This window comes from Pseudomonas atagonensis, from assembly GCF_011369485.1.
Taxonomy (GTDB): domain Bacteria; phylum Pseudomonadota; class Gammaproteobacteria; order Pseudomonadales; family Pseudomonadaceae; genus Aquipseudomonas; species Aquipseudomonas atagonensis.
This window is the reverse complement of record NZ_VXCA01000042.1, coordinates 1-57,671: the sequence shown is the minus strand read 5'-3', so window position 1 is coordinate 57,671 and position 57,671 is coordinate 1. Positions and strand designations below refer to the sequence as shown.

Below are 57,671 nucleotides of genomic sequence, written 5' to 3'. Positions count from 1 at the left end.
CGTATTTGCAGAGCCACAAGGACATGACGCTAGTCTGCGAACCGTTGACTCGCGGGCGGATCGTCGCAAGCCTGGGTTCCAGTCTGTTGGTGCGTCGCTCGATTGCCGCCGGTATCGGTGTAGGAGAAATCCCCGTGTATATGGGCGAGCGCGATGGGTTGGTCAGGCTCTGGCCAGAGCGAACCCGGCCGCTGCCGTACGAAGTGTGGCTGGTGACCCACGCGGATCTGCGCCATACCGCGCGGGTGAGGGCGGTCATCGAGCAGATTGTCGAGGCGTTTGCACTGGAAAATCAATGAGTCGGGGTGGCCGTGTAGAGGCTACGTTGCCTGACGAAATGACCTACACCTACAGCAGAATCCGCTGGCTTGTGGGGTTTTCAGATGGGTTCTATTGTGGTTGCCACTCGTAACGAAAGAGACATTCGCTTTTGAGTGATCAGCCATGGACGGTCTCGGTAACCAGGGAAGGGAATCGAATGAAAGCCAGGGAATTCGAGCAATTTCACAGCATCGGCGCAACCAGCAACGGTCGGAACACCCAAGACATGAATGCTATCAGTCGTGAAGAATTCAACGCCCGAATCGAGACAATCGAGACGAGGATGGATGCTCGGGTCGAGGCTGTCTCAGCGAGGATCGATCATTTTCTCTCGGTTCAGGCTGAGCGGGACAAGGCCAACGAGTTGATTCAGCTCGAACGGCAAAAAAATCAGGATGCAATGTCGATAACCCTTCAGAACATAGCCGAAGAGTCGAAAGAAGCACTCAAGAAAGCCGGCACCGTGAACGCCAACGTCTGGATGGCAACGGCTGTCCACTTGTTTGGCGTGGTCAGCATCGTTATGGGTGCCTATTTTGCCAATCAGTCCAGCATGTACACAGCGATGCAGACGACCCTGGCCGCGATTCAGGCAGGCAAGGAAGTTGGCGCGGCGAAACCAGCGGTACCGTCTCCCTTTATTGCACCACCCTAAAAAAACGGCCTTCAAGCGAAGGCCGTTTTTTTGCGCGCAGTGAAAAGCGACTTCATGGCATCTGCGGCAACTCCTGCGGCCGCAAGTCGAACACCAACACTTCGGCATCCGCGCCGTTGCTCAAGGTCAGTGCCTGTTCTTCGCGAACCCGTACGCCGTCACCTTCCTGCAACCGCTGGCCATTGAGTTCAACATTGCCGCGAGCCACATGCACGTAGGCGTAACGGTTGGCCGGCAGCTCCAAAGTGGCGCTTTCCTTGCCATCGAACAGCCCGGCATACACCCGCGCATCCTGGCGCACTTTCAGCGAACCGTGACTGCCGTCCGGTGAAATGATCAATTGCAGGCGGCCGCGTTTTTTCTGCGCGCTGAAGTGCTCTTGCTGATAACGCGGTTTCGCGCCACTGACGTCCGGCACGATCCAGATCTGCAGGAAGTGCACCGGTTGGCTCGCCGAATGGTTGAACTCGCTGTGCGCCACGCCGCTGCCGGCGCTCATCAGTTGCACGTCACCGGGGCGGATCACAGAGCCGGTTCCCAGTGTGTCTTTGTGCTCCAGCGCACCTTCGAGCACGTAGGAAAAAATCTCCATGTCGCGGTGCGGGTGTTGGCCGAAGCCTTTACCGGCGGCGACACGGTCGTCATTGATCACCAGCAGGTCGGAAAAACCCTGCTCGCGCGGGTCGCGGTAGCTGGCGAAGGAAAAGGTGTGGAACGACTTCAACCAGCCATGATTGGCGAGGCCACGATCGGAGGCTTTGCGAAGGGTCAGCATGATGAAATCTCCTTGCGGGACGTGAATTCGTCCGAGTGAGGAGAAGGTTACTGGTTACTCGTCAAAGCAATAAGTAGATGAAAATTGAAAGACTGTCCCGTGCTGGTTGACAGTTTTGCGCTGCAGTTCACGCATTCTTTTCCGACGCTGGCGCCGTACTTGGCCATAATGCTCTGCCTGTTTCAGACGCTTTTTACTTTGATCGGTGTGATGTCTTCTCATGAAAACCGTGGCAATGGTGTTGTTTCCCGACTTTCTTCTGCTCGACATGGCCGGGCCACTGGAAGTGTTTTCGGTTGCCAACCGTTATCTCAAGCCCGAATCGCACTACCAACTGACCACGCTGGGCATCGAACCCGGGCCGCTGCGGGCGTCCAACGGGGTCTTGGTGCACCCGGACCGGCACATCAGTGATGCGGCCGACCGTTACGACTTGCTCTTGGTGCCGGGCGGTCCCGGTGCCTACAACCAACAATTTCCCTCGTTATTTGTCTGGCTGAAGGCCGCTGTTCAACGGGCCGAGCGCTACGGTTCAATTTGTACGGGCGCTTTCGTGCTCGGGCATGCCGGGTTGCTCGACGGCTATCGTGTAACCACGCACTGGAATTACACAGAACGTCTGATCCGGGGCTTTCCCAATGCCAACGTCGCGACGGATCAGATCTTTGTCGAAGACCGCAACCTGATCACCTCCGGCGGTGTGACGGCCGGCATTGACCTCGCGCTGGCTGTGGTCGCCCGCGATCATGGCAAGAAGCTCGCTCAGGATGTCGCCAAAGTGTTGCTGGTGGTGATGAAGCGTCAGGGTGGTCAGGCGCAGTTCAGTCCGTTGATGGCCGCCGTGTCCCCGCAGGAAACGCCGATCACCCGAGCGCAGAATTACGTGCTGGAACATCTTGACGAGGCCTTTACGGTCGAGCGCATGGCCGGTCTGGCCAACATGAGCGCACGGCATTTCTCTCGGGTATTCACCCGGGAAATCAACATGACGCCCATGGAATTTCTGCAAAGTGCGCGCATCGATTGTGCGCGCAACTTGCTCGAAACCAGCGACCTGCCGCTAAAAACCGTGGCCTATAAAAGTGGTTTCGGCAGCGTGCGGCATATGCGTTTGCTGTTCGCCGAAAAGCTCGGCCTGACCCCTGCGCAATACCGCGAACAGTTCAGCTAGAGCGGTTCTGTCCGTTTCGCGCACCCGGTTGTCCGTGTTGCGCCCTGTGTGGCGGTTGTTCCGTCATTTGAGCCTGCCAAGATAGTTGGCATGAACAGCCTCAATGATTTGAACCCGGCGTCAGTGTTGCGGTTTGGCCCTTACGCGTTTCATCTGCGCCAACGCCTGATCCTTGAAGGGGATCGGCAACTGCGCATGGGCGGGCGCGCACTGGACATTCTGCAAGTGCTGGTCGAGCGGGCCGGGCGCGTGGTCAGAAAAGAGCAATTGATTGCGCTGGTCTGGCCGACTTCGGTGGTCGAAGAGATCAACCTGCGGGTGCACATCGCCGCGCTGCGCCGGGCACTCGGTGATGGTGAGAACGGGCAACGCTACATCGTCAACGTGCCGCAATGCGGTTATTGCTTTGTCGCGCCGGTGCAGTGCGACAGCGTCGCGCAGGTGGTATTCGAAAGCCTGCAGGCTCCGCAACATAACCTGCCGGCCAGGCTGACGCCGGTGAGCGGGCGCGATTCGCTGGTGGGCGCACTGGTGCGGCAACTGCCGCTGTGCCGGTTGATGACCCTGACGGGGCCGGCGGGTGTCGGCAAATCCACCGTGGCGCTGCGCGTGGCAGAGTTGCTGCTGGAGCATTACCGCGATGGCGTCTGGCGTGTGGATCTGGCGGAGCTCGATGAAACCTCGCCGCTGCTGGATCACCTGCTGCAAGTCCTCAAGAGCGATCTGCCGACCTTGGCATGCCGCCACCTGTTGCTGGTACTCGACAACTGCGACCCACTGCACGAAACCTGCAAAACACTGGTCGAGAATTTATTAAACGCTGCGCCACGCCTGTCGATTCTCGCCACCAGCCGCGAAGCCTTGCAGGCCGATCTGGAAACCGTACACATCCTGCCGCCGCTAAGCCTGCCGAAAACCTCGGCATTGCGCAGCGTCGAAGAAACCATGGGCCACTCGGCGGTGCAGTTGTTCGTCAGTCGCGCCCGCGCCCGGCAGCAGGGCTTCATCCTGCGCGAACAAGACCTGGAAGTGGTGCGCGACATTTGTCAGCGACTCGACGGATTGCCGTTGGCGATTGAATTGGCGGCGGCGCAGATCGATGCCCTGGCGCTGGTCGGGTTGCAGGCGCAACTGGGCAACTGTCTGCAATTGCTCAGTCATGGCCGGCGCACCGCCGTGCCGCGCCATCAGACGCTGCGGGCTGCGCTGGACTGGAGCTATCAGCGCTTGAGTACAGACGAGCAGATCGTGCTGAAGCGCCTGTCGGTGTTCCGGATTGCCTTCACCCGCGAGGCGGCGTTGGCGGTGATCCATTGCGAAAAACTGCCACCTTCGGCATTGGGCGCAATCATTGATCGACTCGCGCAGAAGTCGTTGCTGACGGTGGAGCACTGTGGGGCGGCGGTGCGTTACCGAATGCTCAATACCACTTGGCTGTTCGCACGCGGGCAACTGATGAGCAGTGGCGAGTCGAGCGATGTCGAGCAGCGTCGCGGGCGCTACATGGGCCGAATGCGCGAGGCATCAGCCTTGCAACTGGCTGCGCAGCTCGTCGAGTAACAGGCGCACCCTGCGCAAATCCGGAGTGGCGTAACCCTCGGTGAAGCGTTGGTAGATCGGGCTGAGCAGTTCGAGGGCTTCGCGGTGACGGTTTTGGCGCTGCCACAACCGGGCCAGTGAAGCAGCGCTGCGCAGCTCCCAGGCGAGGGCGCCCTGTGACCGTGCGATCTCCAGCGCTTGCTGCAGGGTGTGTTCGGCTTCGTCGACTGACCCGCCATCATCGCGGCTCAACAAGTGATCTGCCCGGGCACGCAAAATCTCCGCCGTGCTCCAGCCGGCTGCGCCACTGCGTGCCCGCTCCAGCAAGGCGTCATCGAAGAAGCGGTTGTCCAGCGTGACCATGATTTCCTTGATCAACCCGCTGTCATCCGCCGGCACCGGTTTCATCGTATCGGCATCGAGCACCTGTGCGTAATGCCGTGCCCACGTATAGAACAACAGCACCGAATGTTTCTGCGCTTGTTCAAACAACAGGTGCAGCAAGGCGCGGGCGTTCTGTTGGTCGCCGTTGTAATGGGCGATCAGGCAAGTGGCGAGCGCCAGGGTGTAACAGATCGACGTGCCGTGATTGATCTGCACCGCGATGTCCAGCGCCTGCCGCGCCGTGCGCCAGGCCTGCTCGGGAAAACCCTGCAGCCACAACACGCGCGCGAGTACCGTCAGCGAGGCGACGCTCTGATCGTATTGCACACCGAAACCGTGGGTAAACCGGTTGACGTGACCGCTGTGCGCCATGCGCTGAATCACTTGTTCGGCATGAACGCGCGCCTGCGGCTGGTCGCCGGCGTAATGCAGCGCCAGCACTCGCAAACGGTGAGTGCTCAGCGACAGCAACGGATCGCCGTGCAAGCCGAGCCGGTCGAATTGTTCGCTTTGTTCCAGGGCCATGCGGTACTGGCCGCAACTCAGATTGACCGCCATGTGCCCGGACACTGCGCGCAATTGCCCGGCGATATCGCCGTGCTGTTGCGCCAGCGAGTGGGCGCTGACGAAGGCGCCGATGGTCTCCGGGGTGCCGCCCCACGTGTGATAACAGGCACTGCCGAGCGCCAGTTGCAGGGCGATTTGCAGGTGCGGACAGGGCTCGTCAGTGGTTTCCAGCAGGTTCAGCGCCTGGCGCACGTATCCGCCATATTCCTTGAGCAGCGACAGCTCCTGCCACAACGGTGCCGACGCAGCGGCCAGCCGAATCCCCAGTTGATCCGGCCCGCTCCCGGCAAGGCACCAGTCCAGCGCGGCGCGCAGGTCTTCCAGGCCTCGGGCGTATCGTTCGATCCACAGCGTGGTCGGCGTGTGCTCCCAATCCGCTTGCGCCTGATGCATCAAGGCCAGGCAGCGTTCTGCATGACGGCTGCGGGTTGTGCCGAGTTCGGCGGCCAGATCGAGTTTTTCCAACGCATAACGTCGGGTCGTGTCGAGCAAGCGATAGAACACCTCTTCATCGGCCACTTCGACGTTGAGCAGCGATTTGCCCACCAAGTGCAGAATCGAGGCGAAGACTTCATCTGCGGTGATCGCTTGACCGCCAATCACCGCGCCGGCGGACTCCAGCGTGAAACCGCCGCGAAAAACGCCGAGGCGACGCAGGCAGGTCTGCTCGCAGCGGCTGAGCAGATTGAAGCTCCAGTCGAGTGTGGCGCGCAGGGTCACGTGGCGATCCTGACGGGTCTGATTGCCCGGTAAAACCGCTGGCAGTTGTCCTTGCAACTGACCGAGCAAACCTCGCAGACCGGTGTCGGTGAGCTGCGCCGCCGCCAGTTCCAGCGCCAGCGGAATGCCGTCCAGTCGGTGACAGATTTCAATTGCCTGCGCGAGGTTGGCGTCGTTGAGTTCAAAGTTCTCGCGGGCGGTCATGGCGCGTTCGACAAACAGTTGTAACGCGGCAAAGCTCAAGGCCTGAGCGCGGTCATGCATGGCGTTCGGCGGCGGGCAATCGAGTGAGCCGAGGCGCTGCACGTACTCGCCCTCAGCACGCAGGCTCTCGCGACTGGTGGCCAGAATGTGCACTTGCGGCGCACCGCGCAAAAGACTTTCGGTCAGTTGCGCCACGCTGTCGATCAGGTGCTCGCAATTGTCGATCACCAGCAAGATCTGCCGCTCACGCAGGCCATTGATCAGGCTGGTCACGGGATCGCCGTCGTGCAACAGGATGTCGAGCAGGGCGGCGAGGTGCGAGCAGATCAGACGCGGATCGCTCAGCGGCGCCAGATCGAGCAGACGAATGCCGTCGCGGTAATGGCCGATCATTTGTTCCGCCACGCGCAGGGCTACGGTGGTTTTGCCGATGCCGCCGGGGCCGACCAGGGTGATGCAGCGTTGTCGCGGCAACTGTGTCATCAGGCTGTCGACCAGCGCCTGACGACCGATCATCCGCGTGCGCCGCAGCGGCAAATTGTGCCCGCCGACGCTGTTGCCGGCGGGGCGTTGTTCGATGGCTTGCAGCGCAATCGGCGCTACAAAACTGTAACCGCGCTGCGCCACGGTGACGATGTAACGCTGGCCGGCCTGACCGTCGCCTAGCGCCTTGCGCAGCGCGGCCATGTGCACGCGCAGGTTGATGTCTTCGACGACACTGTCCGGCCACACCTCGGCCATCAATTGCTGCTTGCTCACCACTTCGCCCGCATGCGCCAGCAAAATCAGCAGAATGTCGAGGGCGCGGCGGCCCAGACGCAACGGCTGTTCGCCTTCAAGCACCAGTCGTTGCCCGGGATGGACCCGATAGGGGCCGAAGCCGATGGCCTGATTCGGGGAAAGACTCAACAACTCACTCCTGCGGTGATGCAGCGGACAAAACGAAAAGACGCCGGGCGTGGGGGCAGGGCGTCTGTTTCGAGGTGTCCGGGCATGATCCTCAGGTTTGAGCATCGGTGCAACGGGAGGTGTCTGTGTCGGCATCAAATCAACGGCGGATCATGGGCGCGGGTGTTTCAGTTCACGCATGACCTGACAGCGCCAGGCAAACGGATTGATCCCCTCGCTGCGGGTGAACATGTGACAGAAATGCGCTTGATCGCAGAACCCGCATTCCAGGCTGATCTGCGTCAGGCTCAGGTCGGTGTGCTGGATCAGCAGTTTGGCGCGGGCGATGCGCTGGCTACGAATCCAGTCCTGGGGCGAAACGCCGGTGCTGCATTTGAACGCGCGGGAGAAGTGGCTGCGTGACAGTGAGCACGCCTGCGCCAGTTCGGCGACTTCCAGACTTTCGTCGAGGCGTTCGAGAATCAGTTGTTTGACCCGCCGCACGCGTTGCGGGCTGAGGCCGCCGGTGCGGGGTGTGCCGGGTTCGCAGGCAGGGGCGAGGGCGACGGTGTGCAGTAAATGAGCCATGGCCAATGTCCGTGTCGGTTGGGGAACATGCAAGGCACGTGCCCTCAGGTCAAAAATCAACGCTGCGCAGAGGTTTCATTGTTGGCGGCAGGCCTGCGGCTGACGAGTTAATCGTTGTTAATTTCTCCGGCCGACTGGCGATTAAAGCGCCGTTGATCGCGTAAAGTGCGTAGCACTAGCGCCCGCCTGGCCATCCAAGGAAATCGAGCCAATGAACCGTAACGATCTGCGTCGCGTTGACATGAACCTGCTGGTGATCTTCGAAGCACTGATGTTCGAAAAGAACCTGACCCGCGTCGCCGAAAAACTGTTCATGGGCCAACCGGCCGTCAGCGCGGCGCTGGGCCGCTTGCGTGATCTGTTCGACGATCCCTTGCTGCTGCGCAACGGTCGCAGCATGGAACCCACGGCCCGCGCGCTGGCAATCCTCAAGGAGCTGCAACCGGCGATGGACGTGATTTCCGGTGCGGTCAGCCGGGCCAAGGAATTCGATCCGGCGAGCAGCTGCGACGTGTTCCGCATCGGCCTCTCGGACGACGCCGAATTCGGTCTGTTTCCGCCGCTGCTGCGGCAGCTACAGGAGGAGGCGCCGGGCATCGTCGTCGTGGTGCGCCGCGCCAATTACCTGTTGATGCCGGCGCTGCTGGCGTCGGGGGAAATCTCGGTCGGCGTCAGCTACACCACGGACCTGCCAGCCAACGCCAAGCGCAAAAAACTCCGTGATATTCCCTGCAAAGTCCTGCGCGGCGACGACCGTCCGGGCCCGCTGACCCTCGACGAGTACTGCGAGCGCCCGCACGCGATGGTGTCGTTCTCGGGTGATCTGAGCGGCAATATCGACGTGGACCTGGCGAAGGTCGGTCGCAGCCGCCGTGTGGTACTCGGCGTCCCGCAATTCAGCGGCTTGCGCGCGTTGCTGGCCGGCACCGAAATGATCGCCACCGTCCCGGATTACGCCGCGTGCGCGCTGGTCGAAGGCTGCGCCTTACGCGCTGAAGATCCGCCGTTCCCGATTGATGCGGCGCAGCTGTCAATGGCGTGGAGCGGGGTGCATGACAACGACCCGGCGGAGAGGTGGTTGCGCTCGCGGATCAGTCAGTTCATGTCGGTATCGCTGGATATTCCGCGGTTGTAAGCGCGCCGTTCGTCCGAAATAGCGTTTGACCTGTAAGTTCTGACAGTAGCGCTGGCGCGCACGTGGGTGTGTGATTGATCCAATGCCTTTTCGGGGGCCATATCACGCGCGCACCGGGACATAACGATGACTGCCAACAGCCCCAACGCAAACGTCGCCGCTCCACCGCCTCCGACCATTCAGGAGAACCCGAGCACATTTCTGCTGGACCCGCAGAACGTGCGCAACACACTGACGGTCGAGGTGACGGACCCAACACTGCAATCGGGCGATCGCGTGAGTGTGACGTTCACCGGCGACCCGGCTACCGGAAGCAATGGCTCGCATACCACCGGTGCCCTCAGCGCTGGCACCGTTCGGCCAATGATTTTTCGGCTCCCGTTCACACTGACAACCTTCAACCTGGGCCAGACGGTGACCGTGACCTACACGATCACCCGCAGCAACGCTGCCCTGGTGACTTCCGATCCGCTGGTGTTGTATGTCTTGACGCTGGCGCAACGCGATCTTCCCAGGGCTTTGATCACCGAGGCCGGTCAGCTTGGCGAGGGTCGATTTCTGAACCTGGATGGCTTGAGTCATTTCACTCTGCGGATCAACGCATGGACGCTAAGCACTCGGGGTCAATTTCTCTCGCTGCGGCTACTTGGCGTCAATGCCGATAACAGCGTTTTTGACCGGCCATACTGGGGTCCACCGGGCAATGTGATCGCGGAGGAATTCAACCGTTTTGGCTACTACGAAACGGTTCACTCCACCACGGATCTGCGGAGTCTCAAGCACGGCAGCGTATTGAGCTTGATATTGATGGTCGGTTTGCAAGGCAGTCAGGGTCCTGCGCCTGCCCAACCCTTTGCCCACCGAAACTACATCGTCCTGACGGACCCCACGAGCGCGCCAAGGATCGAGCGGATCGTTGATCCGGACGGTCGGGAAGTCGGCGATCAAGGTGAAACGTTGTCTACCCGCGTCACGTTGTTCGGGGTAGCTACAGAACCAGTGATTGTTTTTGATGGGCAATCAAGACTTGGCACGGCTCCGGTGATTGCGGGGGCGTGGGAATATTTGGCCAATGGATTGACCAAGGGCCTTCACGTCTTCACAGGTCGGTACGCCGCTGGGGGGATATCCAGATCCTGGACGATCAACGTTCTGGAAAACCGCGAAGTACGGATCAAGGAATCAACCGGCAACACCCATTTGAATCCTTCTGCAGCGACTGCGTCGCTGACATACGTGCTTAATTATTTGAGCGAGCCCACCGACCTGGTCAGTGTGCGCTGGATAGCGGCGCCGGGCACGCCAGCAGCGGGTTCGTATACTTCGCTGCCGGTCGCTGTGGGTGCCACGCCCAGAGAACTATCGGCGCCTGTCTCACTGGTGGCCTTCAGCATCGGTAAACCCGTTGAAGTCACCGCCTCCTACGTACGCGGCGGTGCACCCGCGGTGCAATTGCAACCCTTGGCGCTATCCGTGCTGCCGATCCCGAGCGACTTGCTCTTACCCCCAGTGATCGACGAGGCGAAAGGCACTCTCGAACTGGACAAGAAGGACATCGTGGCCGCAGCGAACCTGACTTTTGGCGGTTGGATACACATGGCGAGAGGCCAACGGCTGGAACTTACCCTGATGGGCTTCGCGGCCAATGGCGCCGTGAACAATCGAAGTGTCTGGACACCCGAGCGCAACTCGGTTCATCAGGCCTGGGTCACGAATAAAGGCTACACCTTCAGACTTCCGGTCGACTATCTGCTGTCGCTCCGGGTTGGGACATCGTTGGACATCATGTTCTCAGTAAGAACGGACCAAGTGCCGGACTCGAGGGCAGTCACGGTTTTCGAGCCGCGTCAGTACACCATCGTGGACACGCGGTGACCGGGGAGGAATAAGTTGTTTGGCTTTGGGCGGTTGGGGCGCGGAGCGTCACGGGCTGTATTCCCACGCAGAGCGTGGGAACGATCGACACTGAACACGCCAAACAGAGCACACCCATCCAATTTTCCCCCGATCAATCGTTGCACCATTGCCTGCAATGATTGATCAAGGGTGGGCCCATGAACGCTGCACAACGCAATGACCAGGCGCAAAACCTCGGCCTGCTGTTTCTGCGGGTCACCGGCGGGTTGTTTCTGCTGTTCGTCCACGGCTTGCCCAAGCTGCTGGACTTCTCCGCGCAACTGCAACTGATCGAAGACCCGTTCCACCTCGGTGCCCACCTCACTTTGATTCTGGCGATCTTCGCCGAAGTCCTCTGCCCGCTACTGATCGTCGCCGGGTTACTGGTGAGATTGGCGTGCTTGCCTATTCTCTTTGTTCTGCTGGTGGCGCTGCTGGTCGTGCACCCGCAATGGAGTGTGGCCGAAGGGCAGTTCGGCTGGTTGCTGTTGATCCTGTTTGCCACTGTGTTTATCGCCGGGCCGGGACGGCTGGCGTTCAATGTTCGTTTGCCCGGAGTGCTGCGTTATGCCTGAAGTCCTGAGTCCAAAAGCACCGGGGAGCGATGAGACCGTCACGCTGATCGTCAAGCATCGGGTCAAGGCCGGTTTCGAATCGGCGTATGAAGCCTGGCTGCGCAACATCGTGCGGGTCGCCGGTCAGCGCGAAGGGCATCTGGGCGTGGACGTGGTGCGCGGCAAGCGCGCCGGGCTCGACACCTACACTTGCGTGCTGCGTTTCTGCTCGACCGGGGCGATGCAGCAATGGCTGGAATCGCCGCAGCGCCAGGCGCTGGTCGATGAAGCCGCGCCGATGCTCGCCGATGGCGACCAGACCGAAGTCGCGCCGGTCAACGAGTTCTGGTTCGCGCCGCTGGCCGATGCCGCTTCGCCGCCACCGCGCTGGAAGCAAGCGGTGATCACGCTGCTGGTGATTCTGCCGCACACCTTGCTGGTGCCGCTGATCTGGGGGCCGGTGCTCGGGCTGCATCCGCTGCTTTCCAACTACGTGGTCGCCACGTTCCTGATCACCCTGACCATCGTGCTCTCGGTGGTGTACGTGTTCATGCCCCGCGTGACCCGACTGTTCGCACCGTGGCTGGAGGCCGGTCAGGCCCTTGAACACCTTGAACCCACAGAACACCCGTCACGCTGAATCCCATTCATTTTTTTCTCGAAGGAACTGCGATGAGCGCCGATCTGATTCTCTTCAATGGTCAATTTCATACTGTCGATCGCACCAAACCACTGGCCAGCGCCGTGGCGATCAAGGACGGCCGCTTTGTGGTCGTCGGCAACGACACCCAGGCCATGTCCCTGCGCGGCCCGGCCACGCAAGTGATCGACATGCATGGTCGTTGCGTCATCCCCGGCCTCAACGACTCGCACTTGCACCTGATCCGTGGTGGTTTGAACTACAACCTCGAACTGCGCTGGGAAGGCGTGCCGTCGCTGGCCGATGCGCTGCGCATGCTCAAGGATCAGGCCGACCGCACGCCGACTCCGCAATGGGTACGCGTAGTGGGGGGCTGGAACGAATTCCAGTTCGCCGAAAAACGCATGCCGACTCTCGAAGAGATCAACCAGGCGGCGCCGGACACCCCGGTATTCATCCTGCACTTGTATGACCGCGCGCTGCTCAACCGTGCCGCGTTGCGCGTCGCCGGTTACACGCGTGACACGCCGAACCCGCCGGGTGGCGAGATCGTGCGCGATGCCAACGGCAACCCGACCGGCATGCTGGTGGCGCGGCCGAACGCGATGATCCTGTACTCGACGCTGGCCAAGGGGCCGAAGCTGCCGCTGGAGTATCAGGTCAACTCGACCCGCCAGTTCATGCGCGAACTCAATCGCCTCGGCCTGACCAGCGCGATCGATGCCGGCGGCGGTTTCCAGAACTACCCGGACGATTATCAGGTGATCGAGCAACTGGCCAAGGACGACCAGTTGACCGTGCGCATTGCCTACAACTTGTTCACCCAGAAACCCAAAGAAGAGCTGACCGATTTCCAGAACTGGACAGGCAGCGTCACGTTGCATCAGGGCGATGACTTCCTGCGCCATAACGGCGCCGGCGAGATGCTGGTGTTCTCGGCGGCGGACTTCGAAGACTTCCTCGAACCGCGCCCGGATCTGCCGCAGACCATGGAAGCCGAACTGGAGCCGGTGGTGCGCCACCTCGTCGAGCAGCGCTGGCCGTTCCGTTTGCACGCCACTTACAACGAATCGATCAGCCGCATGCTCGACGTATTCGAGAAGGTCAATCGCGACATTCCGTTCAACGGTCTGCCGTGGTTCTTCGACCATGCCGAAACCATCACCCCGCAAAACATCGAGCGGGTGAAAGCGCTGGGCGGCGGCATCGCGATTCAGGATCGCATGGCGTTCCAGGGCGAGTACTTCGTTGACCGCTACGGCAAGCAAGCCGCCGAAGCCACGCCACCGATCAAACGCATGCTCGCCGAAGGCGTGCCGGTGGGTGCGGGCACCGATGCAACGCGGGTTTCCAGCTACAACCCGTGGACCTCGCTGTACTGGATGGTCAGCGGTCGCACCGTTGGCGGTCTGGCGCTGTACGAAGAAGGTTTGCCACGCACCACCGCGCTGGAACTGTTCACCCACGGCAGCGCCTGGTTCTCGTCCGAGCAGGGCAAGAAGGGCCAGATCAAGGTCGGGCAACTGGCAGATCTGGCAGCGCTGAGCGCCGATTTCTTCCACGTCGAGGAAGAAGCGATCAAGTGGATCGAGTCGGTACTGACCGTGGTCGGCGGCAAGATCGTTTACGCCGCCGGTGACTTTGAAGACCTCGGCCCGCGCTCGATTCCGGTACTGCCGGACTGGTCGCCGGTGGTGAAAGTCCCTGGCCACTGGCGGCCGAATTCGCCGATGCAGGCGCAGGTTCACCAATGCGTCGGCGCCTGTGCGGTGCACTCGCACAGCCATGAAAAGGCGCGGTTGTCGAACGCGCCGGTCAGCGATTTCGCCGGTTTCTGGGGCGCGTTCGGCTGTTCCTGTTTCGCTTTCTGATTTCCCCCAAACGCGCCGTCCTCTCGGTACGGCGCTTGACATCACATCCATCCAACCAGGAGTTTCCCCATGAGCGTTCCTTACAAGCGTCTGAACAAAGATGATGCGGTTGTGCTGCTGGTCGACCACCAGACCGGTCTGATCTCACTGGTGCAGGACTTCACGCCGAACGAGTTCAAGAACAACGTGCTGGCGCTGGGCGACATCGCCAAGTTCTTCAAACTGCCGACCATTCTGACCACCAGCTTCGACGCAGGCCCGAACGGCCCGATCGTGCCTGAACTGCGCGAGCAGTTTCCGGACGCGCCGTTCATTCAGCGTCCGGGTCAGATCAACGCGTGGGACAACGAAGACTTCGTCAAGGCCATCAAGGCTACCGGTCGCAAGCAACTGATCATCGCCGGTGTGGTGACTGACGTGTGCGTAGCGTTCCCGACCTTGTCGGCCATCGCCGAAGGCTACGACGTGTTCGTGGTGACCGACTCGTCCGGCACTTTCAACACCACCGTGCAGCAAGCAGCATGGGCGCGGATGTCGGCGGCCGGCGCACAGCTGTTGAACTGGTTCTCGGTGGCGTGCGAGCTGCAGGGCGACTGGCGCAACGACATGGAAGGCCTGGCGCACCTGCTGTCGGAACGTCTGCCGAACTACCGCAACCTGATCAACAGCTACACCAAGTTCACGGCCAAGTAATCGTGTGAATTGAAAATGCCCGCTTGATTGCGGGCATTTTTATAGGCACCTGGAAGAGGCGCACGCTGGTCAGCGCTTTTGCAACCAACCGAGAAACCCACCTTTCCTCACTGGCGCCGGTTTGGCCATCAACGCGAGGCGACTGTTCTGCTGACGCACCGCCTGCAACTTGTTCAACGCTCGGCTCACCTCGCTGCGCTGTTCCATGCACTGGCGAGTGAGATTCTTGTCGAGCCGATAAATGATCGACGACGTCAGTGCCGTGAACGTCGCTTGCGACGGCGTATCGGCGAGGATGCTCTGTTCACCCATGACTTCGCTTGGGCCCATGCGCCCGGCTTCGGTCTGGCCATTGCCGTCGGGCACCGTGGCACTGACCACGCCGGTGGCGATCACGAACAGGCTGTCCGGCACTTCCTCCAGATCCAGCACCACCTGGCCCGCCGCATACTGCTGCGCGACCATCGATTCGGCGAGACGGTCACGCTCTTCGGCGCTCAGCGAGCGGAAGATCTTCACTTCATCGAGCAGCGCACGGGCGCGGCTCGACGGTTCGATCACGCCGTCCGGATGCCGCGAAATACCGGCGGCTTCGAGATGGCGGTGGGCGAGGTCGAACAGTTGATTGCGCACTTCGCCTTTCTTGCCCAGTTCAGCGATGAAACCGCTGGCGACGTAAGTCGACATGGTTTCGCCGGCCTCTTTGAGCAGCGCTTTCGGCGCGGGCGTGAGCAACAGATTGCTGCTGCCTTGCAGAGTCCGATCCAGTGCATCGAGCACCCGGCGCGGGCGGATGTGGTTGGGCACCTGGATGCTGATCGACACGCCGTGCATGTTGCTCGGGCGGCTGAGGTTGACGATCTTTGCCTTGGCCGCCACCGAGTTCGGCACCACGGCCATGGTGCCGGCGCTGGTCAGCAGGTGCGTGGCGCGCCAGTCGATGTCGAGCACCTTGCCTTCGACGCCGTCGATCACCACGAAATCGTCCACTTGATAGGGCTTGGTGGTGTTGAGGACAATGCCGGAAAACACGTCGGCAAGGGTGCTTTGCAGCGCCAGACCGACGACGATGGCGACCACGCCGGAGGTCGCCAGCAAACCTTTGACCGGCAACTCCAGTACATAACCGGCCGCTGCGACGATGGCCGCGAGAAACACCAACGCACCGATGACGTCCTGCAACAGCCGCCCGCTGTGACCGATGCGGCGCATCAGCACCAGGCCTATCACCTCGGTCAACACCCGCGCGGCGTACAGCCACCAGAGAATGCCCAACGCCGTCGCACCGAGTTGCGCCACGCGTTCATCTGCAAACATCGGTGCCTGCAATGGACTGACACCGGCATTGATCACCAGCGCCGAGAACGCCAGAAACAACACCAGTCGAATACCCACTCGTGGCGCACGATGGGTGAATGGCGAGAAGTGCCACAGCACGGCGTCAACCAACAGCAGAGCAGCGCTCAGGGACAGCAGGTGGGTGAGGAGGAAGGACATGGAAGACTCCGATCTGCGGGGGTTTCTGCTGCCGATAAAAATGTTGCGGTGGAAAAACCTGTGGCGAGGGGATTTATCCCCGTTCGGCTGCGGAGCAGTCGCAGAACCAGCTGGCACGTTTTGGCAGACGAACCTTGTTGCAAGGGGCTGGGCCTGCTGCGCAGGCCAACGGGGGCAAGTCCCCTCGCCACAAAATCTGATCACTGCAATCTCAGCATTGCCACACGAGGGCGTGTGGCATTGCCTGGAGGATCAGTTCAAATGGGTCTTCAACTCAGCCGCCGCCTGACGCACCGCCGCTTTCACTTCGGGAATCTGACTCAGCGGATTGAGCAGGCCAAAGTCGTGAATCATCCCGTTGTAGCGCACCGAGGTCACCGCCACACCGGCTGCATCAAGGTGCCGCGCATAGCCTTCGCCTTCATCGCGCAGCACGTCGAATTCGGCGGTCTGCACCAGGGCCGCAGGCAGGCCTTTGAGCTGTTCGGCGCTGGCATTAAGCGGCGAGGCGTGAATCTGTGCACGCTCGGCCGGGTTGGTTGTGTAGTTGTCCCAGAACCACTGCATCATGCCCTTGGTCAGGAAGTGGCCCTCGGCGAATTGCTGGTAGGAGCCGTCGTCGAACTGTGCGTTGGTCACCGGCCACATCAGCAACTGGAAGCGCAGGGCCGGGGTTTTCTGTTCCTTGGCCATCAGCGCCACAACCGCCGCCATGTTGCCGCCGACGCTGTTGCCGGCCACCGCCAGACGCTTGCCGTCGACACCGATTTGCTTGCCGTGCCCGGCCACCCATTTTGTCGCGGCGTAAGCCTGATTGATCGCGGTCGGGAACTGCGCTTCTGGCGACGGCGTGTAATCGACGTACACCGCCACCGCGCCAGAGCCCACTACCAGATCACGAATCAGCCGCTGGTGGGTCGGATAATCGCCCAGCACCCAGCCGCCACCGTGGAAGAACATGAACACCGGCAACTCGCCTTTGACCTTGGCCGGACGCACCACTTTCAGGTTGATCGTCTGGCCGTCCACCGTGATTGCCTTGTCGCTGACTTCCACACCGGACAGGTCAACCTTTACCGAAGCCTGGGCACCGGTCAGTACCGCACGGGCGTCTTTCGGGCTCATTTGCTCCAGCGGTTTGCCACCGCCGGCGGCGAGGGCATCGAGAAAGGCCTGGGTGTTGTGTTCGACAGCCGAACCTTCGGCGGCAAAAGCGTTGCCGATGGACAGGGCGAGGAGGGAAGCGGCGAGGGTTTTCTTGATGTTCATGTGCAATTCCTTTTTAAGTCGTTTGAGTTTTTTGTATGCCTTGGGATCGGGCTGCTGCGGCGCTGGGCTGCAGGCCTCAGCAACACCGTGAGCACAGATTAATGGGGTGCCGAAAAGTGAAAAAGCGGCTATAAAGCGTTTAACTGTCCACCAGAGAGTGACAATGAACCCGTTCGAAGACATGCGTATTTTTTGCCAGGTCATGGACTCCGGCAGCTTCACCGCTGCGGCCGATCAGTTGGGCCTGTCCAAGCAGTTCGTCAGCCGTCGGTTGATGCAGCTAGAGGAACGTTTGGGCGTGCGCTTGCTCAACCGCTCGACCCGGCGTCTCGACGTCACGCCGCTGGGCCAGAGTTATTACGAGTCAGCGCTGCGTTTGCTGGGCGAGGTGGAACAGGTCGAGCAGGGCATCGCCGGGCAGACTGCCGAACCACGGGGGACGATTCGCCTGAGTGCGCCGCTGTCATTTGCCGTCGCGCATCTCGGTTGCCTGCTGCCGTTGTTCTTGCAGCGCTATCGGGAAGTCACGGTGGAAGTCGATCTGAGTGATCGGCCGGTGGACTTGCTCGGTGAGGGCTATGACCTGGCGCTGCGCATTGGCGTGCTGGAGGACTCGACGCTGATCGCTCGGCGCATTGCGTCGATTGAGCGGGTGTACTGCGCTAGCCCGGCTTATCTCGCCGAACGCGGCACACCGCTCAAGCCTGAGGATCTGCTCAGCCATGACTGTTTGCCTTACGGCCACGGGCGGTCGGTGCAGTGGCGGTTCAATGCAGGGCAGGGCAAGCCGCAACTGGTGAATGTCACCGGGCGCATGCGCGTCAATAACGGTGAATTACTGAGGGATGCAGCGGTGCAGGGAATGGGCATCACCTATCTGCCCACGTTCATCGTCGGTGCGGCGCTGAAGGAGGGACGACTGGTGCCGGTGCTGGATGATCTACGCCCGGAGCCGCTGACGCTGTCGGCGGTGTATCCGCAACATCGGCAGGCGTCGCGCCCGGTGCAGGCGCTGGTCGAGTTTTTGCGTGAACGCCTCAACCACAGCGAAGTCGGTCTCTGATCCTAATACAAATCAAATGGTGGGAGCGGGCTTGCCATGCCCAGGCTGTGCACAAAGATCAATGCCAAGGGCATGAATGACTTTTAGAACGGTGTCGAAACGCGGTTTCGCACCCGGTGCGAATGCCTTGTACAGACTCTCGCGACCCATACCTGATTTCTTGGCTATCTGCGTCATTCCGCGCGCCTTGAGCACATAGCCGATTGCGCGAAGAAACTCGTCGTTATCCCCATCTGCAAGAACCTGGGACAGGTACTCGCTGATGGCTTCGTCACTGTCCAGCAGCACGGCCATATCGAAATTCGTCAAGGTCTGGCTCATGGTTAAACCTTCTTTGTGATCAACCGCTCGACTGTATCCAAATAGATACACGTGCACAGTCAGTCCGTTCGTCTACTGGTCTTGGAAAAATCGCCGGTATTTGTAGGCGAGAACTTCATCGTTTGTAGGAGCAGCCTTCCACAGCGTTCGGCTTACAAGTTTGCAACAACCGCAACGACCGCGCTGTTCTAGACTTTGGCCCGCTCAATCACGAGCATCATCCGGAGTGCGCCATGGAAGTGCCGAACAATAAAAACGCCATCGAGAGCAATCGACAGGCGTGGAACGATTCCGCCCGCCACCATGAGGATTCGCCTGACTGGCAAGCCCTGCTGAACGAGGTCGCGCAGGCCGACTTCTCTTGCCTTGACGAGACGTTGCACGGCTTGCTGGAGCAGGTCGGGGTTGAGGGTAAAGAGTTGATTCAACTGGGCTGCAACAACGGTCGCGAAAGTCTTTCGCTGTTTGCCCTTGGCGCGCGCAGTGTCGTTGGTGTTGATCAATCGCAGGCGTTCCTTGAGCAGGCCCGCGAACTGAATCGGCGCTCGGCGTACAACGCCGAATTCATCGAGGCCGATATCCATCACCTGCCGGCGTCGCTGCACCACCGCTTCGACGTGGCGCTGATCACCATCGGTGTCCTCAACTGGATGCCCGACATTGGCGAGTTTTTCCGTCACGTGGCCTCGACGCTGAAACCGGGCGGCAAACTGGTTATTTACGAAACCCACCCGTTTCTGGAAATGGTCGATCCCGACGCTGCCGACCCGTATCGCCTTGCCACCTCCTACTTCCGCGCCGAGCCCTTCGTGCAGGAAGAGCCGATTGTCTATGTCGGAAAGGTCGAGCAGCAGGTGGCGAAGTCCTACTGGTTCGTGCACAACCTTGGCGCGATCTTCAGCGGTGCGATTTCGGCGGGGCTGAACATTGCGCATTTCAGGGAGTATGCGCATTCGAATCGGGAAGAGCTGTATGACCAGTATTTGAATCAGGAAGCGCAGATGCCGATGTGCTTTACGTTGGTTGCCAGCAAAGGCTGAAGAATTTATTGCCCGAACTGGCGCCTTCGCGAGCAAGCCCGCTCCCACATGGGATTTGTGTACAACGCAGATCCAGTGTGGGAGCGGGCTTGCTCGGGAAGGTGGCTTTAAAACCGCCACACATTTCAAGGATGTATCAAGCCTGCGCCGCCGCACTCACCACCGGCCGCCCCGGTTTGCGCAGCGGGTCCAGGCGTGAACCCTCGTACCGCGTTTCACGGAAAAACTTCCAGCGACCCAACAGGCAGTAGACGTGCATCACACGCCCCTGTTCGTGATAACCCATGCGGATATGCAGTTTCAGCGCCGGAATATTGTGCGTCTCGCAAACATCCACCACCTTGTTGCAACCCTGCGCCGCCATGGCTTCCCACAGCGCGACCTGCACATCCACCGACAGGCTGCTGCCGAAATAGGTGCGGGTCATTTCGCCACCAAACTCAAAGAACTCGCCAGGCTTCACCGGGAAGGTGCAGCCGTAGTAATGGCGGTCGTGGTAGTCGCGAATACTGCCCCAGATAAACGCCACCGCGTGGCCGTCAGCGTCGAGGTACATGTGCCCGGTGTGACCTTCGGCGGCCAGTTCCGCCATGGTGTCCACACGATCACCAAAATGCTTGCCGAACGCCCCGGCATTCTGCGGGGTGATGTCGACTTTGCGCAGGCCTTCGTACGGACGCAGTTTGTGCGGCGGTACCGGGCTGACCAGGTCGCGTTCCATCCACAGCAGTTCCCAATGGAAGAACACGTAGCGTTTCCACAACGTGCCGAGGGTGCGACCGAGGCCTTTCTGACGGATGCGTTCTTGTAGTTTTTCGATGACACTCATGATGCCCTCCGTGGCCGTAGCCCGGGTGTTGTGGATGGTGCTTTTGTGGGTATAGATCACCCTTGCGCGTACATTTCAAAGTGCCATCTTCGAAAGTATTGCAAGGTATGTAAGTCAATCGAGTGCCGCGGCACCGCGTAGAAAATCCTTGTTTAAGTCGGCATAGGAAACCCGTTGAACCCCCGCCAGCCGCTGCTCTAGCACGCGGCTCAGGGATTCGTCGGGGTTGAGATAGGCATCACCGAAGTCGCTGCCGAGTTGAGTCGGGTGAGCGACGATTTCCAGCACGCCGTCGGTCGGCGCAATGTCGTTGCGCAAGTCAATCGGCGTGCAGACGTAATCGGCCGTGACGCCGGCCAGGCCTTGCAGGCGCCAGTTGAGCAAGCCTTTGAATACGCGTTTCGGCAGGTTGAGGTTTTGCCCCAGGTTGCGCGCCAGGCGAATCGGCACGCCTTGATGTGCGGCGAAGCGCGCGACGATCTTGCCAATCGGCCAGATGTTGTGCACGTGTTGATGCGAGTCGATGTGGCTTGGTCGCAAGCCGTGATCGACGCAACGCTGCCACTGCGCCTGCAATTCTTCGCGCACGGCGTCGCGGTCTTCACGGCTGAGCCACAGCCTGTGGCGTGGCAGGCTGAGGTCGAACACGCCGTAGCCATCGCAGAAGTTGCGCCGGGCCAGAATCGCCTGGCTCAGTGGGCGTCCGTAGGTCAGGTTAAAATGCAGGCCGACCCGGCCTTCGAGCAAGGAATGACGGGCCATGGCGCATGCCGCTTCGAACGCCGGCATGGTCGCCATGGCCGTGGCGGAACTGATGACCCCGGCCTGGAACGCGGCGAAGATCACCGCGTTTTCATTCGGGCTGAGGCCGAAATCGTCAGCGTTGACTATGACTTGGCGAGGCATGTTCGCCCTCCGTGGTAATCGTGACGGCTTTCAGTGCAGGTTTCGCAGGTTCAGCGCGACGGGCCCGCCACGTTTGCACATGCGGCTTGAGTCGATGCCACAGGCGTAAACCCAGACCGAGAAGCAGACCACTGGGCCGCCAGGAATAAAAACTCCAGCGCCAATGCTCCAGTTGCCCGGTCATGCGTTCGTGCAGTTGATGGCTGGAGTTTTCCAGGCTGACGCGCGAGGCATCGATCCAGCGCCAGTCATCGTTCAGCCCCCAGCGAATCCATTCCTCCAGCAACACCCGGCCGCTGCCCAGATCGGCGTATTGCGGCAGGAACGCGAGGTTGTAATCGTACAGCCGGCCCTGTTCGAGCAGGCCGAGGCGATAGCTGATGCAGCGCCCGTTCAGTTCCAGCATCACTACGCGCACCAGACCCTGGCCGGCGAGGGCGGTGAAGGCGCGTTCGATCAATTGCCGACTGCGCTCGTTGGCAAAAATCCCCACACCTTCGTCACCTTTCCAGCTCACCGCTTCCACTTCACTGATTGCCTGCAGCAGCGGACCCATGCTCATCGCGTCCGGCGTGATTCGCCGTACTTCGGCGCCACAGGCCGCGATGCGTTTACGCGCGCGGCGCAGTTTGTAGCGTGGGTCGCCGGAGACTTCCTGATGATCGGCTGCGCTGATCAGGTGCACCGGCACCCGGCAGCTCAGGCGTCGCTCAACGGTGGAGCTGTGCGCCGTCCATTCGGTGAGTGCAATTTCCTCACCGGAAGGCTCGGACAATTCATTGAGTTGCAGCAGGGCGTGGGGCAGGCGCTGGCGGATCAGGCGCAGTGCTTCGCCCATGTCGTTGCCGGCGAGCAGGGACAGCAGCGCCAGGCGATCCGCCAGCGGATAACCCAAGTGATGCACCACGCGAAACGGCACACCGGCGTAGCGCTCGCGACTCGCCACAAGTGGCAGGCACAGGCGCAATTCGTCGGCCTCCCAGCCCAGCAGGATGTGCAAACGCTCACCCTCGCCAAGGGCCTGCTCGGCCGCGCACAACCAACCGAGGTTGTTGAACGGTGTGTGTTCCGTCACTTGCAGACGCAGCGTTTCATACGCCGCTGTCGGGAAGTCGGCGGCGCACATTGACGTGCGCCATTCGAATCGCGCCCCCATAGGCTCAGGCCGCCGTTGCTGTGACAGGTGGACGGGAAGGTTTGCGCAGCGCGTCCAGGCGCGAGCCGCTGTAGCGGGTTTCGCGGTAGAAACGCCAGTGGTTGAACAGGGTGTAGACGTTCATGATCCGGCCCTGCTCGGTGTAACCCATGCGCAGGTGCAACTTGAGCGCCGGAATGTTGTGGAACTCGCAGACGTCGACGACTTTGTCGCAGCCCTGAGCGGCCATGGCTCTCCACAATTCCAGTTGCAAATCCACCGACAGTTCGCTGCCCCAGTAGGCGCGGGTCAGTTCGCCGCCGAATTCGAAAAACTCGCCGGGTTTCACCGGGAACATGCAGCCGTAGTAATGGCGGTCGAAATAGTCCCGGGCGCTGCCCCAGATGAACGCCACGGCGTCGCCCTGATCGTCCAGATGCATGTGCCCGGTGTGGCCCTCGCTGGCCAGTTCAGCCATGGTGCCGACGCGGTCGCCAAAGTATCGGGCGAAGGCACTCGCGTTGTCCGGCGTGATCTTCACCACCCGTAATGGCGGGTAGGGTTTGAGGCTGTGCGGCGGCACCGGGCTGACCAGATCACGCTCCATCCACAACAATTCCTGATGGGAAAAGACCGAATGTTTCCACGCTTTGGCGAGGGTGGCGCGCAGGCCTTTTTGTTTGATGTGTTCGCTGAGTTTGCTGACGATTCCCATGTTGTCTTACTCCGGCGTTCCGGCATACGAACCCTGTGGCGAGGGGGCTTGCCCCCGTTCGGCTGCGTAGCAGTCGTAGAATTTTGGGCCGCTGCGCAGCCCGACGGGAGCAAGCCCCCTCACCACAGAATTGATGTTTGCCTGAAACTTCTTATGACTGATCGGAATTGAGTTCATGACGCGCTCCAGCTCAGGGCAAACAGGGTTTCCCCCGGCACGTCGAAGCTGACGCGTCCGTCGCGGCAGGTCACGGGTGCGTCGCGGCTGCGATTGTCGGCGCCGAAGTAGCGCAGGGCGCCGTTGTTCAGCGGACACCTGGCGCCGCTCAAATCCACACGCTGCAGGCGCGTGCCTTTGTTCACGCCAAGCAGGCCGCGGTGATCGTCGCCGGCCATCGCCAGCACATCGACTTCAAAGGCATCGTTTTCCAGCAGCAGCACCCGGGGCAGCCAGTGTTGCGCGATGAATTGCTGGGCCAGTCCGACCGGTTTCAGCTCAAACCGATCATCGCCCAGCACGCGCAACATGCCTTTGGGGTACTGCGGTTCATCGGCGGCCTGGAACCAGTTGAGCATGGTCAGCAAGCCATCCTGCGAGGCGTTGATCACCACCGAGGCCCACCACAGCGAGGCGTAATGGGTTTCCTGATCGTAGGGGCTGAGGCTCGAACCGCTGGACAGATTGGTCTGATCCAGCAGCAACGCCTTGCGCGGCTGCCCCTTGTCGTCGAGGCCGACCAGTTCCGCCGCGCGGCGCACGCTATCGCGGTAGACGCGGGTGGCCAGCAGATCGCGGATCATCCATTCATGCCAGGCCAGTGCGTCGATCTGCCCGGGCGATTCACTGAGTAAGCGCCGCGCCCAGTCAATGCCACGCTTGTCCGCCGCATTGTTGGCAAACGGCCCGTTGACCAGCCGCGAACTCGCCGGCATGGCGATGCGCACGCCAGCCCTGGCATTGGCCGGATCGCTGCGCACCTGCCGGGCCATGCTGGCGAAGATCGCCTGATACTGCGCGTAGCTTGCATAGTTGAGGTTGGGCTCGTCGGCGAAACCGATGTAGTGCGTGCCTTTGCCGCCTAGCGCACGGGTACCGGCCAGCCACGCATCGAGGCCGCTGTTGCTCTGCACATCGGCGCGCAGATCAGCCTGACGCTGACTGCCGGCCAGCAGGGTGATGTCCTGTTTGATGCCGAAGCGATCCTGATACACCTGGCGGAACGCGTCTTCGAAATGCGGATTTTTTGCCGTCACATCAACAAAGCTGTAGTAACTCGCCGCTGTCGGTTTCAGCGCATCGAGCGCGGCGTGACTGGCCGGCGGCGGCATTACGTAGGGCAGGGCTATGCCCAAATCCGGCGTGCGCCCGAGGACTTTATCGTGCACGGTCAAACGGGTTTGCCCGGCGTCCTCGCGCACGGGTTTGAGTTGCTGCGGATTCTGCGCAAACAGATTGGCCGTGCCGTCGAGCCAGAACGCCGCTTTGCCACTGCCCTGCAAGCGCAGGCGCCAGATCTGTTCACGCGGGCTGACCGGCAACGCCACTTGATCGAACTGCCAATAAGCGCGATAGGGTTTCAGCGCCAGCGTCAGCGCCTGATCATCGCCGACACGCTGCGCCTGCAAGGCGCTGACGCCGCCATGAAACTTGCCCGCCAGCACCGCGTGTTCACCCGGTGCGACTTTGAAATACAACTCGTCACCGTTGTGGGTGTCGGCGCTGAAATGCACTTTCGCCGGGGCGAACAAGGCGACCGTGCGCTCGTCATGTTCAATGCGATAGTTGCGGAAGCTGTAGCCGGGAATCTCCAGTCGATAACTGGCCGCGCCGGCCTGTAACGGCCAGCTCTGACTGCCGCGCACTTCACTGGCGGCAATCGAGCGTTCAGCGGCCAGTTTTCCCTGGCCATCGAGCAGATACAGATGCTCTTCGTTGGCCTGGGCCTGCCACGCCGGCGTCCAGCGAACGGTCACCGTATCCGGTCGATCGGTTTGCAGATAAAGACTGCCGTCACGGATTTCGCCCCAGCGCATCGACGCCGCGAAGGCGTCCAGCGACAGGCCGAGACCGAGCAGCAGGGCCAGGCCTTTCATGCCGCTTTCCGGCGTTGCAGCATCAGCCACATCGGTGCGATGTCGCCGGGTAACACAATCAGGGTTTGCCAGAACGGCACGCCGCTCAAGCGGCAGTAGAGCACCAGCATGGCCACGGTCACCGCCAGGTAGGCAATCGACGAAGCCGCCGCCGCGCCGACAATGCCGTAGGCCGGAATCAGCACCAGGTTCAGTGCCAGATTGAGCAGGGCGCCCAGGCCCATCAGCAACGACACCGTGCCGGGGCGGTTTTTGCCGAGCAGATCCAGGCGCAGAATGCTCGCGTAGCACAAACCGAGCAGCCCCGGCAGCAGGGCCAGCAGTGCCGGATAGGCCGGTTGGTAGGCCACGCCGAACAGAGTGACGATCAGCCATTCGCCGATCAGCGCCATGCTCAGGCAGGCGCCGAGCATCACGGTCGCGGTCAGGCGCAACGCCAGCGGGGTGACTTTGTCCATGCCTTCGTCCTGCTGCAACAGGCGCTTCATCAGCGGCGTGGTCACCGCTTCCGGGACGATCAGCAGCAGTTCGGCAGCAGCACTGGCCATGGCGTAATGGCCGAGCGCGGTACTGCCAAGCAGGGCGCCGATGAACAGATAATCCGAACGCAGAATCACTTGCTGAAAGAGCAAGTCCGGATGGCTGCGGGCGCTGTAACGCAGCAGTTCTTTCTGGCTGGCGCGATCCCATTGCAGTTGCAGCGGTTGTGCGCGTTTGAGCCAGACCCACCCGGCCAGAACCACCAGGCTGATCCCGGCCAGCCAACTGATCAGCGCCGCTTCGAGGGCGGCGCTTTTCCACATCCAGAACAGCGCGACAAACAGCAGCAGCGGCGCCAGCGACTCGACCAGGCGCAAGGCGTTGAACGCGACCACGCCGCCCGAGGCGTTGTGCAAGGTCAGCAACCCGCTCTTCAAAACCGTCAGCGGCACCGCCAGCAGCAACAGCCAGGCCAGCAAGCCGAGCTGCACGGTGACGTCCAGTTCACTGCCGAACTCGCGCACCAGCGCCACCACCAGCAAGGTCAACAAAGCCGCCAGCAGGCAACCGAACACCAACACCTGACTGAGCAACACGCCCATCGGCCGTTGCTTGGCGGCCTGATAACCGACCGCTGAATTCAGCCCGCCACTGGTGGCCGCGCTGATCAGATCCGGCAAGGTGCTGAGCAACGCGAACAAGCCACGCTCGCTCGGCCCGAGAATCCGCGCCAGCAGCACATTGCGCAGCAAACGCAGGGCAATCATTGCCAGTTTGGTGCCCATGCTCAGCGCCAGATGCTTGAGGTAGTGCCCTCGGCTCATGGCCGCGCCCCGCGAAAGATCCGCCACGACAACAGTTCCGGGTTGCGCGCGGTGCGTTGGCTGACGCCAAAACGCGGCAGATTCAGCGGATCGCCTTCGCCGCGATAAATGCCGCTGCCGGTGCCGAGCGCAAACGGATAATCGTGTTCGGCAATCTGTTGGCGCACGCGCGCATCGTTGTCGCCGTTGGGGTAGCAATACACCGGTAGCGCCCGGTTGCAGCCGTTGTACAGCGCATCGCGGCTGCGACTGATTTCTTCGTTCAGACGCACATCGTCAAGGCCGGTGAGGATTGCGTGACTGGCGCCATGCGGGCCGAACCGCACCAGACCGGAAGCTTCCAGTGCGCGCACCTGATGCCAGTCCAGTGCTTGCGGTTGCGATTCCTGCGGGCATTCATCGGTCAGGCGTTCAAGCTCTTGCGGGTCGAGTGCCTTGAGCCCTTGCAGGTAGTGCAGCAAGGCGAGGCTGCGCCGATCGACATCGATGTCGTCGAGCAACACCGGCAACGGGTGGTGCATGGCGTGCAGGCATTCGATCAGGTGCATCCGCGCTTTTTCGCCGTGGCTGCCCCAAAGGGTTTCACCGAGGCTTTCCCACCAGAAGCGCTGACGGCTGCCGATGAAGTCGGTGGAGAGGAAAATGCTCGCCGGCACCTGATGTTTTTGCAGCAGCGGGAAGGCGTTGACCGCGTTGTCGCGCCAGCCGTCATCGAACGTCAGCGCCACCCGTGGCCGCTCGGTGCGCAGTGAATTGGGCTGGAGGATTTCCATCAGCGGCACGCAATCGAAATGCCGACGCAACCACACCAGCAAATGCTCGAAGGCTTTCGGCCCGACGCACAGTTCGTTGCGGTGCGGCAGGTCGGCGGCGCGGTCGTTGGACAGCACCCGGTGCAACATCAGAATCACCCCGGCGCCGTGCAACTGGTTTCGCCCCACCGAGGAATTGAGATACAGCCAGCCACTGGTGCGTTTTATCAGTTGTTTGATCGCCATGGCTTCAGTCCTCTTAACGGTTCTGTTCGGGATTCCACTGGGCATATCGTTGACCGCGCAGGAACTGCCACAGACCGAGACTCATCCCGGCGAGCGTGACCAGCAGAAACGCAGCCAGACGAAACGGTTTCGGCAGGCGATGTTGCGAATCGAGCAAACCGGCAATGGCCACGGCGTAACCGCACAGTTGTGCGATCAGGCTCAGGCGATAAAAACCATGGTCTTCCCACAGCCAGAAATTGCTCAGCAACAGCGGCAGCAGGAGGATCGGCGCGAGGCGGCGGATCAGCTTGTGGCTGATCAACGCCAGCGAATACAAACCATATTTGAGCGGGTTGAGCAGTTCGCGGCGCTGGGCCAGGCTTTGCAGACCGCCGACGGTGACACGCTGGCGACGGCGGAACTGTTTGTCGGCTTCATCGACGCCGTGGTCGATCACTTGCGCTTCGGGCACATAGACGATGCGCTTGTGCGCCACTGGCGCGCAGGTACTGATGAAGAAGTCGTCGTTGACCTCCGCCGGGACGTTCTGGAACAACTCGCGGCGCAGGGCGAGCAGGGCGCCGTCGGCGGAGACCATGCAGCCTGTGCGATTTTCCACGCGGCGCAGCCAGCCTTCGTAGTGCCGATAGAGACTGTCGCCGACGCTCAAGCCGCCGCCGGTGACCGGAATCACCATGTGCCCGGCACACGCACCGACCTGTGGATCGCTCAGCGGTGCAAGCAAGTGGCCAAGGGTGTCGCGTGACCATTGGTTGTCGGCGTCGGTGAACACCAGAATGTCGCCCTTGCTGATCGCCACGCCGGCATTGAGCGTCGCTGCTTTGCCTTGACGCGGCAGGTCGAGCACGGTGATGCGCGGGTCGACGACTTTGTGCGCGCAGGCCACGGTGTCGTCGGTCGAACCGTCGCTGGCGAGAATGATCTGCAACGTTGCCGGCTGATAATCCTGCGCGAGCAACGTGCGCAATTTGTGCTCGATGTGCCGCGCCTCGTTGTGCGCGGCAATCACAATGCTGATGTTCAGTGGCGGTGCCGGGGTGTGGCGCCAGGCCGGGAACAGTGGCGCCAGAAGGCTCAGCAGCAACGGATAGCCCACGTAGGCGTAGACCGGCAGCAACAGGCACATCCAGAAAATGAATTCAGCCACGGGCAGGCCTCCTGGCGTTCCAATGACACAGACTCAAAATGAACGCGGCACCGGCCAGGTGCAGACGCACCCAGTGCAGGCCCCACAATTGCAGCGTCAGGCCGATGTCGCGGTGCTTGATGCTCTGCCGCACGCTGAGCACCAGCCCCGGCACACTGGTCAGGGCGACCATGATCGCGGCGTGGTGCGGGAAGCCGTTGAACAGCGCCGAGACCGCGAGAAAATCGAGAATCCACACGGCAATCGACAACAGCGGAAAACGCAGCAGGCGCAAGCTGAAACCGTGGGTGCGCAGCAATTGCAGATGACTGCCCTGACGCCACATTTCCTTGCCCATCCACTCGCGCCAGTTCATTTCGTAACCCCAGTGCAGGGCGACGTTGTTGTTCACCGACAACAAGATGGCGCCGTTTTCGCGCAGGCGCAGGGTGAATTCCTTGTCCTCGCCGGTGCGTAGGGTTTCGTTGAAACCGCCGACCTTGTCGAACCACGCTCGACGCATCAACAGGTTGGCACTGGGCAACCAGTCGACCACATGCGAGGCCTGCGAGGACACGCGCAAGGTGCGGCGTTGCCACGCAGTGGCGTACCACGGCGCTTCGGCCGGGGTGTGCAGATCGAGGCCGAATACATCGGCCTGCGCACTGGCCTCCAGGTCGAACAGCGGCGTGAGCCAGTCTTCCGGCATCTCGATGTCGGCGTCAATGAACGCCAGCCAGTCGCCGGTGGCGATGGCCGTGCCGCGATTACGCAGGGCGCCGATCAACAGCCCCGGCATGCTCAAGACCTTGGCGCCGAACTGCCGGGCAATCTGCGGGCCGTCGTCGCTGGAGCCGTTGTCGACCACGATCAGTTCGCACTCGATGTTGGCCGCGTGCGCGGCTTTTTGTGCGGCCAGCAGCGTACGACCGATGTGCCGGGCCTCGTTGAACATCGGGATGACGATGCTGATGCGGCTCATGCATGGGCCTCCGTCAGCGGCGCCTGTTCGGCCTTCAGACGCAGGACACTGGTCAGCGCGAGCATGATCCACACGTACTTCTGGTTCGGCGCACTGAGGAACATCAAAAACAGCGTCAGCGACAGAAAGCTCACGCCCAGGTGGGTCATCATGTCGGTCTGCTGCCAGTCGCGCCGTAGCATCCACGCGGCGCGGGCGCGGATCAGGTTGTACAGACCGAGGCCGAGCATGCCGACGAACATCAGCCCGGCGGGAATCCCCAGTTCACTGAAGATTTCCAGGTAGGTGTTGTGAGCACGGCGATAGAGGTCGCCGATCTTGCGGTTGGCGGAAAACGCCTTGGCGTAACCGGTGGTCGCATAGTGCAGCGGGAACGTGCCGGGGCCGGAGCCGAGCAGCGGGTTCTCGCGGATCATCTGGCTGCCGACCACGATGTACGAAGCGCGGCGGCCGAGGGATTCGTCGTCGTGGCCCTTGGCGCCGGCGCTCAATACGCTCAGGGACTGGATGCGCGCAATGTAGCCGGCGGGCATCGCATAAATCGCCAGTGGAATCACAATCGCCGCGCCGAGCATGGCGAAGCCCAGATGGCGCGGGCGAATGCGCGTCAGTTGCACGCGGTAGTGCCAGCAGCCGATCAACAGACTCAGGGCCAGAACCACCAGCCCTGAACGCGATTCGGTTTTGGTCATGCCGCCGAGCAGCAGCAGGCAGCAACCGCCCCAGAACAAGCGGTGCAGCAGATTCGGGCTGCGGATCACCAGCAGCAGGCCCAGCGGAATGGCGAAGGCGATCAGCAGCGCGAACGCGTTGGGGTCTTCGAGCAGGCCGGCAGCGCGGCCCTGATCCTGGAATTTGGTCGAGAACATCGCCATCGCACAGGTGGTGCTGACGGCGAGTGTCACCAGCCGGGCGAACAGGTCGAGGTTGAGTTCGCGGCCGATCAACAGGGTGATGACAAACAGGATCAGACCGACGCTCAGCTCGCGCAGATGCCCCAGCGACATGCCCATGTCATCGGTGTTGAGCAGGCTGAGGAAATACAGAACCATGAAGCCGATCAGGTACCGCCAGATATTGCTGCGCAGACGCTCCGAAGGAATCTGGTGCAGCGCCAGTTGGAGCATCAGGATCACCGCCAGCGAAGCGCCGATGAGTTTACTGCCCGACAGCGAACTGTCCTTGAAGAAGCCTTCGAACGGCACCAGGGCGGCGATCCCGAGCAGGCCCCAGGTCGGCTTGCGGTAGAGCACCGCGAACCCGACCAGGCCAAGCACCGCGCCCGGCGCCAGATATGGATAAGGGCTGGCCAGCAAGGCAATGCAGACCACACCGAGCAGACTGACGATCGAGAGCGGGAAAATCATGCGCGTGCCTCCCGTGCCGTGCGGATGTACAGCTGCGACCAGCGTTCGGCGAGGGCCTTGAGGTCGTAGCGATCCTGTTGTGTGCGTTTTGCGTTGTCGCGCAATTGCCGGCCCAGCTTCGGTTCCGACAGCAGTGTATCGAGCTGGCGGGCGAGGGCGCTGCTGTCGGCGGGTTCGGCGAGCAAGCCGTTGTGCCGGTGTTCCAGCACGTCGGGAATCCCGCCGACACCGAAGGCCACCACCGGCACCCCGGCCTGCATCGCCTCCAGCAGAATCATCGGCGTGCCTTCGGTGCGCGAACTGATCACCAGCGCATCGAGCTGCTGCCACCACGGTTGCATTGCAGTCTGGTAGCCGGGCAAACGAATGCGTTGTTGCAGCCCGGCGGCGTCGATCCGCGTTTGCAGCGCCTCGTGTTCCGGGCCATCGCCGAGCATCACGGCATCCAGTTGCGGATGTTGGTGACACAGCGGAATCAGTGCATCGAGAAACAGATCCGGGCCTTTTTCACTGCTCAAGCGGCCGACGTAACCGGCCAGCCAGCGTTGCCGGTCAACGTCCGGCACCATCGCCGCTGCCGCCGGCAATCCGTTGGGAATCACCTGCAATTTTTCCGCACGCACGCTGGCCTGACGGTGCAGTACGGCGATGCTTTCGGCGACACAGACCACCCGATCCACCGAGGCGGTGCGGCACAGTTGCAGACTGAGCCAGGTGTAGAACTTCTGCTTGCGACTGCGCGGGGTGAAACCGTGCTGGGTGATCACCAGCGGCAGACGCAACAGCGTTGCGCCGACCCAGCCGAACAGCAGACCTTTGAAATTGTGCGTGTTGATCAGCGGCCGTTCCCCCTGCCGCTGGCGCAGGTGCCGGAGCAATTCAGCCAGCCCGGCACAGCTGCGACAGTCCACCCCGGCCTCACGAAAGCGCTCGATCAAGGTCGGCGGCGCGTCGAGAAACAGCACCTGATGCTGTCCCGGCGTCGCCAGACAATGATCCAGCAACATCCGCTCGGCCCCATAGAAACCGCCGCTGCTGAGCAAATGAATGATCGGCAGCGCGGCGTTCGGGGCGGACGGGGTGTTCAATTGCGCACCCAGTGCAGGAAGCTCGGCACCGTCCAGTTCTTGTGCGGATTGCTCGGCAGCGCGTTCTGGTCGTTGATCACCAGCAACACCGGTACGCCCAGCTCGTGGCTGATTTGCGCCGGATGTTTAAAGCGATGATCGAAGAACTCACGCACGTAGACGAAGGCGATCGCCAGCAGCAACCCGGTGAACAGACCGAACGGAATGATCAGCATGGGTTTGGGAAACGCCGCTTCGGTCGGTTCGAACGGCGGGCTCAGCACCCGGGCGTTGGACAGATCGTCATTGAGCGAGCGAGTGGTGCTGCTTTCGGCAAAACGCTGGGCGTAGGTCGAGAACGCGGCGTGCATCGCATCGATCTCGGTGTCCATCTGGCGCAGCTTGCTCTGGGTCTGCTGCAACTCGTGGATGCGGTTCTTGAACTCGGCGATGCGTGCGGTTTTCTGATCGATCACTTGCTGCACCACGGCCAGATCGTTGGTGCGTTCCTGAATGCGGTTACTCACCACTTTGAGGAATTGGCCACGGGTGCGGGCAATCTGTTCGCGGGTCAGCAGCATCGGTTCGCTGCTCGGCTGGAACACCGCCAGATCATTCATGTAGCGGCTGACCTGGGTGGTCAGTTGCTCGCCGAGCTGTTTGATCTCCCGATCCTCGAACGCCACGTTGTCGACGGTGGTGGTGAAGGTGTAGGGGAAGGTGTAGTCGTTGAGCTTGTTGGAGCTGGCCGCGGCGAGGCTGGTTTTCAGGTATTCGAGCCAGCGCTGGCTTTGCAGCAAGCGATCGCGGTACAGGTTCAGCGCCTGCTCTTCGGTGTTGATCGCGTTGAGGCGGAAGGTGATTTCTTCCTTCGGGTCCGACGCGCCGACACTTTCCAGCAATGCCTGACGGTTGCCTTCCAGGCCATCGAGACGCACTTGGTAGAGGTGCTTCTTGGTTTCGTAGAACGACTGCGGCAGGTCGATCGATTGCAAGGCCTGACGGCTGACCAGATAGTTCTGCAGCAGGGCGGCGACAAACGTCGTGCCCTGATGCGGATCGGGGAAGCTGTAGACGATGGAGATCACGTTGGAACCGGGCAGCGTCTCGATTTTCAGGCTGTCGATGGCTTGCTGGGTCAGCGCGTCGAGGGCGGTGTCACGCACCGGATCGGTCTGCAAGCCGAGCGCGCCGCGCACCGGGTTGATCACGTACTGACGCAGTGGCGAGCTGATGTAGCGCTTGAACGGATCGCCGACCAGTCTGGCGAACATGCCCGGTGGCGGGGTGTATTCGCCTTTGTCGCGCAGTTCGCTGATGGTCTGACGGATCAGCGCCGGCGAACGGAGGATATTGCTCTCGGTTTCCATGTCCGCCAGCGAGGGCGGAATGAACGTGGCGTTGTCCACCGTGAGCGACGTGGTGGCGTCGCCCTGGGAAAGTTTTTTCGACTGCACGATCACCTGGGCGGTGATATCGAAGCTCTGTTTGAGCACCAGCGGCAGCAGCAGGGCGATGACTGCAAAGATCAGGAAGATCCGTTTCACCAGTTGCTTGTTGGCGAAGAAGATCCTGAAGAACTCATGCAGGTAGTTTTCCTTTGGATTCATGGCCGGTCACCTGAGAGTCAGTTGTTGTTACTGTCTTTGTTGTCGACGCGGTAGCCGAAGCTGAACCCGACGCCCTGGAACAGCACCACGTCGGCCAGTTGCCGGGCGAGTTCGCCGGCGCTGGCCAGTTTGGTTTTCGGCACGTAGAGCATGTCGTCCGGTTGCAGGTAGGCGATTTGCGGCGCCTCGCCCGACAGGGCTTTCTCGACGTCGTAACGCACGGCCTGCACCTGATTGCCGTTGCGGCGCATGATCACCACCGAATCCAGGCGCGCCTTGACGTTGGTGCCACGGGCCAGGGTCAGTGCTTCAAGCACCGAAACCGGCCGGCGGATCGGGTAGGAGCCCGGCTGGCCGACTTCTCCCAGCACATAGATTTCATTGCCAGCGGTGGATTTGAGCAGCACGTCCACGGTCATCCGGCCCGGCAGTTGCGCGTATTTCTTGTTGAGGAAAGTTTCCAGTTGATTGACGGTCATGCCTTGCAGCGGCACGGCGCCGATTTCCGGGAAGCTCGCGTAGCCGTCGGTGCCGACGGTGATCTCGCGGCTCATGCCGGTGGCCGGGTGGTTGAGCGCGCTTTTCAGGTTCTGCTCATTGGTCAGCGGGCTGATGATCTGCACGGTCAACTGATTGCGGTTGGGCTGGAACAGTTGTTTGCGCTGGTAGGCGCGCTGGATTTCCTCGCGTGCCTCATCGCTGGTCAGCCCGGCGATTTTCACCGAGGTGTTGGCGCCCGGCAGTTCGATGGTGCCGTCGGGCAGCACCAACTGGTTGCCGTTGAGCTGGCTGGCAGCGGTGAAGTTCAGGCCGATCTGGTCACCCGACTGCACGCGGTAGGCGTCCGAGCCGCTGGTGCTGATGTGAAAGATCACGTCCAGCACATCTTGCGGGCGCAGGGTCTGTTCGACCTTGGGCATGTCGGTCGCCTGGGCGTTGGCCGGGGTGGCGGTGAGGATATTCACCGGCATGTTCTGGGTTTCGGAGGTGCTTGAGCAGCCTGCAAGCGGCAGCATCAGCAGCACAAGAATCTTGGCGTTCATGGCGTCATCCTTTGCGTTTGCTTACAGGTTTTTGTAGAGCCATTTGGGCATGTAGTACTTGCGCCGGTTGAACACGCTACCGACCACTTTTGCCCCGGCCTGCGTCAGGCGTTGCACGGCGGCCTGCGCGACTTCCCAGCGCGTGTCTTCGGCGCGAACCACGAACACCACACCATCGACCTGGGTGCTGATCACCAGCGTGTCGGCGGCGGAGTACACCGCATCGCCGTCAATCACCACGAAGCGGTACTGGCTGCCCAACTGATCGAGCAACGGGCTCAAGCGTTCGGCGGTCAGGTGTTCCGTGGTGCGGATCGGCCGGCCGTTGGGCAGCACGTGGAAGGGCAGGCTCGACACCTGCACCACGCAGTCCTGCAGCAGCGGCGGGTTTTCTGCGCTGAACAACAGGTCGCGCAGACCGCGCTCCTTGCTCAGATTGAGCTGCTGAGTGAGGTTGCTCGCCGACTGGCTGGCGTCGACCAGCAGCACCTGGCCGCTGCTCATCTGCGCCAGTTGACTGGCCAGGGCCAGGGCGCTGGTGGTGGTGCCGGCGCCGGGGTTGGCGGCGGTCAGAAAGAGGATCCGCAGATCAAGATCCAGCACGGTCGAGGTCAGGTTCGATTCGCTGGGGCTGGCGATGCTCAGACTTTTATTGGTTGAACCGTCCATTAGCTTGCTCCGTGGCCGCTGAATACTTTGAAGGGGGTTTTCAACAGGATCTTCAAATCAAGCAAAAGGCTCTGCTCGGCGATGTAGCTGAGGTCCAACTCAACGCGCTGGTCGAAGTCGATATTGCTGCGTCCGGAGATCTGCCACAGGCCGGTCATGCCGGGGTAGATGGCCAGACGCGCGAGGTGACTGTCCTTGTAGCGATAGGCGTTGAACGAGGTCGGACGCGGGCCGACCAGGCGCATGTCGCCGGTCACTACGTTGATCAGGTTGGGCAGTTCATCAAGGCTGGTGCGCCGCAGAAAACTGCCGATGCCGGTGATGCGTGGGTCCTGGTCAATCTTGAAATCGATGGCGTCGGCCCCGTGCTTGTTGAGGTGACGCAGCGACTCTTTCAATTCTTCAGCGTTGCAGACCATGGTGCGGAACTTGAACATGCCGAACTTGCGGCCGCGGTAGCCGGTGCGCTTCTGCACGAACATCACCGGGCCTTTGCTGGTGAACTTGATGGCCAGTGCCAGACCCAGCAACAACGGCGAAATCATCACCAGAATGGTCAACGCACCAAGGCAGGCCACCACTCGATTGGTGCGTGACAGCTGCCATGGCCGGCCACCCTCGCGCCCGGAGAACCAGCCGCGACCCTGGCGGTGAATTGCCGCATCCAGGCGCATGCGTTGTTCCGGATCCATGCGTTTGTCGCGAACCAGTTGTTGGATCGGTACACCTTTCTCATGTCCAGTCATACAGTCCTCCGCTGATGTTCAGCCGCGAGCGGCGCGTGGGCGATAGGCAGGGGGGTAGTAGTCGCGGAACCAGGCGATGAAGCGCCCGAGTCCCTCATCCAGCTCGATCCGGGGCTGGAACCCGGTGGCCTGGGCCAGATCATCGGTCTCGGCACAGGTGTTGAGCACATCGCCCGGTTGCAGGGGCAGCAGCTCGACGATGGCTTTCTGGCCGAGGTGTTTTTCCATCAGTGCCAGGTAGGTTTTCAACTCCACCGGGTGGTGCCCGCCGATGTTGAACAGGCACCACGGCGCCATGCTGCTGCCCGCGTCGGGGTGCTCGCGATCCCACTCCGGGCGGTTGTGCGGCGGGCGGTCAACGAGGCGCGCGATGCTTTCGACGATGTCGTCGATGTAGGTGAAATCCCGTTGGTGCTCGCCGTAGTTGAACAGCTTCAGCGGCGTGCCGTCGGTGATCGCCCGGGCGAACTGGATCGGCGACATGTCGGGCCGCCCCCACGGCCCGTACACGGTGAAAAAACGCAGGCCGGTGCAAGGAATGCCGAACAGATGGCTGTAGCTGTGGGCCATCAACTCGTTGGCTTTCTTGGTCGCGGCGTACAGCGACAGTGGATGATTGACGCCGTCATGCACCGAGTACGGCGTGTGCTGATTGGCGCCGTACACCGAACTCGACGAGGCATAGATCAGATGCTCGACCGGATGATGCCGGCAGCTCTCCAGAATGTTCAGGAAACCCGCGAGGTTGCTGTCCATGTAGGCCCGTGGATTTTCCAGCGAATAGCGCACTCCGGCCTGCGCCGCGAGGTGGATCACCACTTGCGGGCGTTCGCGCACGAACAGCGCTTCGATGGCCGACGCATCGGCCAGGTCAACCGTGGCGAGCTGGAAATCGCCGGCCTGCGCGCGCACCCACTGCACGCGGTCGTGCTTGAGTTGCGGGTCGTAGTAGGCGTTGAAATTGTCCAGGCCGACTACCGAATGCCCGTCGCGCAGCAACCGCAGCACGCAATGGGCACCAATGAAACCGGCCGCACCGGTGACCAGGATTTTCATGACCGCAGCCCTTCAGGGGCGATGTGGCGCAGACCGATGCCGCTGTAATGCAGGCCGGCGGCGGCCAGGTGTTCCGGGTTGTAAAGATTGCGACCGTCGATCACCACCCGCGAGCGCAGTTTGCTCGCGAGAAACTCGAAATCGACCACGCGGAAGTTTTTCCACTCAGTGCAGATCACCAGCGCATCGGCGTCTTCCAGCGTGTCGTCGCGGGTGGCGCACAGGTGCAGGTCATCGCGGTAGCCGTAGATGCGCCGGCACTCGGACATGGCCTCCGGGTCGTAAGCTTGGACGCTGGCGCCTTCGGCCCACAGCGCATCCATCAGGTAGCGGCTGGGGGCTTCGCGCATGTCATCGGTGTTCGGTTTGAACGCCAGCCCCCAGACCGCAATGGATTTGCCGGCCAGCCCTTGCGGGAATTGCGCTTTCAGTTTGCTGAAGAGGATGTGCCGTTGAACGTCGTTGACGTCGGTGACGCTGCGCAGCAGTTTCAGCGGCATGCCATTGTGTTCGGCGGTGTGCAGCAGGGCGCGCAAGTCTTTGGGAAAGCATGAGCCACCGAAGCCGCAGCCCGGATAGATGAAGTGGTAACCGATGCGCGGATCGGAGCCGATGCCTTTGCGCACAGCTTCGATGTCGGCACCGAGCAATTCGGTGAGGTTGGCCAGTTCGTTCATGAAGCTGATGCGGGTGGCGAGCATCGCGTTGGCCGCGTACTTGGTCAGCTCCGCGCTGCGGTTGTCCATGAACATGATTTTTTCGCGGTTGCGGCAGAACGGCGCGTACAGCTCGTTCATCTGTTCGCGGGCTTCGTCGTCGCGGGTGCCGACGATGATGCGGTCAGGGCGCATGCAATCGGCGAGGGCGCTGCCTTCCTTGAGAAATTCGGGGTTGGACACCACACGCACTTGCAGGTCGGTTTTGCCGCGACGCAGCAATTCACTGTTGGCCGTGGCCAGCACCTGATCCGCCGTGCCCACCGGCACCGTGGATTTGATGATCAGCGTGCGATCCGCCTCCATGTGTGCGGCAATCTGCCGGGCCACATTGAGCACGTGGCTGAGGTCGGCGGAACCGTCCTCGTCGGCCGGCGTACCGACGGCAATGAAGATCAGCTCCGCGTGTTCCACCGCGTCGCTGGCCTGAGTGCTGAATAATAAACGGCCGGCCTTGATGTTTTCTTCCAGCGTCGCCGATAAACCCGGCTCACTAATAGGCGGCACCGCTTGTTGCAGTTGTTTAATCTTGTTCGGATCAATGTCCACGCATAACACGCGATGCCCTACATCGGCCAATGCCGCCGCTTGAATAAGCCCGACATAGCCCGTACCAAATACGCTCACGTCCATATTGGCGCGCCTCGTAAATCGGTGGGAGGAAGATCAAAATTGAACTGTCAAAAGGGGTATAGCGCAGGGAGAGAAAAGCGTGTCAGCAAAATGACATGTTGCACGTGTATAACAGCCCCCATTTTCGGGGCGATTGGCCATCAAGTGCTTGCTGTGTCTGCGTTTGCCCCGTGCTTGACAGGTTTTTCACATTTCGAAGAAATCGATAAACGGTCGAAACCCACGAGAACAAAGGGTTCTGGCAATCCAGGTGTGTCAGATTTGAGTCAACATTATTTTGACGCTTTAGGCGAAAGTCGGCCATTTCTTGCGCTTTGATGGCCCGCTGCTAGTGTCAGATTTTGACCGACAGACGTTTGACAGCCCGCGTTCGCCAGCGCCCGGATTCGCCATGTTTCGATACTTGAAAGAGCTGCTTTTAGTTATCTATCTTTTGCGTTATTCCGATTATTACCTTGATCGGTTAAATGCTATCGGCTGGGGTCTGGCTGTCGTTCTTTTTGGCGTGATGTTTTTGGCGCTAACTTTAGCGTTATATCTAACGGCGTATATACGGCAGACACTCATCCGACATTTATTCGCATTGGCGATGTTTGTCTCGGCGGTGTTTTTTGATGTTTATACGCGGGTCACGGCGGATTACCTGAGCTACAGCAGTTTTGTCTCGCTGGTGTACTCCGGTGGTTTCATCCAGGAAGCGGCGTACCAGTACCGTGAGGCGATCATCCACGGTGCGCTCAGTGGCTTGCTCCTGTTGTTCGGGATCGGTCTCAAACCCCGGCATCCGCTGCGCATACCGAATGGCTTGCGCGTCGCAGCGCCGCTGTGTGGCGTTGTGTTGCTCAGTGCCGTGCTCTTCGTGAGAGCCGGTGAGGGCGCGCGCGGGTTGCCGATCATGTACACGCCGTTGGCCTACCTCAACCTTTTTGCCTACGAGGCGTTGCACAACACCGTCGGCCCGCGAGAGCCGGTGACGCTGGCGCGCAACGGCGAGGCGATCGGGCATGACATCGTGCTGATCATCGACGAAAGCATTTCCGGCAATTACCTCGACATCAACGCGCCGTTCGGTGTGCACAGCAACCTCAAGCAGGCACACCCAGGCGTCGGGATTTTCAATTTCGGTTATGCCGCGTCCATCGCCAATTGCAGCGCCGACACCAACGTCACCCTGCGCTACGGTGGCACCCGCGCCGATTACATGCGCATCAACAGCACGCTGCCGTCGATCTGGCAGTACGCGAAGAAGGCCGGGATGCGCACGGTGTACATCGACGCCCAGCGCACCGGTGGCAATCTGCAGAACTTGATGAACGATGCCGAGAAAAAGGACATCGACGAATTCGTCCAGTTTGACCAGACCAGCGTGCGCGACCGCGACATGGCGGCAGCGGCAAAGTTGATCGAACTGCTCAACGACGGCAAACCCGAGCTGATCCTGATCAACAAGGTCGGCGCGCATTTTCCGGTGCACGACAAATACCCCGATGCATTTATGGCCTATCGCCCGACCTTGCCGCGCGGGCAGTTCACCGAGATTGCCGACACCGGCGAACGCACCGGTTTCAACGGCCAGCCGGATGACTGGGTGCTGTATCGCAACGCGTACAAAAACACAGTGTTGTGGAACGTCGGCGAGTTTTTTGCGCGGGTGTTCGCCCAGGCCAATCTGAACAACGCCGTAATGATCTACACCTCCGATCACGGTCAGGATCTGCATGAACGCGGCAATCCGGGGTTGAATACCCACTGCGGCGGAGACCCGGTGGAAGAAGAAGGGCTGGTGCCTTTGGTGGTGATTCAGGGCGATCAGTTGCAGACGCTGGACTGGCAGGCGCAACTGGCGGTGAACAAGGATCGCTCCAGTCACTACAACATCTTCCCGACACTGTTGCAGTTGATGGGCTACGACCTCACGGGGATTGAAGCGCTGTACGGCAAACCGCTGACGGTACCGACGGCGGATGCGTTCACCTTCAACTACCGCTTCAATGCACGGCTGGGGGCCAAGCCTGAGTGGAAGCATATTGATCTTGGGAGCATTGTCACGCCGGGGGAGGCGGCGACCAATGTGGCGGTGGGGCAGTAAGGTTTGCGCTGGCTGAGCTGACGTCTTCGGGAGCTAGCCCCCTCCCACCCTCTGAAATGCGATCTCCCTGTGGGAGCGGGCATGCTCACGAAGAGGCCAGTGCTTCCAACGGAAGATTCCGAGCGGTCAGCGGCATCCGCTATTCTTGCCCCACACTGACCGATCAGGTGGCGGCATGCTTCGTGTTGAAAACGTCTGCAAAAGTTATCTCACCCCCCAAGGCCCGTTGCCCGTGCTGCAAGGCGTCGACCTGACGCTCGCCCCCGGTAGCAGTCTGGCGCTGATGGGCGAGTCCGGCAGCGGCAAAAGTACCTTGCTGCACCTGATTGCCGGCCTCGACAAGGTCGACAGCGGCAGCATTCGCAGCGGCGAACATCGCCTGGAGAACATGAACGAAGCGCAACTGGCCAACTGGCGGCGCACGGAAATCGGTCTGGTGTTCCAGCAGTTCAACCTCATCGGCAGCCTGCGTGTCGAAGACAATCTGGCGTTTCAGTCGCGTCTGGCCGGGCGCCACGAGCCGCGTTGGCAGGCGCATCTGGTGCAACGCTTGGGGCTGGGCGATCTGCTCAAGCGTTATCCCGAGCAACTGTCAGGCGGTCAGCAACAACGGGTGGCGCTGGGCCGAGCACTGGCGGCGCAGCCGAAACTGTTGTTGGCCGACGAACCCACCGGCAGCCTCGACGAAGCCACCAGCGATGAAGTGCTGAGGTTGCTCCTCGAATTGCTCGACGACACGCCGACGACATTATTGATGGTCACTCACAGTCCCCGTGTGGCGGCGCGACTGGCGCAGCGCGTGGTGCTGTGCAACGGGCGCCTGATGTGAACGTCTTCCGGCAAACATTGCGGGCGCTGCTCAGTCATTGGCGTCGGCACCCGGTACAGTTTTTCAGCGTGTTGACCGGGCTGTGGCTGGCGACCAGTCTGCTGACCGGCGTCGAGGCGCTGAACAGTCAGGCGCGCGACAGTTATGCCCGCGCCAGCCAACTGATCGGCGGCGAACCGCAGGCCAGTCTCGCATCGCCGAACGGGGCGACATTCGCGCAGCAATGGTTCGTCGATCTGCGGCGTCAGGGCTGGCCGGTGTCGCCGCTGTTGCAGGGCCGAGTGACCCTCAAGGGCCACGAAAACCAGCGTCTGCAACTGATGGGCATCGAGCCGGTGTCGCTGCCGGCGGACTCAGCGGTGGCCGGGCAAAGTTTGCCGATCGAACGAGTTGTCGAGTTCTTCAGCCCTCCGGGCAGCACGTGGGTGTCTGCCGATACCTTGCAGGCGCTGAACCTGCCCGAAGGCGCTACGCCGCAAACGGTCGGTGGCCAGAAACTGCCGCCCTTGGCGGCACAAAACGACATGGCGCCGGGCGTTCTGTTGGTGGACATCGGTGTCGCCCAGACTCTGCTGGAACAACCCGGTCAGCTCTCGCGGCTTTTGCTGCCCAAGGATTTTCACGCTGAGTTACCGGCCAGCTTCAAAGGCTTGCTGCAACTCAAAAGCAGCGGTGAAGAAAACAATCTGGCGCGGCTGACCGAAAGCTTTCACCTCAACCTCGATGCCCTGGGTTTTCTCTCGTTTGTCGTCGGGCTGTTCATCGTGCACGCCGCCATCGGCCTGGCGCTGGAACAGCGTCGAGGTTTGCTGCGGACATTGCGTGCCTGTGGCGTCAGCGCACGGATGTTGATTGCGTGTCTGATCGTCGAGTTGGGCGTGCTGGCGTTGCTCGGCGGCGTGTTCGGCGTGATCAGCGGCTACTGGCTGGCCAGCGTGTTGCTGCCGGATGTCGCTGCCAGCCTGCGCGGCTTGTACGGCGCGGAAGTGGCGGGGCAATTGCGTCTGAGTCCCTGGTGGTGGTTGAGCGGCATCGGTTTGAGCCTGTTCGGCGCCTTGTTGGCCGGTGCAAACAGTTTGCTGCGTGCGGCGAAGTTGCCGCTGCTTACGGTGGCAAATCCGCAGGCTTGGCATCAGCAATATGCACGCTGGTTGCGACGCCAGGGCTGGCTGGCCGGGGCATTGGGATTGATCGCCTTGGTGGCGCTGATGCGCGGTGACAGTCTGGCCAGCGGTTTTGTCCTGATGGCGGGCTTGTTGCTCGGCGCGGCGCTGGCGTTGCCGGTGTTGCTCAGCGTGATCCTCAATCAACTGCTCGGGCGCAGTCGTTCGGTGCTCGGTCAGTGGTTTCTCGCCGACTGCCGCCAGCAACTGCCGGCACTGAGTCTGGCGCTGATGGCGTTGCTGTTGGCGCTCGCGGCCAACATCGGTGCCGGCAGCATGACCGCCGGTTTCCGCCAGACCTTCGATGACTGGCTCGAACAACGCCTCAGCGCCGAGTTGTACATCAATCCGAACAACCCGGCACAGTCGCGCGAAATGTACAGCTGGCTCAGGCAACAACCGAACGTCACGGCGGTGCTGCCCAACTGGCAGGTGTCGGTGACGCTGCAAGGCTGGCCGGCGGAGGTGTTCGGGGTGATCGACCATGCGCATTATCGTCAGCACTGGCCGCTGCTCGAGGCCAGTGGCAGCGATCCGTGGGGCCATTTGGCCGCGGACGATGCGGTGATGCTCAGCGAACAACTCGCCCGACGCCTGAAACTCCGCGCCGGCGAACACCTGGCGATTCCCACGCCGAACGGTACGTGGTCGCCACGCATCGTTGGCATCTACGCCGATTACGGCAATCCCAAGGGCCATCTGCTGGTCAACATCAATCACCTGTTGCGCGGCTGGCCGCAACTGACGCCGAACCGCTTCAACCTGCGCATCGACCCGCCACACATTCCCGCATTATTGAGCGCCCTGCAGGCACGTTTTCAACTCGATGACAGTCGCATCGTCGATCAGGCGCGGCTCAAAGGCTGGTCGATGCAGGTGTTCGAGCGCACGTTTGCCGCCACCGCCGCCCTCAATAGCCTGACGCTGGCGGTGGCCGGTGTGGCGCTGTTTATCAGCCTGCTGACCCAGAGCCAAAGCCGTCTGGGCCAACTCGCACCGTTGTGGGCGCTGGGGGTGACGCGACGTCAGTTGATGCTGCTCAACCTTGGCCAGACCTGGCTGCTGGCGGTGCTCACGCTGGTGCTCGCGTTGCCCTTGGGCATTGCGCTGGCGTGGTGCCTGGATGCGGTGATCAATGTGCACGCCTTTGGCTGGCGCCTGCCGTTACGGGTCTTCCCCTGGCAGTTGTTGCAACTGATGGGGCTGGCGTTGCTGGCGACCTTGCTCGCATCGGCGTGGCCACTGTATTCGCTGTACCGCACGCAACCGGCGGATCTGTTGAGGACGTTTGCCCATGAGGATTAACGTCGTTGGGTCGCTGCTTCTGCTGCTGCTCGCCGGTTGCGATCAGCCCGCGCCCGAGCAGAAGGGCTTTGCCGGGATGGGCAATCAGGCGCAGGCATTCACGCCGGTGGTGCCGGGACGGGTGTTCAGTTTTCCGGCGGATCATGGCGTGCACGAGGGCTTTCGTATCGAGTGGTGGTACGTCACGGCCAATCTCAAGGACGCGCAGGGCAATGAATTCGGCGTGCAGTGGACGCTGTTTCGTAGCGCCCTGAAACCTGGCCCGGCACAAGCAGGATGGGGCAGTCAGACGATTTGGCTGGGGCACGCGGCGGTGACTTCCAGCACGGTGCACCACGCCGCCGAACGCTACGCGCGGGGTGGCGTGGGGCAGGCGGGTGTCACGGTCGCTCCGTTCGAGGCCTGGATCGACGATTGGCGGTTTGCCAGTCAGGCCGCTGATCCTCTGACCAACCTGCAACTGAGTGCGCGCGATTCATCCTTCGCCTATCAACTTCACCTCACCTCCAGCCGTCCGCTGGTGCTGCAAGGCGACAAGGGTTTCAGCCAGAAATCCGCAGAAGGGCAGGCGTCGTATTACTACAGTCAGCCGTTTTTTCAGGCCAGCGGCACGCTGCAATTCGACGGCAAAACCTACACCGTCAGCGGTCCCGCGTGGCTTGATCGCGAGTGGAGCAGCCAACCGCTGACTGCCAGCCAGACCGGTTGGGACTGGTTTTCTCTGCACCTGGACAGCGGCGAACACATGATGCTTTATCGCATGCGCCAGAAGGAGGGTGCGCCGTACCTCACCGGCACCTGGATCGGCGCCGATGGCCAGACGCAAACCCTGCGCAGCGAGCAGATCCAACTCACGCCGCACGACACGGCCAACGTCGCCGGTCGCTCGCTGCCGGTGAACTGGTCGATCAGCATTGCCGACAAACACCTCGACATCGATCTCGACGCGCTCAACCCCAAGGCCTGGATGAACCTGCGAATCCCCTATTGGGAAGGCCCGGTAAGGATCAGTGGCAGCCATGCCGGGCGCGGTTATCTGGAAATGACTGGCTACGAAGACCGGGCAAAGTAACCCTCCGTCAGGCAACAAAGCCCGGCCAGGTCCTGAACAGCGTCTATGCTCAGTGACACGTCCGTCGCCCACCGAGTTGGAGCGACGGGTGCTGCCACTCATCACAGGGAAAGTATCGCTTATGAAGCTTCAAGCACTGGCCAAGGCCATCACCCTCGCAACTGTTCTGTCCGCTACCAGCTTCGCCGCGCTTGCCGCCGATATTCCATTGTCCGCGACCGTTGAGCAGGATCATGTCACCACTAAAGTAGTCTCCGTCGATGCTGCCAATCATCAAGTCGTTCTGGAAGGCAGCGAAGGCGAACCGGTGCACGTTCAGCTCACCGACAAGGCGAAAAACCTCGCCAATCTCAAGGTCGGCGACAAGGTAGATATCACCGTCCAGCGTTCCGTCGCGGCTTACCTCGACACCGATGTGGATAAAGGTCTGCCTGGGTCCACCGAGCGCACCGGCGAACTGCGCAACGCCGTTGGCAGCGATAACCCCGGTGGCGAGGGATTCCGTCAGGTTCAGGTACAACTGAAAATCACCAAAATTGATACGACGAAAAATCAAGTGACTCTGGAGAACCCGGAAGGTCGATCAAAGACTCTTGACGTCAAACGGCCTGAGATTCAAGCCAAACTGAAGGATCTGAAAGTAGGACAAAGCGTCATTGTCACTTACACCGATATCTTAAAAGTGACCAGTCAGCATGAAAGCTGAGTATTAACTCTACAGATTGACTGTTCTTGTACAGGTTGATGTATGAGAGCAGTCATATAAAAAGTGTAGATAGGAAGTTTGTCGGTAAATATCGGCAAGACACACTTTTTAACTTTCTAGTACATAAATTTCATGATTGTGCCTAACGACATAAGCGCCAACTTCCATTAAAATCCTCCCCGTTCGCCCAGTGTCAGGGCTCTTTACCGGTGCATGGATTGCCAGGCCATTACACTGGGCGAACACCTCCCCGGAGCGGATGTATACAATTTCAGATAAAAAAGGGCGACTTTCAAGTCGCCCTTTTTTATTGCCGCCGGAATTAAACCGCAGTGTTTAGCTGTTTTAGCTTCGCTGCGCCTGAAAGCGTTTGAGCGATGCCTGATACATTTTGGTGCGCCGGTGATCTTTTCCGTAAGTGCCCGCCGCGGCAACGGTGCCGGCCTGAATGTGATCGAGATAGCGGAAAATCTTCCGTGGCGACAGGAACTTGATGCCATGGCCCAAGGCAACCATGCGGTCCTGCAGGGTGTAGCCGGGCACGCGATCATCCATGCAGAAGTGCAGTCCCCGGGACTTCATCAATCGGACATTCCACAATGTGCAGAAACTCTTCAGGTGAGTTTCCTTATAGGGCCTCGGTTGTTTTGAACGCAAACCCAACTGTGTTTTTACGCGTCGCACATAGTGCTTGCAAAACCGCGAAGTTAGTCGCCACGTGTCGCGCAATACACCTCGATTGAGTTGTTCGACACAACCGACTGCTGCCATGTCCGGTGTTTTCGTGCACTCGTTCATCATCATTGCAAACACATCCTTGTCGTAAACGAAGGTGTCGGTGTGCAATAGAAACAGGTAGTCGGTCTGGACTTTTTCCAGTGCCAGGTCCAGTGCCTTGCCATGAGCAATATGTCCGGCTTCCTTTGTCGGAGCAGGTCGTTCGATCAGATTGATCCAGTCCAGCGAGCGCAAGTACTCGACACTTTCATCCGCAGAGTCATTGTCCACTACCCACACCGGGATCCGCTGTTCCTTGACGTGATCGCGCAAAAGCTCCAGGCACATTTTAGTAATGTCCGGGGTTTTGTAATTTACCAATACAAGACTGAAGTTCGGTTGTTGCACGGCTGGTAAATCAAATTCACTCATTTAGCAGGGCTCATCCGCAGTTCGGGGGCGATGGTTTCTTGCTGCGGGAGGGTAGCGACGCAACCTTAGGCGAAACTTAATTTCGCGAGCTGCTGGCTGGCTGAGTTGTTTCGGGGTGAGACTCGTCAAAAGGTGGCGGTGTTGCGCAGGGGCGCTGTGCAGCGGCGGGTTACACGCTAGAATGCGCGCCCCTTTCACGGTTCAAGGAAGAGAACGGCATCGCCGTTTGTGTCACGGATGAAACCACTATCCCTCTACCACCCGGCCCTGTACTGGCTGCGCGTGTGGCAAAAAAGACTGTTCCGCCGAATTGCCTGGCATTGCTCGCGCAAGCGCTACGCCCGGCCTGCAGCCGAGGCGAATCGACTGACGTTTCGTTACCTGAAACACACCTCGAAACTAATCCGCAAACTCGGCGACTCCGACCTCGCCCTGCAACACAACAAAGTCATCAACCTCAAACTCGCAGTCGCCGCCATCGACGGCGTGGTGATCGGCCCCGGCGAATACTTCTCCTTCTGCCGCCTCGTCGGCCGGCCAACGCGCAAGCGCGGTTACGTGGAAGGAATGGAGTTGTCCTTCGGCGAGGCGCGAACCGGCGTCGGCGGCGGGATCTGCCAGTTGAGCAACCTGATTCACTGGATGGCCATTCATTCACCGCTGGTGGTGGTAGAACGCTCCAATCACAGCTTCGACCCGTTCCCCGATGAGGGGCGGGTGCTGCCGTTCGGCTCCGGGGCGGCGATCTTCTACAACTACATTGATCTGGTGCTGCACAACCCGACGGATCGCAGCTTTCAGCTGAAACTGCAGGTGGGCGATACGCAACTCGAAGGCGAGTTGTTGTGCGATCAAGTACGGCCATACCGTTATCACGTGTTTCAGGAAGCGCACCGGTTCGTCCGCGAGGCCGGGCGCGTCTATCGCGAGAATGAGATCTGGCGGGAAGTGCGCAACAAGGGGCAGGTCGGGGAATTGGTGAAGCGCGAACGACTGTATTGCAACCGGGTAGTGGTCAAGTATGAGGTTGGCCTTGATTTGATCAGTTCACCGTAGCCCTGGATCAGCGTGGATATTGCGAGGGGCATTAACCAATCAATAAAAATAGGCACTAAAATGGCAACTGAAATGCTCTGGTGGGAAAAGACAGTTGAATACTTCTTCGTTAGGAAGATTTTGCCTTTGGATGCACTGGCCGCACCGCTGGCCGGTGACGCCGAAAAGTTCTTTGGCGATCTGATGAACGAAAGCAAAGATGGCCGGGCCCGGCTGATTGAGTTCAAACGTGAGAAAGCCAATATCAAGGACGAAGTCCTCAAGTACTACGCGAAAGGTGCGGTGCCTGCGGGACAGACGTTTCACAAAGCCTGGTTGGCGGCTATTAGCAATAATATTTGCCCAGGAAGCCTTGGGCACTGGTTCGTTTACGGGCACGTGGAAAAAGACACCAGTGATCTTGTGCTTGAGGGTCGCCAGTATGGTCCTGAAAAGACAAAACCTATCCTTATTCAAAATGATGACCAGCTAGGCTACGTGCAGCCTAAAGCGCTGTTTGATTACATGAAAAGATTGATGGTCATGCGGTCAAGGGGTGGGGGCTGGGAAGGCGCAATGGTGGTTGCCACCCTGGACGGGCAGAGCGTGGCAATGGATGCCAGGGAGTTTGTTGAGAAAACCATGAGTTTAAAACCGGAGCCCAAACTGGAAATTGGTCCGACCTTTAAGCCACCAAGAATGCGATAAGTGGGACAGAGCTGGGGTGAAAGATGATGAGGTTTTTAGTTTTCGCATAGGGGTAAGGTTTGCCCTTTCACGTACCTTATAAGGATATTGCTCGTGTCACGTCGGTTTTTACTGGGTCTTTCTTTCATTACGCTGTTGGTGGGTTGCGACGGCGAATCTGGCCCGTTGCCCAGCAGTAAAAGCCTGTCTGCGGAAAAGGTCGCGTCCATCGCGGCAACGATCAAGGCGAAGTACCCGAATCTTTCGAGCGAACTGCGTGGCCAAGTGCTGAATACGGTTGTGCAGTCGATCGATAATATGGTGTTTGTCGAAGGTGGCCAGTTTGATATGGGCGATTTCGGCTGGATCTGCGAATACGATGAGAAAGATGTTTGTACCTGGCCTTGCGGGCAGGAGCCGGAGGAGCTTTGTAATATTAGTAGGAACGGAGATGATGATTTCGTCCATCCGGTAAATTTGAGTGGCTATTATCTTTCGAAATATCAAGCTTCTTTGGGGGATTTTGATATTTTTTTCGTTGCTAATGGAAAACCACTCTATGATGAGGAATTTCGAGTACGTGAGGATTTAAAGTATCGCTATCAGTCTAGCTTGCCTGCGCCAACTAAAAGTTGGCAGGAGGCATCCGATTATTGTCAATGGATCGGCAAACTCAGTGGTTATGCAGTGGACTTGCCTACTGAGGCTCAGTGGGAATATGCCGCGCGCAGTCGTGGGCAGCACATATTGTTTCCAACGAATACTGGTAGTTTAGATTATGGTAAAAACTTTCCGGTTGAAGATGAAGAAGATAGTTTTCCTGTTGATCGATTTCCGCCTAACCATTTGGGTATCTATGGGTTATCTGGAAACTCAACAGATTGGGTGAAAGATTGGTATTCCGAAAACTATTACAAAGCTTCTCCATTGGATGATCCTCAAGGTCCGAGTTCTGGTGAGCAAAAAATTAGAAGAGGCTCAACTACTTCGGATGCTCCTCTATCAGCTGCTCCACTAATACGTAGATGGCCAGATAAAATGGTGCAGAAGTATCATTCAAGCGATACAAGTTTTAGATGTGCTATTCAGTCAGGTGAGCCGCTTTAATGCTAGATGGTGAAGGCGCCTTTAGGGTAACAATTAAGGTGACGGATTTATTTTATACGGCCTGGGTCGGAGCAGAAAAAGAAGGTAATTCCGCTATGGCTGATTGTTTTTTGCCCTTTGACTTCCCTTATAAGGATATTGCTCGTGTCGGGTCGGTTTTTAATTGGTATTCCTTTCATTATGCTGTTGGTAGGTTGCGACGCCGATTCTGGCCCATTGCCAACCAGTAAAAGCCTGTCTCCGGAAAAGGTGGCGTCCATCGCGGTAAAGGTTAAGACGAAATACCCGGATCTTTCGAGCGAACTGCGTGGCCAAGTGCTGAATACGGTTGTACAGTCGATCGATAATATGGTGTTTGTCGAGGGTGGCCAGTTTGATATGGGCGATTTCGGCTGGATCTGTGAATACGATGAGAAAGATGTTTGTACGTGGCCTTGCGGGCAGGAGCCGGAGCAGCTTTGTAATATTAGTCCGAATGGCAATGATGATTTTGTGCACTCGGTAAGATTGAGCGGATATTATATTTCTAAGTTTCAAGCTACTTTGAGAGATTTTGACCTGTTCTTTGTTGTGAACAAGAAGCCGCTGTTTGATCAGAAGTATCGAGAGCGTGAGGATTTAAAGTTTCTTTATCAGCCAGATTTGCCTGCCCCGACGCAAGACTGGCAGGAGGCTAACGACTATTGTCAATGGCTGGGTGACCTTAGTGGTTATCCAGTGAGACTTCCAACCGAGGCGCAGTGGGAGTACGCTGCTCGCAGTCGTGGGCAACATTTCTTATTTCCTACAGATACTGGAAGTTTAGCTTTTGGAAAGAACTTTCCTGTCGAGGATGAGGAAAATAATTTCCCGGTTGATCGCTTCGCACCTAACGCTCTGGGGATATATGGTCTTTCTGGTAACTCAACTGATTGGGTTAGTGACTGGTACGGAAAAGACTATTACAAAAATTCTCCTCATGAAAATCCACAAGGTCCAGAGTCCGGTACTCAAAGAATTAGACGTGGTTCTACTATTTTAGAAGCTCCATTATCTGCTGCTCCAATGATTCGTCGTTGGGCTGCAAACTCTCCACAGAAATATCATACAAGCGATACGAGCTTTCGGTGCGCAGTACAAACAGATAACCCTCTGTAGTTTTAGGAGAAAGGTGACCGATTTATTTTATAAAGCCTGAGTCGTAGCAGGGAAAAGGTAGTAAACCCGCTAGGATTGTCGGTCATGCCCTTGGTCAGCAAGAAACCGCTGATAAGCGTGATCAGGTGTTTTGCAGTCTTGGCGAGGGGTAGTATGGTTTACCCTTTGGCGCACCTTATAAGGATATTGCTCGTGTTTCGTCAGTCTTTATTTGCCCTTCCTTTCATGATGCTGTTGGTAGGTTGTGAGGTCGAATCCGGCTCATTGCCCAGCAGTAAAAGCATGTCTCCGGAAAAAGTGGCATCCATCGCGGCAACGATCAAGGCGAAATACCCGGATCTTTCGAGCGAACTGCGTGGCAAAGTACTGAATACGGTTGTTCATTCGATCGATAATATGGTGTTTGTCGAGGGCGGCCAGTTTGATATGGGGGATTTCGGCTGGATCTGCGAATACGATGAGAAAAATGTTTGTACCTGGCCTTGTGGCCAGGAACCGGAGCAGCTTTGTAATATTAGTGGAAACGGGGATGATGATTTCGTCCACCCGGTAAAGTTAAGTAGCTATTATCTTTCGAAATATCAAGCTATTTTGGGGGATTTTGATATTTTTTTCGTGGCTAATGGCAAGCCACTGTATGATGAAGAGGAGCGAAAGCGCGAAGACTTGAAAAGTGAGTATTTACCTAATCTTCCAGCACCCACCCAAGGCTGGCAAGAGGCGAAAGATTACTGTGCTTGGATTGGATCGCTAAGCGGTTACGAAGTAGATTTGCCTACAGAGGCTCAGTGGGAGTTTGCGGCCCGTAACCGCGGGCAACATATTCTGTTTCCAACCGACACAGGAAGTTTAGATTATGGCAAAAGTTTTCCTATTGAAAACGAAAGTCAAAGCCACCCTGTGAGCCGCTTTGCACCTAATCCTTTGGGTTTATACGGACTTGCAGGTAATTCAACTGATTGGGTAAATGATTGGTATGCAGAGGACTATTACAAAGTTTCTCCTCTTGAAAATCCTCAAGGGCCATATTCTGGTCAATTAAAAGTTAGACGGGGTTCTAATATTTCAGATGCACCATTATCTGCGGCGCCACTTGTTCGTCGTTGGTCAGCGGAATTAATGCATAAGTATCATTCAAGTACTATGAGTTTTAGATGTGCGGTGCAACAGAGTGAGCCGCTTTAGTCTCATGGACAGGATAAAGGTGACCGATTTATTTTATAAAGCCTGAGTCGGAGCAGGGAAAAGGTAGTAAACCCGCTACGAATGATCGGTCGTGCCCTTGGTCAGCAAGAAACCTCTGATAAGCGTGATCAGGTATTTTGCAGTCTTGGCGAGGAGTGGTATGGTTTACCCTTTGGCGCACCTTATAAGGATATTGCTCGTGTTTCGTCAGTCTTTACTTGCCCTTCCTTTCATGATGCTGTTGGTAGGTTGTGAGGCCGAATCCAGCTCATTGCCCAGCAGTAAAAGCCTGTCTCCGGAAAAGGTGGCGTCCATCGCGGCAACGATCAAGGCGAAATACCCGAGCCTCTCGAGTGAACTGCGTGACAAAGTGCTGAGTACGGTTGTGCAGTCGATCGATAACATGGTGTTTGTCGAGGGCGGCCAGTTTGATATGGGGGATTTCGGCTGGGCTTGTGAATATGACGAAAAGGATGTTTGTGCCTGGCCTTGCGGGCAAGAGCCGGAGCAGCTTTGTAATATCAGTCGTGATGGTGATGATGATTTTGTGCATCCGGTTAAATTGAGTTCTTACTATATTTCTAAATATCAAACTACTATTGGTGAGTTTGATTTATTCTTCGTAGCGCAAAATAAAGAACTCTTTGATGCGGAGTATCGTGGGAGATCGGATCTAAAAAATATGTACGCTCCGAGATTGCCTGCCCCTACTAAGCGATGGCAAGAAGCCAAAGATTTTTGTAAGTGGATAGGTGGCTTAAGTGGCTTTCCAGTTGACCTTCCAACTGAGGCTCAGTGGGAGTTTTCTGCGCGTAATCGAGGCATGCATATACTATTTCCAACCAATGATGGGAACTTGATTCTAGGTAAAAACTTTCCGGTTGAGGGAGAGGGAGAGACATTTGTGGTTGACCGATTTCCACCAAGTCCTCTAGGTCTATACAACTTGTCCGGTAATGCAACGGACTGGGTAAATGATTGGTACGAAAAAGATTATTATAAAAAATCTCCCGTAGATAATCCGCAAGGGCCGATGTCAGGGACGCAAAAAGTAAAACGAGGCTCCAATTATCCAGAAGCGCCTTTGTCAGCAGCACCTTTAGTACGACGTTGGCCTGATAATCCAAACCAGGACGCCTACTATCCTGGAACAGGATTCCGCTGTGCGATTCAAACAGAAAATCCACTTAATTGATATTTAAGGCAAAGGCGCCATCGGCACCTTTGTTCAAGCTAGGCCGTCAAAATGGCTGCTACGTTTGGCTGCCATTAGAGTTTGCTCTTTGCGCCAAGCTAAACCCGGAGTCCACGCGATTGCTCCATATTCTCGCGCCGACGGGTCGATGTTGATGGCTAACGCTTCGACGAAACGGTTGAATTGTTGTTGTTCTGCTCCGTCTAGTAAAGAGTTTAGGCGTTCGAGGCTATCCATGGCGTTAACTTTGCTTCCGTCTTTAGAGCAGTGCTCTAGAACTTCGGTGAAGTGTTTCCAAGTGCGAATGTGAGAGAGCAATAGGACAATGGCTTTCTCTTGATCCTCGGCCCAAGACTCCACAAAGCTTTCAGTTAATAGATGAAGCATAGGGCCCGTCGTTTCGGGTGGAAGCATCTGTAGAGGTATGGTTTTTTTGTTTACGTTAATTGATTGATTGCTGAGCAGGTATTTTGCGAGGTGTTGGGCTTCCTGTTTTGTTGCTTCGCGTCTCTTCCACCACAACGACATCTTGTTAAAGCCACCTTCAAACGCTTCTGTAACGGATTGTCCTGGGTTTGTTGCGATTTTAAATAGACCTGCTGCCATATAGTTGAAAGCATCTTTCGTTACTGCTAGCTGATAATGAAAGTCCGCTTTCGACAACGCATTGCAAAACACATAGATCAGATCACCAATTTTTTCGATGTCCACCGAGGTACCGAACCCACCTCCCGCTCCAGGACCAAACACCAGACTGGCTTTACAGTTGATCGCCAAACGATCCGCGCGAATTTCAATCCCAAAATCAAAACCCGCCCCAATACCCAGTGCCGCGTTCCCTTCCGCCTTGATTTCCACCAGGCTCGACCAATCCGTACTCCCGCTGTCATTCGCCTGTCCGGCAGTGATCTTGCCCACCCCTTGTTTGGTCGAATCAAGCCATTTCAATGTTCCGGTCACGGTGCCGCCGCCTTGCACGCCGGCGAAAGCGTTACCTTTCACGCCCAGGCTGCCACCGCGTTTTTTGTCGACAGCAATGTCGGGTGTGCTTAGCAACGCGGTTGCGCCGGAGGCTTCCGCCTCCTTCGGTTTGTATTGGGCTTTGACACCGGCCTGACCTTGGGCCGTTGCGCCAAGAAAACACGACAGTTCCACTTTGCCGTCGAGTCGGAAGATACCGATATCGCTGACGACTTCCTTGCCTTCAGCGTTGCGGTAAGGCATGCGTACCACGTAGCCGCCCTGGTCGGGGAAGAAGCTCTTGAGTGCGACCGAGCCTTCGGCCAATGAGATCGCGGCGCTGCCTTTGACACCGACTTCGATGTTGCCTTTGCCCGGTTCCCAACTGTTGATCCCGGCGCTGGCTGTTGCCGCGAAACGAAACGCGTGGGCTTCAGCGGATACCGCATATTGCGCGGAGTCCGCTTCGTTGGAGGTCCAGGAACACTCTTTGTGCAAGGCGTTGAGCAGGTTGTCGTCCTTGCTTGTCCACGAGGTGAGCTTGGCTTCGAGGCTGCCGAGGGGGCTGGTTTTGCGGCCATCGGATACCGCTGTTCTGATGTCCTTGATCAGATCTTTGGCGAGATTCTTATCGAAAGGCTTGCCTTGCATCACTGTGGTAGGAACCTTGACGTTCCAGGTGAACTGTTGGCGAGTGCGTATCGGTATGTAATGACGGCGTGTCGGATCACGGAAGGAAATGTATTCGACCGTGGTGATGCCGGTTTTTACCTGCTTTCCTTTCTGGGTATCGGAGGCTTTTCCCTTGCCGTGTTTGATGTCCGGCGCCGCACCGTTGGCGCTGGTGGAGCTGTCGCCGGCCTCGGCCTTGCCTTGTGCCGCAATTCGGGTGCGCAATGATTGAATCTCGGCATTGAGCTCCGCGACTTTTTTGGCTTGCAGGCCTTTCCAGTTGCTCTCCAGATAGTTGCCTTCGAACGCGGCTTTTGGCGTGTAGCGGTTATACCAGTCACGGGCCTGTTGCACGGTTGCCAGTTGGCCCTGCAGGTCTTCCTTGCGCTCGATGACGGCTTTAGGCTTTTCCACCACAGGAGGGGATCGTTGTAACAGTCCGGCTTCTTCGGCTTTGGCGTTCCACTTGTCTTTAACGCAACTCGTGCACGAGCAAGCAGCTTGAGGGCTTTTGCTCTTGGTGCACTTGTTGGCTTCAGTGGCGCTGGCCAGATTCTGGTGCAGCTCATCCATGAGTTTTTTGACGAGGTCGGACTGCTGCTTGAGCGCGTTCGACTCTTTTTCTGTCAGCAGGTAGAAGTGTTCTTCGCCGGTAATGTGGATGATTTCGACCAGTTCATCCTTGCACTCGACGGCGCCTTTGACAGCGGTCGTGCTCTGGTTGTCTGCATGTTTGGGCGGCGGCATTGCTTTTGCGGAAGCGGCAGGCAGCTTCAACACCCAGCCGCTCTTGATGTGGTTGGGGTCGGTAATGATCGGGTTCAATGCCCGTAGATCTGCAACGGAGCACTTGTTGGCGGCGGCAATGCTGCCAAGAGTGTCGCCGCTCTTAACGGTGTAAGTGTTGCTCATTGCTCGTCGTCCTTGTGATTCACAGACTTTCCAGTTGAGTCAGCTTGTCGCCCAGTGCGATGTCGTCACGTGCCAGCAAGTCGGCCGCGGGTGCCTGCTCCCAGAAGCGATCCCCACGCTGGAGGGCTAACCGAAGCCAGCGCTCCTGATCGGCCATTTGTTCATAACCCCGGTCTTGACCTGCCAGCAGTTGGCGGTGAACGAAGTCGACGGAGTCGTCTGTGGGGAGAACTTCGTGGTAGTCGGCGGCGAAGCGAGTCGCTATGACGTATAGCCGGTTTTGCTCGATCAACGTCTGACGCTCGGTGGTCAGGTACAACCAGGCCGGTGGCTGGATGGCAGTCGTCGGACTTTGCGGCGACTTGGCGTAGTGTCGCCAGCCGATCTCGTTTTTCCACGCGAGGCCACTAAAAGGGCCAATGAACTGGGCTTTCTCGGTCTCGCTGAGCGAAAGCAGCAAAGGCTCCAACCAGCGCGGATCATAAAAACGCATCATTTGCTGCGGGTTTTCATCGGTTCGTACGGTCAGCAGGCTGCGCCAGTGTTCCAACCCCTGATCCAGCACGCCGGCACTGTCCAGCCAGGCGACACATCCTGCGTCGCACTGCTCCAGCAACGTGCTGGCATAGCTCACGGTTGATGGGTTCGCCCGGTACATGACGGCGTAAGGTCCGGCAGGCTGCAGATCGGTATAGGGGGTGTTGGTAAAAAGCGGAATGCAGTCGGGTCGCAGTTGTTCTTCACCCTGAAACAGGTGACTCAGCAGATCCGGATCAAAACTGCGATCCAGAATCAGAACCATGACGCCGGTTGCTGCCCCCTGGCCGAAGGGCGACTCAGTAGAAGCAATCATGCGGTCGCACCCGCCTGATGGATAGGGCAGCAACCTGTGGCATCCAGATGACACGAAGGTGTTGGCAGCAACACGCCCGCTTTGGATTGAACCTTGAATGCGCCAAGGGAGGGTTTCACGACCTGCCCGGCCTTATCCGCATCCGCCTGCTTCAACGGCCCCGGCAACAACGGCGCCGCCCCCGTGCCGCTGCCCGGCCCACCGCCGGAGTTGATGTTGATCACCGGCCCGCTCAGGGTCACGCCGCCGGCATCGAGTTTGATGAAGCTGCCACCGCCCACCAGTGTCAGTTCAGCCCCAGCCTCCAGTACCACTTTCATGCCGCTGCTCAGGTGGATTTCCTGCCCCGCGTCGATGAACTGGCCGGTGCCGATCTTGATGTGCTGGTTCACGCCCACGGTCAGGTGGTCGTTGGCGCGCGCTTCAACTTTGCGGTCGGCGTAGACGGTGTGGTGTTCTTCGGCCTTGAACTCGCTGTAGCTGTTCTTTTCGACGGTGTCGTGGCGTTCGTTGCCGACCCGAATTTTCTGGTCGTGCTCGATATTTTCGTCCCAGTCGCGCTGGGCGTGCAGGTAGATCTGTTCCTGACCTTTCTTGTCTTCGATGCGCAGTTCGTTGTAGCCGCCGCCACCCATCGAACTAAGGGTCTTGAAGGTGCTGCGGGTCTTGTTCGTCGGCAGGGCGTACGGGACGGTGTTTTCCTTGTGCTACAGGCAGCCGCTGATCAGCGGCTGGTCGGGCTCGCCTCCCAGGAAGGTGGCCGGTGCTTGCCTGCCGATCCGCGGGATCGCGAAGCCGCCGTACTGGGCGACGGCCCAGTCGCTGG

General features: G+C 59.3%; 49 protein-coding genes and 1 pseudogene (1 of these 50 running past the window's edge). 23 read left to right on the top strand and 27 right to left on the bottom strand.

Going from position 1 to position 57,671, the window contains the following annotated elements; all coding sequences use genetic code 11:
* A protein-coding gene (locus tag F2P67_RS25535) for a LysR family transcriptional regulator (RefSeq protein ID WP_166225430.1) crosses the window boundary here: on the top strand, positions 1–299 show its end. Its footprint begins 577 nt before the window's first position; 299 of the gene's 876 nt are visible here — the last part of the coding sequence; the start codon falls outside the window, past its left edge; its stop codon occupies positions 297–299.
* Positions 300–478: 179 nt separating this feature from the next.
* Positions 479–976: a hypothetical protein gene (locus F2P67_RS25530; protein WP_246226552.1), complete on the top strand. Its 498-nt coding sequence runs from the start codon at positions 479–481 to the stop codon at positions 974–976.
* A 52-nt stretch (positions 977–1,028) separates the two neighbouring features.
* On the opposite strand, the gene F2P67_RS25525 is transcribed toward F2P67_RS25530, so the two are convergent.
* Positions 1,029–1,751 (bottom strand): pirin family protein, encoded by a 723-nt coding sequence (locus tag F2P67_RS25525; RefSeq protein WP_166225427.1) that lies wholly within the window; start codon positions 1,749–1,751, stop codon positions 1,029–1,031.
* 220 nt (positions 1,752–1,971) lie between these two features.
* On the opposite strand from F2P67_RS25525, the gene F2P67_RS25520 reads away from it, so the two are divergent.
* Both F2P67_RS25520 and F2P67_RS25515 read left to right on the top strand, forming a co-directional pair.
* Positions 1,972–2,922: a GlxA family transcriptional regulator gene (locus F2P67_RS25520; RefSeq protein ID WP_166225424.1), complete on the top strand. Its 951-nt coding sequence runs from the start codon at positions 1,972–1,974 to the stop codon at positions 2,920–2,922.
* A gap of 90 nt (positions 2,923–3,012) precedes the next feature.
* Positions 3,013–4,482: an ATP-binding protein gene (locus F2P67_RS25515; RefSeq protein WP_166225420.1), complete on the top strand. Its 1,470-nt coding sequence runs from the start codon at positions 3,013–3,015 to the stop codon at positions 4,480–4,482.
* On the opposite strand, the gene F2P67_RS25510 is transcribed toward F2P67_RS25515, so the two are convergent.
* Together F2P67_RS25510 and F2P67_RS25505 are read right to left on the bottom strand one after the other, a co-directional pair.
* Entirely contained in the window at positions 4,447–7,245 is a 2,799-nt protein-coding gene (locus tag F2P67_RS25510; RefSeq protein ID WP_166225394.1) for an ATP-binding protein, read from the bottom strand. The two genes, F2P67_RS25515 and F2P67_RS25510, sit on opposite strands and share 36 nt — an antisense overlap.
* A gap of 150 nt (positions 7,246–7,395) precedes the next feature.
* A complete protein-coding gene (locus tag F2P67_RS25505) occupies positions 7,396–7,812 on the bottom strand; it encodes a helix-turn-helix domain-containing protein (protein WP_166225391.1) in 417 nt (138 codons plus the stop codon).
* A gap of 211 nt (positions 7,813–8,023) precedes the next feature.
* Here F2P67_RS25505 and F2P67_RS25500 point away from each other — a divergent pair, with 211 nt between their 5' ends.
* From F2P67_RS25500 to ycaC, 6 genes are all read left to right on the top strand, one after another.
* Positions 8,024–8,947, top strand: coding sequence for a LysR family transcriptional regulator (locus F2P67_RS25500; RefSeq protein WP_166225388.1), 924 nt, complete (start codon positions 8,024–8,026; stop codon positions 8,945–8,947).
* A 126-nt stretch (positions 8,948–9,073) separates the two neighbouring features.
* Positions 9,074–10,822, top strand: coding sequence for a hypothetical protein (locus F2P67_RS25495; RefSeq protein WP_166225385.1), 1,749 nt, complete (start codon positions 9,074–9,076; stop codon positions 10,820–10,822).
* 179 nt (positions 10,823–11,001) lie between these two features.
* Entirely contained in the window at positions 11,002–11,418 is a 417-nt protein-coding gene (locus F2P67_RS25490; RefSeq protein ID WP_166225382.1) for a DoxX family protein, read from the top strand.
* Positions 11,411–12,037 carry an antibiotic biosynthesis monooxygenase gene (locus tag F2P67_RS25485; RefSeq protein WP_166225379.1) on the top strand — a complete coding sequence of 209 codons (627 nt, stop codon included), beginning with the start codon at positions 11,411–11,413 and terminating at the stop codon, positions 12,035–12,037. Before F2P67_RS25490 ends, F2P67_RS25485 begins: the two co-directional genes overlap by 8 nt.
* Positions 12,038–12,069: 32 nt before the next feature.
* Positions 12,070–13,908: an amidohydrolase gene (locus F2P67_RS25480; protein WP_166225376.1), complete on the top strand. Its 1,839-nt coding sequence runs from the start codon at positions 12,070–12,072 to the stop codon at positions 13,906–13,908.
* 69 nt (positions 13,909–13,977) lie between these two features.
* A complete protein-coding gene (ycaC, locus tag F2P67_RS25475; protein WP_025111237.1) occupies positions 13,978–14,601 on the top strand; it encodes an isochorismate family cysteine hydrolase YcaC in 624 nt (207 codons plus the stop codon).
* A 69-nt stretch (positions 14,602–14,670) separates the two neighbouring features.
* Here the strand turns inward: ycaC and F2P67_RS25470 are convergent, their stop codons facing one another.
* A complete protein-coding gene (locus F2P67_RS25470) occupies positions 14,671–16,098 on the bottom strand; it encodes a mechanosensitive ion channel family protein (RefSeq protein ID WP_166225373.1) in 1,428 nt (475 codons plus the stop codon).
* A gap of 252 nt (positions 16,099–16,350) precedes the next feature.
* Complete coding sequence (locus F2P67_RS25465; RefSeq protein WP_166225370.1) at positions 16,351–17,367, bottom strand: alpha/beta hydrolase; 1,017 nt, start codon at positions 17,365–17,367, stop codon at positions 16,351–16,353.
* A 163-nt stretch (positions 17,368–17,530) separates the two neighbouring features.
* Here F2P67_RS25465 and F2P67_RS25460 point away from each other — a divergent pair, with 163 nt between their 5' ends.
* Complete coding sequence (locus tag F2P67_RS25460; RefSeq protein ID WP_166225367.1) at positions 17,531–18,430, top strand: LysR family transcriptional regulator; 900 nt, start codon at positions 17,531–17,533, stop codon at positions 18,428–18,430.
* Positions 18,431–18,442: 12 nt separating this feature from the next.
* Here the strand turns inward: F2P67_RS25460 and F2P67_RS25455 are convergent, their stop codons facing one another.
* Positions 18,443–18,751 carry an addiction module antidote protein gene (locus tag F2P67_RS25455; protein ID WP_166225365.1) on the bottom strand — a complete coding sequence of 103 codons (309 nt, stop codon included), beginning with the start codon at positions 18,749–18,751 and terminating at the stop codon, positions 18,443–18,445.
* 233 nt (positions 18,752–18,984) lie between these two features.
* Between F2P67_RS25455 and F2P67_RS25450 the strand changes: the two genes are divergently transcribed.
* A complete protein-coding gene (locus tag F2P67_RS25450) occupies positions 18,985–19,791 on the top strand; it encodes a class I SAM-dependent methyltransferase (protein WP_166225362.1) in 807 nt (268 codons plus the stop codon).
* 136 nt (positions 19,792–19,927) lie between these two features.
* Here F2P67_RS25450 and F2P67_RS25445 read toward each other — a convergent pair whose 3' ends face one another.
* The 17 genes from F2P67_RS25445 to F2P67_RS25365 form a co-directional block, all read right to left on the bottom strand.
* Positions 19,928–20,620, bottom strand: coding sequence for a GNAT family N-acetyltransferase (locus F2P67_RS25445; RefSeq protein ID WP_166225359.1), 693 nt, complete (start codon positions 20,618–20,620; stop codon positions 19,928–19,930).
* 114 nt (positions 20,621–20,734) lie between these two features.
* Positions 20,735–21,526, bottom strand: a complete 792-nt coding sequence (locus tag F2P67_RS25440; protein ID WP_166225356.1) for a ChbG/HpnK family deacetylase — start codon at positions 21,524–21,526, stop codon at positions 20,735–20,737.
* Complete coding sequence (locus tag F2P67_RS25435) at positions 21,498–22,682, bottom strand: GNAT family N-acetyltransferase (protein ID WP_166225353.1); 1,185 nt, start codon at positions 22,680–22,682, stop codon at positions 21,498–21,500. The genes F2P67_RS25440 and F2P67_RS25435 overlap by 29 nt, the downstream gene beginning before the upstream one ends.
* A 4-nt stretch (positions 22,683–22,686) precedes the next feature.
* Positions 22,687–23,376, bottom strand: coding sequence for a GNAT family N-acetyltransferase (locus F2P67_RS25430; protein WP_166225350.1), 690 nt, complete (start codon positions 23,374–23,376; stop codon positions 22,687–22,689).
* A 173-nt stretch (positions 23,377–23,549) separates the two neighbouring features.
* Positions 23,550–25,469, bottom strand: coding sequence for a hypothetical protein (locus F2P67_RS25425; protein WP_166225347.1), 1,920 nt, complete (start codon positions 25,467–25,469; stop codon positions 23,550–23,552).
* A complete protein-coding gene (locus tag F2P67_RS25420; RefSeq protein WP_166225344.1) occupies positions 25,466–26,773 on the bottom strand; it encodes an oligosaccharide flippase family protein in 1,308 nt (435 codons plus the stop codon). The genes F2P67_RS25425 and F2P67_RS25420 overlap by 4 nt, the downstream gene beginning before the upstream one ends.
* Positions 26,770–27,771, bottom strand: a complete 1,002-nt coding sequence (locus F2P67_RS25415; protein ID WP_166225341.1) for a polysaccharide deacetylase family protein — start codon at positions 27,769–27,771, stop codon at positions 26,770–26,772. Before F2P67_RS25415 ends, F2P67_RS25420 begins: the two co-directional genes overlap by 4 nt.
* A gap of 13 nt (positions 27,772–27,784) precedes the next feature.
* Positions 27,785–28,921 (bottom strand): glycosyltransferase, encoded by a 1,137-nt coding sequence (locus F2P67_RS25410; RefSeq protein ID WP_166225338.1) that lies wholly within the window; start codon positions 28,919–28,921, stop codon positions 27,785–27,787.
* Positions 28,914–29,882 (bottom strand): glycosyltransferase, encoded by a 969-nt coding sequence (locus F2P67_RS25405; protein ID WP_166225335.1) that lies wholly within the window; start codon positions 29,880–29,882, stop codon positions 28,914–28,916. Before F2P67_RS25405 ends, F2P67_RS25410 begins: the two co-directional genes overlap by 8 nt.
* Entirely contained in the window at positions 29,879–31,249 is a 1,371-nt protein-coding gene (locus F2P67_RS25400; protein WP_166225332.1) for an O-antigen ligase family protein, read from the bottom strand. The genes F2P67_RS25405 and F2P67_RS25400 overlap by 4 nt, the downstream gene beginning before the upstream one ends.
* Positions 31,246–32,337, bottom strand: a complete 1,092-nt coding sequence (locus F2P67_RS25395) for a glycosyltransferase family 4 protein (protein ID WP_166225329.1) — start codon at positions 32,335–32,337, stop codon at positions 31,246–31,248. The genes F2P67_RS25400 and F2P67_RS25395 overlap by 4 nt, the downstream gene beginning before the upstream one ends.
* Positions 32,334–33,926, bottom strand: a complete 1,593-nt coding sequence (locus F2P67_RS25390; protein WP_166225326.1) for a GumC family protein — start codon at positions 33,924–33,926, stop codon at positions 32,334–32,336. The genes F2P67_RS25395 and F2P67_RS25390 overlap by 4 nt, the downstream gene beginning before the upstream one ends.
* A 17-nt stretch (positions 33,927–33,943) precedes the next feature.
* Positions 33,944–34,969, bottom strand: a complete 1,026-nt coding sequence (locus F2P67_RS25385) for a polysaccharide biosynthesis/export family protein (protein WP_166225323.1) — start codon at positions 34,967–34,969, stop codon at positions 33,944–33,946.
* Between the two features lie 21 nt (positions 34,970–34,990).
* Complete coding sequence (locus F2P67_RS25380; RefSeq protein WP_166225320.1) at positions 34,991–35,638, bottom strand: CpsD/CapB family tyrosine-protein kinase; 648 nt, start codon at positions 35,636–35,638, stop codon at positions 34,991–34,993.
* Positions 35,638–36,384 (bottom strand): sugar transferase, encoded by a 747-nt coding sequence (locus F2P67_RS25375; protein WP_166225317.1) that lies wholly within the window; start codon positions 36,382–36,384, stop codon positions 35,638–35,640. Before F2P67_RS25375 ends, F2P67_RS25380 begins: the two co-directional genes overlap by 1 nt.
* A gap of 18 nt (positions 36,385–36,402) precedes the next feature.
* Positions 36,403–37,440, bottom strand: a complete 1,038-nt coding sequence (locus F2P67_RS25370) for an NAD-dependent epimerase (RefSeq protein WP_166225314.1) — start codon at positions 37,438–37,440, stop codon at positions 36,403–36,405.
* A complete protein-coding gene (locus F2P67_RS25365; protein ID WP_166225311.1) occupies positions 37,437–38,789 on the bottom strand; it encodes a UDP-glucose dehydrogenase family protein in 1,353 nt (450 codons plus the stop codon). The genes F2P67_RS25370 and F2P67_RS25365 overlap by 4 nt, the downstream gene beginning before the upstream one ends.
* Positions 38,790–39,180: 391 nt before the next feature.
* Here F2P67_RS25365 and F2P67_RS25360 point away from each other — a divergent pair, with 391 nt between their 5' ends.
* From F2P67_RS25360 to F2P67_RS25340, 5 genes are all read left to right on the top strand, one after another.
* Positions 39,181–40,878: a sulfatase-like hydrolase/transferase gene (locus F2P67_RS25360; RefSeq protein ID WP_166225308.1), complete on the top strand. Its 1,698-nt coding sequence runs from the start codon at positions 39,181–39,183 to the stop codon at positions 40,876–40,878.
* A gap of 175 nt (positions 40,879–41,053) precedes the next feature.
* Positions 41,054–41,707 carry an ABC transporter ATP-binding protein gene (locus F2P67_RS25355; protein WP_166225305.1) on the top strand — a complete coding sequence of 218 codons (654 nt, stop codon included), beginning with the start codon at positions 41,054–41,056 and terminating at the stop codon, positions 41,705–41,707.
* A complete protein-coding gene (locus F2P67_RS25350) occupies positions 41,704–44,175 on the top strand; it encodes an FtsX-like permease family protein (RefSeq protein ID WP_166225302.1) in 2,472 nt (823 codons plus the stop codon). The genes F2P67_RS25355 and F2P67_RS25350 overlap by 4 nt, the downstream gene beginning before the upstream one ends.
* A complete protein-coding gene (locus tag F2P67_RS25345) occupies positions 44,165–45,247 on the top strand; it encodes a lipocalin-like domain-containing protein (RefSeq protein ID WP_166225299.1) in 1,083 nt (360 codons plus the stop codon). Before F2P67_RS25350 ends, F2P67_RS25345 begins: the two co-directional genes overlap by 11 nt.
* A 121-nt stretch (positions 45,248–45,368) precedes the next feature.
* Positions 45,369–45,953 carry a hypothetical protein gene (locus F2P67_RS25340; RefSeq protein WP_166225296.1) on the top strand — a complete coding sequence of 195 codons (585 nt, stop codon included), beginning with the start codon at positions 45,369–45,371 and terminating at the stop codon, positions 45,951–45,953.
* 345 nt (positions 45,954–46,298) lie between these two features.
* Here F2P67_RS25340 and F2P67_RS25335 read toward each other — a convergent pair whose 3' ends face one another.
* Positions 46,299–47,102 carry a glycosyltransferase family 2 protein gene (locus tag F2P67_RS25335; RefSeq protein ID WP_166225293.1) on the bottom strand — a complete coding sequence of 268 codons (804 nt, stop codon included), beginning with the start codon at positions 47,100–47,102 and terminating at the stop codon, positions 46,299–46,301.
* A 237-nt stretch (positions 47,103–47,339) separates the two neighbouring features.
* Here F2P67_RS25335 and F2P67_RS25330 point away from each other — a divergent pair, with 237 nt between their 5' ends.
* The 6 genes from F2P67_RS25330 to F2P67_RS25305 all read left to right on the top strand — a co-directional run bounded on the left by F2P67_RS25330 (position 47,340) and on the right by F2P67_RS25305 (position 53,448).
* A complete protein-coding gene (locus F2P67_RS25330; RefSeq protein ID WP_166225290.1) occupies positions 47,340–48,158 on the top strand; it encodes a VanW family protein in 819 nt (272 codons plus the stop codon).
* Positions 48,159–48,218: 60 nt separating this feature from the next.
* Positions 48,219–48,845 carry a hypothetical protein gene (locus F2P67_RS25325; protein ID WP_166225287.1) on the top strand — a complete coding sequence of 209 codons (627 nt, stop codon included), beginning with the start codon at positions 48,219–48,221 and terminating at the stop codon, positions 48,843–48,845.
* Between the two features lie 93 nt (positions 48,846–48,938).
* On the top strand, positions 48,939–49,931 hold the full coding sequence (locus F2P67_RS25320) for an SUMF1/EgtB/PvdO family nonheme iron enzyme (protein ID WP_178120960.1): 993 nt from the start codon (positions 48,939–48,941) through the stop codon (positions 49,929–49,931).
* A 144-nt stretch (positions 49,932–50,075) separates the two neighbouring features.
* Positions 50,076–51,068, top strand: a complete 993-nt coding sequence (locus F2P67_RS25315) for an SUMF1/EgtB/PvdO family nonheme iron enzyme (protein ID WP_166225285.1) — start codon at positions 50,076–50,078, stop codon at positions 51,066–51,068.
* Between the two features lie 192 nt (positions 51,069–51,260).
* On the top strand, positions 51,261–52,253 hold the full coding sequence (locus F2P67_RS25310) for a formylglycine-generating enzyme family protein (protein ID WP_343045180.1): 993 nt from the start codon (positions 51,261–51,263) through the stop codon (positions 52,251–52,253).
* A gap of 199 nt (positions 52,254–52,452) precedes the next feature.
* The gene (locus F2P67_RS25305; protein WP_343045179.1) at positions 52,453–53,448 is read left to right on the top strand and encodes a formylglycine-generating enzyme family protein; all 996 of its coding nucleotides are present in this window, start codon (positions 52,453–52,455) and stop codon (positions 53,446–53,448) included.
* A 33-nt stretch (positions 53,449–53,481) separates the two neighbouring features.
* On the opposite strand, the gene F2P67_RS25300 is transcribed toward F2P67_RS25305, so the two are convergent.
* The 3 genes and pseudogenes from F2P67_RS25300 to F2P67_RS25290 form a co-directional block, all read right to left on the bottom strand.
* Positions 53,482–55,992 carry a LysM peptidoglycan-binding domain-containing protein gene (locus tag F2P67_RS25300; protein ID WP_166225279.1) on the bottom strand — a complete coding sequence of 837 codons (2,511 nt, stop codon included), beginning with the start codon at positions 55,990–55,992 and terminating at the stop codon, positions 53,482–53,484.
* A 19-nt stretch (positions 55,993–56,011) separates the two neighbouring features.
* Complete coding sequence (locus tag F2P67_RS25295; RefSeq protein WP_166225276.1) at positions 56,012–56,845, bottom strand: DUF4123 domain-containing protein; 834 nt, start codon at positions 56,843–56,845, stop codon at positions 56,012–56,014.
* Positions 56,842–57,671 (bottom strand): annotated as a pseudogene (locus F2P67_RS25290) (bacteriophage T4 gp5 trimerisation domain-containing protein); the annotation flags it as partial. The pseudogene F2P67_RS25290 and the gene F2P67_RS25295, both read right to left, overlap by 4 nt.

Coding starts and splice junctions, on each gene's coding strand:
- F2P67_RS25530 (WP_246226552.1), top strand. CDS start 479: ATGAAAGCCAGGGAATTCGAGCAATTTCACAGCATCGGCGCAACCAGC.
- F2P67_RS25525 (WP_166225427.1), bottom strand. CDS start 1,751: ATGCTGACCCTTCGCAAAGCCTCCGATCGTGGCCTCGCCAATCATGGC.
- F2P67_RS25520 (WP_166225424.1), top strand. CDS start 1,972: ATGAAAACCGTGGCAATGGTGTTGTTTCCCGACTTTCTTCTGCTCGAC.
- F2P67_RS25515 (WP_166225420.1), top strand. CDS start 3,013: ATGAACAGCCTCAATGATTTGAACCCGGCGTCAGTGTTGCGGTTTGGC.
- F2P67_RS25505 (WP_166225391.1), bottom strand. CDS start 7,812: ATGGCTCATTTACTGCACACCGTCGCCCTCGCCCCTGCCTGCGAACCC.
- F2P67_RS25500 (WP_166225388.1), top strand. CDS start 8,024: ATGAACCGTAACGATCTGCGTCGCGTTGACATGAACCTGCTGGTGATC.
- F2P67_RS25495 (WP_166225385.1), top strand. CDS start 9,074: ATGACTGCCAACAGCCCCAACGCAAACGTCGCCGCTCCACCGCCTCCG.
- F2P67_RS25490 (WP_166225382.1), top strand. CDS start 11,002: ATGAACGCTGCACAACGCAATGACCAGGCGCAAAACCTCGGCCTGCTG.
- F2P67_RS25485 (WP_166225379.1), top strand. CDS start 11,411: ATGCCTGAAGTCCTGAGTCCAAAAGCACCGGGGAGCGATGAGACCGTC.
- F2P67_RS25480 (WP_166225376.1), top strand. CDS start 12,070: ATGAGCGCCGATCTGATTCTCTTCAATGGTCAATTTCATACTGTCGAT.
- ycaC (WP_025111237.1), top strand. CDS start 13,978: ATGAGCGTTCCTTACAAGCGTCTGAACAAAGATGATGCGGTTGTGCTG.
- F2P67_RS25470 (WP_166225373.1), bottom strand. CDS start 16,098: ATGTCCTTCCTCCTCACCCACCTGCTGTCCCTGAGCGCTGCTCTGCTG.
- F2P67_RS25465 (WP_166225370.1), bottom strand. CDS start 17,367: ATGAACATCAAGAAAACCCTCGCCGCTTCCCTCCTCGCCCTGTCCATC.
- F2P67_RS25460 (WP_166225367.1), top strand. CDS start 17,531: ATGAACCCGTTCGAAGACATGCGTATTTTTTGCCAGGTCATGGACTCC.
- F2P67_RS25455 (WP_166225365.1), bottom strand. CDS start 18,751: ATGAGCCAGACCTTGACGAATTTCGATATGGCCGTGCTGCTGGACAGT.
- F2P67_RS25450 (WP_166225362.1), top strand. CDS start 18,985: ATGGAAGTGCCGAACAATAAAAACGCCATCGAGAGCAATCGACAGGCG.
- F2P67_RS25445 (WP_166225359.1), bottom strand. CDS start 20,620: ATGAGTGTCATCGAAAAACTACAAGAACGCATCCGTCAGAAAGGCCTC.
- F2P67_RS25440 (WP_166225356.1), bottom strand. CDS start 21,526: ATGCCTCGCCAAGTCATAGTCAACGCTGACGATTTCGGCCTCAGCCCG.
- F2P67_RS25435 (WP_166225353.1), bottom strand. CDS start 22,682: ATGGGGGCGCGATTCGAATGGCGCACGTCAATGTGCGCCGCCGACTTC.
- F2P67_RS25430 (WP_166225350.1), bottom strand. CDS start 23,376: ATGGGAATCGTCAGCAAACTCAGCGAACACATCAAACAAAAAGGCCTG.
- F2P67_RS25425 (WP_166225347.1), bottom strand. CDS start 25,469: ATGAAAGGCCTGGCCCTGCTGCTCGGTCTCGGCCTGTCGCTGGACGCC.
- F2P67_RS25420 (WP_166225344.1), bottom strand. CDS start 26,773: ATGAGCCGAGGGCACTACCTCAAGCATCTGGCGCTGAGCATGGGCACC.
- F2P67_RS25415 (WP_166225341.1), bottom strand. CDS start 27,771: ATGGCGATCAAACAACTGATAAAACGCACCAGTGGCTGGCTGTATCTC.
- F2P67_RS25405 (WP_166225335.1), bottom strand. CDS start 29,882: ATGAGCCGCATCAGCATCGTCATCCCGATGTTCAACGAGGCCCGGCAC.
- F2P67_RS25400 (WP_166225332.1), bottom strand. CDS start 31,249: ATGATTTTCCCGCTCTCGATCGTCAGTCTGCTCGGTGTGGTCTGCATT.
- F2P67_RS25390 (WP_166225326.1), bottom strand. CDS start 33,926: ATGAATCCAAAGGAAAACTACCTGCATGAGTTCTTCAGGATCTTCTTC.
- F2P67_RS25385 (WP_166225323.1), bottom strand. CDS start 34,969: ATGAACGCCAAGATTCTTGTGCTGCTGATGCTGCCGCTTGCAGGCTGC.
- F2P67_RS25380 (WP_166225320.1), bottom strand. CDS start 35,638: ATGGACGGTTCAACCAATAAAAGTCTGAGCATCGCCAGCCCCAGCGAA.
- F2P67_RS25375 (WP_166225317.1), bottom strand. CDS start 36,384: ATGACTGGACATGAGAAAGGTGTACCGATCCAACAACTGGTTCGCGAC.
- F2P67_RS25370 (WP_166225314.1), bottom strand. CDS start 37,440: ATGAAAATCCTGGTCACCGGTGCGGCCGGTTTCATTGGTGCCCATTGC.
- F2P67_RS25365 (WP_166225311.1), bottom strand. CDS start 38,789: ATGGACGTGAGCGTATTTGGTACGGGCTATGTCGGGCTTATTCAAGCG.
- F2P67_RS25360 (WP_166225308.1), top strand. CDS start 39,181: ATGTTTCGATACTTGAAAGAGCTGCTTTTAGTTATCTATCTTTTGCGT.
- F2P67_RS25355 (WP_166225305.1), top strand. CDS start 41,054: ATGCTTCGTGTTGAAAACGTCTGCAAAAGTTATCTCACCCCCCAAGGC.
- F2P67_RS25345 (WP_166225299.1), top strand. CDS start 44,165: ATGAGGATTAACGTCGTTGGGTCGCTGCTTCTGCTGCTGCTCGCCGGT.
- F2P67_RS25340 (WP_166225296.1), top strand. CDS start 45,369: ATGAAGCTTCAAGCACTGGCCAAGGCCATCACCCTCGCAACTGTTCTG.
- F2P67_RS25335 (WP_166225293.1), bottom strand. CDS start 47,102: ATGAGTGAATTTGATTTACCAGCCGTGCAACAACCGAACTTCAGTCTT.
- F2P67_RS25330 (WP_166225290.1), top strand. CDS start 47,340: ATGAAACCACTATCCCTCTACCACCCGGCCCTGTACTGGCTGCGCGTG.
- F2P67_RS25325 (WP_166225287.1), top strand. CDS start 48,219: ATGGCAACTGAAATGCTCTGGTGGGAAAAGACAGTTGAATACTTCTTC.
- F2P67_RS25300 (WP_166225279.1), bottom strand. CDS start 55,992: ATGAGCAACACTTACACCGTTAAGAGCGGCGACACTCTTGGCAGCATT.
- F2P67_RS25295 (WP_166225276.1), bottom strand. CDS start 56,845: ATGATTGCTTCTACTGAGTCGCCCTTCGGCCAGGGGGCAGCAACCGGC.